41 protein-coding genes, 12 pseudogenes and 1 riboswitch (2 of these 54 only partly in view) are annotated in these 57671 nt (G+C 59.8%); of the genes and pseudogenes, 21 read left to right on the forward strand and 32 right to left on the reverse strand.

The window, feature by feature from the left end; all coding sequences use genetic code 11:
* The 9 genes and pseudogenes from hflC to JFV26_RS02810 form a co-directional block, all read right to left on the reverse strand.
* Positions 1 to 206, reverse strand: partial view of a protease modulator HflC gene (gene hflC, locus JFV26_RS02770; protein ID WP_201189514.1) — the beginning only. 664 nt of this gene lie to the left of the window's left edge; 206 of the gene's 870 nt are visible here — the first part of the coding sequence; its start codon is at positions 204 to 206; the stop codon falls past the left edge of the window.
* Positions 206 to 1378 carry an FtsH protease activity modulator HflK gene (gene hflK / locus JFV26_RS02775; RefSeq protein WP_201189516.1) on the reverse strand — a complete coding sequence of 391 codons (1173 nt, stop codon included), beginning with the start codon at positions 1376 to 1378 and terminating at the stop codon, positions 206 to 208. The genes hflC and hflK overlap by 1 nt, the downstream gene beginning before the upstream one ends.
* A gap of 96 nt (positions 1379 to 1474) precedes the next feature.
* Entirely contained in the window at positions 1475 to 2776 is a 1302-nt protein-coding gene (gene hflX / locus JFV26_RS02780) for a ribosome rescue GTPase HflX (RefSeq protein ID WP_201189524.1), read from the reverse strand.
* Positions 2777 to 2788: 12 nt separating this feature from the next.
* Positions 2789 to 3049, reverse strand: a complete 261-nt coding sequence (hfq, locus tag JFV26_RS02785; RefSeq protein ID WP_007902656.1) for an RNA chaperone Hfq — start codon at positions 3047 to 3049, stop codon at positions 2789 to 2791.
* A gap of 93 nt (positions 3050 to 3142) precedes the next feature.
* Complete coding sequence (gene miaA / locus JFV26_RS02790; protein WP_201189633.1) at positions 3143 to 4114, reverse strand: tRNA (adenosine(37)-N6)-dimethylallyltransferase MiaA; 972 nt, start codon at positions 4112 to 4114, stop codon at positions 3143 to 3145.
* Positions 4114 to 6024 (reverse strand): DNA mismatch repair endonuclease MutL, encoded by a 1911-nt coding sequence (mutL, locus tag JFV26_RS02795; protein ID WP_446739893.1) that lies wholly within the window; start codon positions 6022 to 6024, stop codon positions 4114 to 4116. The genes miaA and mutL overlap by 1 nt, the downstream gene beginning before the upstream one ends.
* Positions 6021 to 7450, reverse strand: a pseudogene (locus JFV26_RS02800) (N-acetylmuramoyl-L-alanine amidase). Before JFV26_RS02800 ends, mutL begins: the two are co-directional and overlap by 4 nt.
* Positions 7451 to 7921 (reverse strand): tRNA (adenosine(37)-N6)-threonylcarbamoyltransferase complex ATPase subunit type 1 TsaE, encoded by a 471-nt coding sequence (tsaE, locus tag JFV26_RS02805; protein WP_201189533.1) that lies wholly within the window; start codon positions 7919 to 7921, stop codon positions 7451 to 7453.
* Positions 7909 to 9407 (reverse strand): annotated as a pseudogene (locus JFV26_RS02810) (NAD(P)H-hydrate dehydratase). The gene tsaE and the pseudogene JFV26_RS02810 overlap by 13 nt, the downstream one beginning before the upstream one ends.
* 63 nt (positions 9408 to 9470) lie before the next feature.
* Here JFV26_RS02810 and queG point away from each other — a divergent pair.
* Positions 9471 to 10535 (forward strand): tRNA epoxyqueuosine(34) reductase QueG, encoded by a 1065-nt coding sequence (gene queG / locus JFV26_RS02815; protein WP_201189535.1) that lies wholly within the window; start codon positions 9471 to 9473, stop codon positions 10533 to 10535.
* 90 nt (positions 10536 to 10625) lie between these two features.
* Here the strand turns inward: queG and JFV26_RS02820 are convergent, their stop codons facing one another.
* Entirely contained in the window at positions 10626 to 11237 is a 612-nt protein-coding gene (locus tag JFV26_RS02820) for a trimeric intracellular cation channel family protein (protein WP_054053347.1), read from the reverse strand.
* Positions 11238 to 11411: 174 nt separating this feature from the next.
* Positions 11412 to 11954, reverse strand: coding sequence for an oligoribonuclease (gene orn / locus JFV26_RS02825; protein ID WP_201189536.1), 543 nt, complete (start codon positions 11952 to 11954; stop codon positions 11412 to 11414).
* 107 nt (positions 11955 to 12061) lie between these two features.
* Here orn and rsgA point away from each other — a divergent pair.
* The 4 genes and pseudogenes from rsgA (at position 12062) to JFV26_RS02845 (ending at position 15157) form a co-directional block, all read left to right on the forward strand.
* Positions 12062 to 13092: pseudogene (gene rsgA / locus JFV26_RS02830) on the forward strand (small ribosomal subunit biogenesis GTPase RsgA).
* A 210-nt stretch (positions 13093 to 13302) separates the two neighbouring features.
* On the forward strand, positions 13303 to 13710 hold the full coding sequence (locus tag JFV26_RS02835) for a TIR domain-containing protein (RefSeq protein WP_201189538.1): 408 nt from the start codon (positions 13303 to 13305) through the stop codon (positions 13708 to 13710).
* Positions 13711 to 13712: 2 nt separating this feature from the next.
* Entirely contained in the window at positions 13713 to 14672 is a 960-nt protein-coding gene (locus tag JFV26_RS02840; RefSeq protein ID WP_201189540.1) for a caspase family protein, read from the forward strand.
* Positions 14672 to 15157, forward strand: coding sequence for a toll/interleukin-1 receptor domain-containing protein (locus JFV26_RS02845; protein WP_201189542.1), 486 nt, complete (start codon positions 14672 to 14674; stop codon positions 15155 to 15157). Before JFV26_RS02840 ends, JFV26_RS02845 begins: the two co-directional genes overlap by 1 nt.
* A 235-nt stretch (positions 15158 to 15392) precedes the next feature.
* On the opposite strand, the gene motB is transcribed toward JFV26_RS02845, so the two are convergent.
* A complete protein-coding gene (gene motB / locus JFV26_RS02850) occupies positions 15393 to 16442 on the reverse strand; it encodes a flagellar motor protein MotB (RefSeq protein ID WP_201189544.1) in 1050 nt (349 codons plus the stop codon).
* 162 nt (positions 16443 to 16604) lie between these two features.
* Positions 16605 to 17456 (reverse strand): flagellar motor stator protein MotA, encoded by an 852-nt coding sequence (gene motA / locus JFV26_RS02855; RefSeq protein ID WP_201189546.1) that lies wholly within the window; start codon positions 17454 to 17456, stop codon positions 16605 to 16607.
* 166 nt (positions 17457 to 17622) lie between these two features.
* On the opposite strand from motA, the gene JFV26_RS02860 reads away from it, so the two are divergent.
* The 4 genes and pseudogenes from JFV26_RS02860 (at position 17623) to JFV26_RS02875 (ending at position 23034) form a co-directional block, all read left to right on the forward strand.
* Positions 17623 to 19155 carry an HDOD domain-containing protein gene (locus JFV26_RS02860; protein ID WP_201189549.1) on the forward strand — a complete coding sequence of 511 codons (1533 nt, stop codon included), beginning with the start codon at positions 17623 to 17625 and terminating at the stop codon, positions 19153 to 19155.
* Positions 19156 to 19317: 162 nt separating this feature from the next.
* Positions 19318 to 20133, forward strand: a complete 816-nt coding sequence (locus tag JFV26_RS02865) for a rhodanese-like domain-containing protein (protein ID WP_201189551.1) — start codon at positions 19318 to 19320, stop codon at positions 20131 to 20133.
* 18 nt (positions 20134 to 20151) lie between these two features.
* Positions 20152 to 21011: pseudogene (gene asd, locus JFV26_RS02870) on the forward strand (archaetidylserine decarboxylase).
* A 232-nt stretch (positions 21012 to 21243) separates the two neighbouring features.
* The gene (locus JFV26_RS02875) at positions 21244 to 23034 is read left to right on the forward strand and encodes a molecular chaperone (RefSeq protein WP_201189553.1); all 1791 of its coding nucleotides are present in this window, start codon (positions 21244 to 21246) and stop codon (positions 23032 to 23034) included.
* Between the two features lie 110 nt (positions 23035 to 23144).
* On the opposite strand, the gene serB is transcribed toward JFV26_RS02875, so the two are convergent.
* Complete coding sequence (gene serB / locus JFV26_RS02880; protein WP_201189555.1) at positions 23145 to 24359, reverse strand: phosphoserine phosphatase SerB; 1215 nt, start codon at positions 24357 to 24359, stop codon at positions 23145 to 23147.
* Positions 24360 to 24493: 134 nt separating this feature from the next.
* Between serB and JFV26_RS02885 the strand changes: the two genes are divergently transcribed.
* Positions 24494 to 26020 (forward strand): AhpA/YtjB family protein, encoded by a 1527-nt coding sequence (locus JFV26_RS02885; RefSeq protein ID WP_201189557.1) that lies wholly within the window; start codon positions 24494 to 24496, stop codon positions 26018 to 26020.
* Between the two features lie 249 nt (positions 26021 to 26269).
* Here JFV26_RS02885 and JFV26_RS02890 read toward each other — a convergent pair whose 3' ends face one another.
* The 9 genes and pseudogenes from JFV26_RS02890 to JFV26_RS02930 all read right to left on the reverse strand — a co-directional run bounded on the left by JFV26_RS02890 (position 26270) and on the right by JFV26_RS02930 (position 35679).
* On the reverse strand, positions 26270 to 26983 hold the full coding sequence (locus JFV26_RS02890) for a PqiC family protein (RefSeq protein ID WP_201189559.1): 714 nt from the start codon (positions 26981 to 26983) through the stop codon (positions 26270 to 26272).
* Between the two features lie 176 nt (positions 26984 to 27159).
* Positions 27160 to 29427: a DNA topoisomerase IV subunit A gene (parC, locus tag JFV26_RS02895; protein WP_201189561.1), complete on the reverse strand. Its 2268-nt coding sequence runs from the start codon at positions 29425 to 29427 to the stop codon at positions 27160 to 27162.
* Between the two features lie 10 nt (positions 29428 to 29437).
* Entirely contained in the window at positions 29438 to 29959 is a 522-nt protein-coding gene (locus JFV26_RS02900; protein ID WP_201189563.1) for a TIGR02281 family clan AA aspartic protease, read from the reverse strand.
* A pseudogene (locus tag JFV26_RS02905) lies at positions 29956 to 30944 on the reverse strand (esterase-like activity of phytase family protein). Before JFV26_RS02905 ends, JFV26_RS02900 begins: the two are co-directional and overlap by 4 nt.
* The gene (gene parE / locus JFV26_RS02910) at positions 30944 to 32848 is read right to left on the reverse strand and encodes a DNA topoisomerase IV subunit B (protein WP_201189565.1); all 1905 of its coding nucleotides are present in this window, start codon (positions 32846 to 32848) and stop codon (positions 30944 to 30946) included. The pseudogene JFV26_RS02905 and the gene parE overlap by 1 nt, the downstream one beginning before the upstream one ends.
* Positions 32849 to 32900: 52 nt before the next feature.
* The gene (locus JFV26_RS02915; RefSeq protein ID WP_201189567.1) at positions 32901 to 33509 is read right to left on the reverse strand and encodes a YqiA/YcfP family alpha/beta fold hydrolase; all 609 of its coding nucleotides are present in this window, start codon (positions 33507 to 33509) and stop codon (positions 32901 to 32903) included.
* Between the two features lie 194 nt (positions 33510 to 33703).
* Positions 33704 to 34519, reverse strand: a complete 816-nt coding sequence (gene cpdA, locus JFV26_RS02920) for a 3',5'-cyclic-AMP phosphodiesterase (protein ID WP_201189569.1) — start codon at positions 34517 to 34519, stop codon at positions 33704 to 33706.
* A gap of 99 nt (positions 34520 to 34618) precedes the next feature.
* The gene (locus tag JFV26_RS02925) at positions 34619 to 35071 is read right to left on the reverse strand and encodes a DUF1249 domain-containing protein (protein ID WP_123510868.1); all 453 of its coding nucleotides are present in this window, start codon (positions 35069 to 35071) and stop codon (positions 34619 to 34621) included.
* Positions 35062 to 35679: an NUDIX domain-containing protein gene (locus JFV26_RS02930; RefSeq protein WP_201189571.1), complete on the reverse strand. Its 618-nt coding sequence runs from the start codon at positions 35677 to 35679 to the stop codon at positions 35062 to 35064. The genes JFV26_RS02925 and JFV26_RS02930 overlap by 10 nt, the downstream gene beginning before the upstream one ends.
* 213 nt (positions 35680 to 35892) lie before the next feature.
* Between JFV26_RS02930 and JFV26_RS02935 the strand changes: the two genes are divergently transcribed.
* A complete protein-coding gene (locus JFV26_RS02935) occupies positions 35893 to 36639 on the forward strand; it encodes an RsiV family protein (protein WP_201189573.1) in 747 nt (248 codons plus the stop codon).
* Here the strand turns inward: JFV26_RS02935 and JFV26_RS02940 are convergent.
* A pseudogene (locus JFV26_RS02940) lies at positions 36608 to 37318 on the reverse strand (cytosine permease); the annotation flags it as partial. The gene JFV26_RS02935 and the pseudogene JFV26_RS02940 overlap by 32 nt on opposite strands.
* Positions 37319 to 37718: 400 nt before the next feature.
* Between JFV26_RS02940 and JFV26_RS02945 the strand changes: the two are divergent.
* The 3 genes and pseudogenes from JFV26_RS02945 to JFV26_RS02955 form a co-directional block, all read left to right on the forward strand.
* Positions 37719 to 38420, forward strand: coding sequence for a LuxR C-terminal-related transcriptional regulator (locus tag JFV26_RS02945; protein WP_201189576.1), 702 nt, complete (start codon positions 37719 to 37721; stop codon positions 38418 to 38420).
* A gap of 21 nt (positions 38421 to 38441) precedes the next feature.
* Positions 38442 to 39131, forward strand: coding sequence for a Type 1 glutamine amidotransferase-like domain-containing protein (locus tag JFV26_RS02950; protein WP_207203827.1), 690 nt, complete (start codon positions 38442 to 38444; stop codon positions 39129 to 39131).
* Positions 39131 to 39424, forward strand: a pseudogene (locus JFV26_RS02955) (RsiV family protein); the annotation flags it as partial. The gene JFV26_RS02950 and the pseudogene JFV26_RS02955, both read left to right, overlap by 1 nt.
* On the opposite strand, the pseudogene cytX reads toward JFV26_RS02955, so the two are convergent.
* Positions 39393 to 40684 (reverse strand): annotated as a pseudogene (gene cytX / locus JFV26_RS02960) (putative hydroxymethylpyrimidine transporter CytX). The pseudogenes JFV26_RS02955 and cytX sit on opposite strands and share 32 nt — an antisense overlap.
* A 159-nt stretch (positions 40685 to 40843) precedes the next feature.
* Positions 40844 to 42732, reverse strand: a pseudogene (gene thiC / locus JFV26_RS02965) (phosphomethylpyrimidine synthase ThiC).
* A gap of 164 nt (positions 42733 to 42896) precedes the next feature.
* Positions 42897 to 43002, reverse strand: a riboswitch (TPP riboswitch).
* A gap of 192 nt (positions 43003 to 43194) precedes the next feature.
* Here thiC and JFV26_RS02970 point away from each other — a divergent pair.
* The gene (locus JFV26_RS02970; protein ID WP_201189578.1) at positions 43195 to 44634 is read left to right on the forward strand and encodes a TolC family outer membrane protein; all 1440 of its coding nucleotides are present in this window, start codon (positions 43195 to 43197) and stop codon (positions 44632 to 44634) included.
* A gap of 112 nt (positions 44635 to 44746) precedes the next feature.
* On the opposite strand, the gene waaA is transcribed toward JFV26_RS02970, so the two are convergent.
* Together waaA and JFV26_RS02980 are read right to left on the reverse strand one after the other, a co-directional pair.
* Positions 44747 to 46024 (reverse strand): lipid IV(A) 3-deoxy-D-manno-octulosonic acid transferase, encoded by a 1278-nt coding sequence (gene waaA, locus JFV26_RS02975; RefSeq protein ID WP_201189580.1) that lies wholly within the window; start codon positions 46022 to 46024, stop codon positions 44747 to 44749.
* A complete protein-coding gene (locus tag JFV26_RS02980) occupies positions 46017 to 46937 on the reverse strand; it encodes a LysR family transcriptional regulator (RefSeq protein ID WP_201189582.1) in 921 nt (306 codons plus the stop codon). Before JFV26_RS02980 ends, waaA begins: the two co-directional genes overlap by 8 nt.
* Before the next feature lie 103 nt (positions 46938 to 47040).
* Between JFV26_RS02980 and JFV26_RS02985 the strand changes: the two genes are divergently transcribed.
* The 4 genes and pseudogenes from JFV26_RS02985 to JFV26_RS03000 all read left to right on the forward strand — a co-directional run bounded on the left by JFV26_RS02985 (position 47041) and on the right by JFV26_RS03000 (position 50503).
* Positions 47041 to 47373, forward strand: coding sequence for a DMT family transporter (locus tag JFV26_RS02985; protein ID WP_201189584.1), 333 nt, complete (start codon positions 47041 to 47043; stop codon positions 47371 to 47373).
* A 145-nt stretch (positions 47374 to 47518) separates the two neighbouring features.
* A pseudogene (locus JFV26_RS02990) lies at positions 47519 to 48693 on the forward strand (NAD(P)/FAD-dependent oxidoreductase).
* Positions 48690 to 49502: an aldo/keto reductase gene (locus JFV26_RS02995; protein ID WP_201189586.1), complete on the forward strand. Its 813-nt coding sequence runs from the start codon at positions 48690 to 48692 to the stop codon at positions 49500 to 49502. Before JFV26_RS02990 ends, JFV26_RS02995 begins: the two are co-directional and overlap by 4 nt.
* A gap of 32 nt (positions 49503 to 49534) precedes the next feature.
* Entirely contained in the window at positions 49535 to 50503 is a 969-nt protein-coding gene (locus JFV26_RS03000) for a metal ABC transporter ATPase (protein WP_201189588.1), read from the forward strand.
* 158 nt (positions 50504 to 50661) lie between these two features.
* On the opposite strand, the pseudogene hldE reads toward JFV26_RS03000, so the two are convergent.
* The 4 genes and pseudogenes from hldE to msbA form a co-directional block, all read right to left on the reverse strand.
* Positions 50662 to 52082: pseudogene (hldE, locus tag JFV26_RS03005) on the reverse strand (bifunctional D-glycero-beta-D-manno-heptose-7-phosphate kinase/D-glycero-beta-D-manno-heptose 1-phosphate adenylyltransferase HldE).
* Positions 52083 to 52184: 102 nt separating this feature from the next.
* On the reverse strand, positions 52185 to 52796 hold the full coding sequence (cysC, locus tag JFV26_RS03010; protein WP_201189589.1) for an adenylyl-sulfate kinase: 612 nt from the start codon (positions 52794 to 52796) through the stop codon (positions 52185 to 52187).
* Complete coding sequence (locus JFV26_RS03015; protein ID WP_201189591.1) at positions 52789 to 53493, reverse strand: sulfotransferase family 2 domain-containing protein; 705 nt, start codon at positions 53491 to 53493, stop codon at positions 52789 to 52791. The genes cysC and JFV26_RS03015 overlap by 8 nt, the downstream gene beginning before the upstream one ends.
* A gap of 190 nt (positions 53494 to 53683) precedes the next feature.
* Positions 53684 to 55486, reverse strand: coding sequence for a lipid A export permease/ATP-binding protein MsbA (gene msbA, locus JFV26_RS03020; RefSeq protein ID WP_201189593.1), 1803 nt, complete (start codon positions 55484 to 55486; stop codon positions 53684 to 53686).
* 155 nt (positions 55487 to 55641) lie between these two features.
* On the opposite strand from msbA, the gene JFV26_RS03025 reads away from it, so the two are divergent.
* Positions 55642 to 57507 (forward strand): bifunctional O-antigen ligase/aminoglycoside phosphotransferase family protein, encoded by a 1866-nt coding sequence (locus JFV26_RS03025; protein WP_201189595.1) that lies wholly within the window; start codon positions 55642 to 55644, stop codon positions 57505 to 57507.
* Positions 57507 to 57671: pseudogene (locus JFV26_RS03030) on the forward strand (acyltransferase family protein); it runs 1052 nt beyond the window's last position. The gene JFV26_RS03025 and the pseudogene JFV26_RS03030 overlap by 1 nt, the downstream one beginning before the upstream one ends.

The following is a 57671-nucleotide window of genomic DNA, read 5'->3' on the forward strand; positions in this document are numbered from 1 at the left end:
AGCGTCATCAGGCGTGCGTCGAATTTGCGCACCTGGTTGACGTAAGGCACTTTCACATGCAGGCCCGGCTGAACATCAGGCTGGACCACGCGCCCGAACTGCAGCAACACCGCGCGCTCGGTCTGAGCCACGATGTAGAAGCAATTCCAGGCAGCGATCGCCACGACGACGCCGACAATAAGGGCGATCAGCGATTTATTGCTCATCAGCGACTCTCCCTGGTACGTGCTTGCTGTTGCTGCAGATCAGCTGCTGCACGCGCATTCGCTTCATTGCTGCTGGCTGCCGCGCCCGTTACCGGTGCGCTGGTGCTGCGGCCGCTGTCGATCATCTTGTCCAGCGGCAAGTACAGCAGATTGCTCTGGCCATTCTTGTTGCCGGTCACGAGAACCTTGCTGGTGTTGGTGAAGACTTCCTGCATGGTGTCCAGGTACAGACGCTCGCGGGTGACTTCAGGCGCCTTGCGGTACTCGGCCACCAGTTTGGTGAAGCGATCGCCCTCACCCTTGGCGCGCGATACCGTTTCGTCACGGTAACCGTTGGCATCTTCAAGGATACGCTGGGCCTGACCACGGGCTTCCGGCACGACACCGTTGGCGTAGGTTTCAGCCTGGTTGCGCGAACGCTGCTCGTCTTCACGGGCACGGATCACGTCATCAAAGGCTTCCTGGACTTCACGCGGTGCCGCTGCGTTCTGTACGTTGACCTGGGTGACGGTGATACCGGTGCGATAAGTATCGAGGAAACGTTGCAGACGCTCCTTGATTTCACTGGCCATCAACTCACGACCCTCGGTCAGGACCTGGTCCATCGCGGTGGAACCCACCACATGGCGCAAGGCGCTGTCGGTCGCTTGCTGCAGGCTGATTTCCGGCTGATCGACGTTCAGCACGAAATCCTGCAGGTTGCTGATCTTGTACTGCACGGTCAGCGGCACTTCGACGATATTCTCGTCTTCGGTCAGCATCTGGCCTTGCTTGGTATACGAACGCTCGCGCGTCACGTTTTCCATGTACTTTTTATCGATCGGCGGGAAGTAGATGTTCAGGCCCGGGCCGACTGTTTCGTAGTACTTGCCGAAGCGCAGCACAACAGCTTGCTCCTGCTCGTCGACCACGTAGACCGCGCTGTACAGCCACACGGCTGCGAGCACGACCAGGCCGATGCCGAGCAGGCCGCCGAAGCCGCCGCTCTTGCCCGAACCACCGCCGTCGTCACCACGTTTCTTACCACCACCGAACAACCCGTTCAGGCTTTCCTGCAGCTTTCGGAAGGCCTCGTCGAGATCCGGTGGTCCCTTGCGGTCGCCGTTATTGCGGCGCTTGCCACCCCAAGGATCCTGATTATTCGAGTTGCCACCCGGCTCATTCCAAGCCATAGCGCTCTCCATCTGATAAAGCAAAGACGCACCCACGGCGCGCCGACCAATGCTACAGAATGCCTGTCACCGCGGCACAACCGCTTTCTCAGGCTTTTATTGCAAAGTGTGTTGCTCGATGAAGTCCATCGGCTGCAGACCTTCGCGGCTCACCAGTCGATTCAACTCGACCCGAGGCAAGCGAACGGCCAGCAGGCAGATGCCTTCTTCGTCGTGTTCTTCTTTCTGTACCACACCGAGTTCGAAAAACTGCGCACGCAGTCGAGCAAAACGTTGCGGCAAGCGCAAGGTGCCCACAAACAAATCACCGCCCAGCAACTCGGCAATGGCTTGCTCAAGCAATTCCAGACCACTTCCATCACGCGCCGACAGCCAGACCCGTTGGGGCTTGCCGTTTTCGTCGCGCTGGATTTGTGGCTCAACGCCTTCAAGCAAATCGAGTTTGTTATAGACCTCGAGGATCGGCAAGTCCTGGGCTCCGATCTCGCCCAGCACCACCATCACCTGCTCGATCTGCAACATGCGATCCGGTTCGGCCGCATCGATCACGTGCAAAAGCAGGTCTGAGTTGCTTGATTCTTCGAGCGTAGACCGAAATGCCTCGACCAGTTTGTGGGGCAAGTGGCGTATGAAACCCACAGTGTCAGCCAGGACAATCGGCCCCAGGTCGTCGAGTTCCAGACGGCGCAAGGTCGGGTCCAGCGTGGCGAACAACTGGTCAGCCGCGTACACGTCGGATTTCGTCACGTTATTGAAGAGCGTGGATTTGCCGGCGTTGGTATACCCCACCAGGGACACGGTAGGAATATCCGCACGCGAACGGCCGCGTCGCGACTGTTCGCGCTGACTGCGCACTTTTTCCAGCCGGCCCTTGATCTGTCGCAGGCGAACCCGCAGCAAACGGCGGTCGGTTTCCAACTGGGTTTCACCCGGGCCACGCATACCGATACCGCCCCCTTGACGCTCAAGGTGGGTCCAGCCACGAACCAGCCGGGTGCTCATGTGGTCAAGCTGGGCCAGTTCGACCTGGAGCTTGCCTTCATGGGTACGGGCACGTTGGGCGAAAATATCGAGAATCAGACCGGTACGGTCGATCACGCGACACTCGAAAACACGTTCGAGGTTACGTTCCTGACTGGGCGTGAGGATGTGATTGAAGATGACCAGATCTGCCTTTTCGGCATGGACCAGGTCGCGCAGCTCCTCGACCTTGCCGCTGCCAATCAGGAATTTGGCGGTTGGCCGATGACGCGGCACGTTAAAAAACGCAACGGTCTCGGCGCCGGCCGAATTAGCCAACTCCTGAAACTCCTGCGGATCTTCGCGCGCCTCAGGGTCCTGTCCATCCAAGTGAACGAGGATCACTCGTTCACCACCACCGTGGCGCTCAAAGAACAAAGGAGACTCCTATCAGGCGTTACCTGGCTCAGCGTCACCTGCTTCGGATTCGGTTGCACTAGGCAGACGAATTGGACGAACCGGCACTACTGTAGAGATAGCGTGTTTGTAGACCATCTGGCTAACGGTGTTTTTCAGCAGGATAACGAACTGGTCGAAAGACTCGATCGTGCCCTGCAGTTTGATCCCGTTGACCAGGTAGATGGAAACCCCAACTTTCTCTTTACGTAAAGTATTCAAGTAAGGGTCTTGTAGCGAATGCCCTTTTGACATGTGCCGCACTCCTTTAAGGATTCAATATAAAAAATAGGTAAACAGATGGCTTGGGCCGTCACACCCCCAAGGATAGACGGCAATTGCAAGGACTCAGCTCAATATGGAGATGGTCCCAAGGTATTTCAAGGCGCGCGGCAGATTGTCGCAATCGAGGCTGTCCAGCCAGTGTAAATCAGCCCAACTGCGTAGCCAGGTGAACTGGCGCTTTGCCAATTGGCGCGTGGCAATGATTCCCCGCTCCTGCATCTCGGCTTGCGTCAGCTTGCCATCCAGGTAATCCCAGACTTGTCGGTACCCTACAGCGCGTATAGACGGCAACCCTGAATGCAGGTCACTTCTCGTACGCAGGGCTACGACCTCGTCGATGAATCCCTGTTCCAACATATTTGTGAATCTTTGTTTAATACGGGCGTGCAGTACCTGGCGATTAGCCGGAGCGATGGCCAAGTTCGCGACAGTATAGGGCAATTGTTGCAGTCCCGAAGCGGCTGCTTCAGTACTTTGCGCAGATTGTCTGAGCCGCAGCTCGGTCATGCTCTGACCGCTCACACGATAAACTTCCAGCGCTCGACTGAGACGCTGAGGATCGTTCGGGTGAATTCGCGCCGCAGAGACCGGATCAATCAGCGCCAATTGGTCATGCAGGGCTTGCCAGCCAAGGCGTGCAGCCTCTTCTTCGATTTGCGCGCGAACCTCTGGGTCAGCCGCCGGCATTTCTGCCAGGCCTTCGACCAAAGCCTTGTAGTAGAGCATCGTGCCGCCTACAAGCAGCGGGATTTTGCCCCGCGCGGTGATCTCGGCCATGGCTTCGAGCGCATCACGACGGAAATCCGCCGCCGAATAGCTCTCTGCCGGGTCGAGAATATCGATCAAGCGGTGTGGGAATTCGGCCAAAATCTCTTTGGAAGGCTTGGCAGTGCCGATGTCCATGCCGCGATAGACCAGCGCCGAATCGACGCTGATCAGCTCGCAAGGCAGGACTTTGGTCAGCTCGATGGCCAGGTCGGTCTTGCCCGCAGCAGTCGGGCCCATCAGGAAAATCGCTGGCGGGAGCTGGCTCATCAACGACCGCGCAAGAACAGTTTGTCCAGATCGTCCAGGCCCAATTGGGTCCAGGTCGGTCGGCCATGGTTGCATTGACCACTGCGCTCGGTGTTTTCCATGTCCCGCAGCAGGCCGTTCATTTCTGGCAGGGCCAGACGCCGATTCGCACGGATCGCGCCGTGGCAGGCCATGGTGCCGAGCAGTTCGTTCAGGTGCGCCTGAATCCGGTCACTGGTGCCGTATTCCATCAGGTCGGCCAGTACGTCGCTGACCAAGCGATTGGCTTCTGCCTGCTTGAGCAACGCCGGGATCTGCCGGATCGCCAGGGTTTCCGGGCCCAGGCGCTGCAATTCAAAGCCCAGACGCTGGAACCACGCAATGTTCTCTTCGGCGCAATCGGCTTCGCGCTGGCTCACGGCCAGGGATTCCGGCACCAACAGCGGCTGGCCGCTCAGGCCTTCGCTGGCCATGGCGACTTTCAGGCGTTCATACATGATCCGCTCATGAGCGGCGTGCATGTCCACCAGCACCAGGCCTTGGGCGTTTTCCGACAGGATATAGATGCCCTTGAGCTGTGCCAGCGCATAACCCAGTGGCGGAATGTCGTCCTGCCCGGCCGGCAGTGCTACTGCATTGGCTTCGGGTAATGGCGCGAAGAACTCGCGGTAGGCCGCCTGCTCTTGCGCAACCGGCACGCCGGATTGAGGCCGCGGCGTGTACTGATACTGGTAACCGGCGCCAGCGCCCGAACCTGCCGTCGTATTGAACGATGGTTGCGCCGCAGGCTGTTCCAGCAAGGCATTGGCCGCCAGGCGCATTTCGCCTTGCGGGCCGAACTCACCGGCATCGATGCCGGTAGGTCGAACGATGGCCGTCGCCACGGGTGCCGCCAGATGATCGTCCGGCCGCACATCGCCCAAGGCGCGGTGCAAGGTGCCGTAGAGGAAATCGTGAACCATGCGCCCGTCACGGAAACGCACTTCGTGCTTGGTCGGGTGCACGTTGACGTCAACGCCCGCCGGATCGACTTCGAAAAACAGCACGAACGTCGGGTGCCGGCCGTTGAACAACACGTCGCGATAGGCCTGGCGCACCGCGTGGGCCACCAATTTGTCGCGCACCGCACGGCCGTTCACAAAGAAATACTGCAAGTCTGCCTGGCTGCGGTTGAAGGTTGGCAACCCGACCCAGCCCCACAAATGCAGGCCATTGCGCTCGATTTCAATCGGCAGCGCCTGCTCCAGGAAACCCGCGCCGCAGATCGCCGCCACACGCCGGGCACGGGCCGCGTCGTCGTGGGCTTCGTGCAGGCTGAGGATGGTCTTGCCGTTATGGCGCAAATGGAACGCCACGTCGAATCGCGCCAAGGCCAGGCGCTTGATCACTTCTTGCAGGTGATCGAATTCGGTTTTTTCGGTCTTGAGGAATTTGCGCCGGGCCGGGGTGTTGAAGAACAGGTCGCGCACCTCCACCGAAGTGCCCACTGGATGAGCGGCCGGTTGCACACGGGGCGCCATGTCCCGACCTTCGGTTTCGACTTGCCAGGCCTGATCGGCGTCCTTGGTGCGGGACGTCAGGGTCAGGCGCGCCACGGAGCTGATAGACGCCAGGGCTTCACCGCGAAACCCGAGGCTCATCACCTGCTCGAGGTCTTCGAGGTTGCGAATCTTGCTGGTGGCATGTCGCGCGAGGGCCAGCGGCAGGTCATCGGCAGAAATGCCGCTGCCGTCGTCGCGAACCCGCAGCAGCTTGACGCCGCCCTGCTCCACATCGACATCAATGCGCCTGGCGCCGGAGTCGAGGCTGTTTTCCAGCAACTCCTTGATCACCGATGCCGGGCGTTCGACCACCTCACCGGCGGCAATCTGGTTCGCCAGTCGTGGGCTGAGCAGCTCGATGCGGGCGGTGTGGGTCAGCACCTGGTTCATTCTTTGGCCGCCAGTTCAGTGCCGGGGATGGTCAGGGTCTGGCCAATTTTCAGCTCATCGCTTTTCAGATTATTGGCGCTGCGCAGGGTCGCCGGGGACACCTGGTAACGCACGGCAATCATCGCCAGCGTCTCGCCGGGCTGACGCGATGGTCACGCGGCCCTTGGGCGATCTTGCCGGAGTCACGCAGCCAGGCAATGTAGGTGCCCGGCGGAGGATTTTGCTGGAAGAACTGGCGAACGCCGGCGCTGATGGAACGCGCAAGCGCCTGCTGATGGCTCGCTCCGGACAACTTGGTCGCTTCATTAGCATTGGAGATGAAGCCGGTTTCCACCAGGATCGACGGAATGTCCGGCGATTTCAGCACCATGAACCCGGCCTGCTCCACCCGTTGCTTGTGCAACGGCGTGACGCGACTGATGTTGCTCAAGACCTTTTGACCAACGTCCAGGCTGGAAGTCAGGGAAGCAGTCATCGACAGATCGAGCAGCACGCCAGCGAGCATGCGGTCCTTGTCGTCGAGGCTGACGCTGCCGGCACCACCGATCAAGTCGGAACGGTTTTCACTGTCGGCCAGCCAACGGGCAGTCTCCGAAGTGGCGCCGCGATCCGACAAGGCGAACACCGATGCGCCGAAAGCTGCGGCCGAAGGCGCGGCGTCGGCGTGGATCGAGACGAACAGGTCGGCGCCTTTCTTGCGGGCGATTTCAGTACGGCCACGCAACGGGATGAAGTAGTCGCCGGTACGGGTCAGCTCGGCGCGGTAGCCCTTCATGCCGTTGATCTGGCGCTGCAGTTCACGGGCGATGGCCAAGACCACGTCTTTTTCATGCTGACCGCGAGAACCCGAGGCGCCCGGGTCTTCACCGCCGTGACCGGCATCGATGACCACAATGATGTCGCGCTTGCCGGCCGGAGCAGGCGGCAGCTTCACCGGAGGATCGATTGGGGTGACCGGCACCGGGGCCACGGTCGCGACATTGCTCGGCGGCGGCGGAATGGGGGCGGCAGCTTCGGCGCTATCGAACAGGTCGACCACCAGGCGATTGCCGTACTGGGCGTTCGGCGCCAGGACGAAGCTTTTTGGCGTGACGGCTTTTTTCAGGTCGATGACCACCCGCAGGTCGGTCGGCGTGCGCTGGGCCGAACGCATGGCAGTAATCGGAGTATTGGAGGTGTTGACCTTCAACGGCGCACCGAGGGTCGCGCCGTTGATGTCGATGACCAGCCGATCCGGCGAAGTCAGGGTGAACACGCTGTGCTGCACCGGCCCCGAGAGGTCGAACACCAGTCGTGTGTTATCCGGTGCTCGCCACAGGCGAACGCTGTTGACCTTCGAATCGGCCACAGCGTCGACGGTCACCGCCAAAAACAACAATCCTACGGCAGCTACCATCGCGCGAAAGCGCATACCTGACCCCATCATTTAATTGGATTCCAATGCCAAAGCGGCACACCACGACTCGCCACGCGAGCCCTGTGGCAAAATTTTCAGCGAACGCCCGCTGTCTTGCGGGCTAATGGTAATGGTCAGGTCGGGCTTTGGCAAAAACCCTGCACCTTTCTGGGGCCATTCGATCAAACACAGGGCATCGTCGTCGAAGTAGTCGCGGATGCCGAGGTACTCCAGTTCTTCCGGATCGACCAGTCGATAGAGGTCAAAATGGAAGGCCCGGATGTCGCCAATCTCGTAGGGTTCGACCAGGGTGAAGGTCGGGCTTTTCACCGCACCCACATGCCCCAAGCCACGGATGATGCCCCGGGACAGCGTGGTTTTCCCCGCGCCCAGATCACCCTCGAGAAAAATCAGGCCGTGCCCTTGGGTGGTTTGCGCAATGCGTGCGCCGAATGCGGTCATTGCCTCTTCATCAGCCAGGTACAGGGTTATTTCAGACACGGTGCTTGCTCCTCCAACAACTGACGAATGGCTGGGATCAGATCACTGGCCGCCAGCCCACGGCCCGATTTACCTTCTTGCGCGCCAGCATTGGCGTGTAGCCAGACCGCCAGGCACGCGGCGTCGAATGCTGCCATGCCTTGGGCCAGCAAGGCACCCACCAGACCGGCCAGCACATCGCCCAGACCGGCCGTGGCCATCGCCGGATGGCCCTGGTGACATACCGCCAGTCGCCCATCGGGACTGGCGATCAGGCTGCCGGCGCCTTTCAGAACCACTACAGCTGTGTATTTTTTGCTCAATGCGTGAGCGGCGGCGGGACGATTGGCCTGAACGTCGGCGGTGCTTATCCCGAGCAGACGCGCCGCTTCGCCGGGATGCGGGGTGATGATGCAATCTGCGGGCAACTTCACCTGTTCTTCGGCCAGCATATTCAGCGCATCGGCGTCCCAGACTTGCGGCAACGGCGCATTCGCAGCGGCAGATAACAGGCTTTTCCCCCAAGCCGACTGACCCAAGCCTGGACCGACGACCAACACAGACACCTTTTCAAGCAATCCCATCAGTTGATTAGCCGACGAAGTGCCCAGCACCATGGCTTCAGGGATTCGCGCCAGCGCAGCCGGGACGTGCTCGGCGCGAGTGGCCACGGACACCATGCCGGCACCGCTGCGCAACGCACTTTGCGCGCTCAGCAGGATCGCACCACCAAAACCGCGATCACCGCCAATCAGCAACACATGACCGAACGTGCCTTTATGGGACGTTGGCGCCCGGGCGGCCAGTCGCGGCAGGTTACTCGCCGCCAGGCGACGGGCGCTGATGACGGCGCTTTCGATCAATTGCGGGTCAGCGTGTAGATCATTGAAGACCAACTCTCCCGCCACATCCGCCGCATCTCCGGTGAACAGCCCCAGCTTCAGACCAATGAAGGTCACGGTCAGATCAGCCCGAACAGCCGCGCCAAGTACGCGACCCGTATCGGCACACAACCCCGACGGGATATCCACCGCCGCCACCGGCAGGCCGCTGGCATTGATTGCGGCGATGACGCTGGCGTAGGGCTCACGCACCTCACCGGCCAGGCCGGTACCCAGCAACGCATCCAGTACGACGCCGCGCAGTTCGGCGCTTGCGCTCCAGGCTTCGAGAATGACTTTTTCAGAAACGGCTTCGGCATGGGCCAACGCCGCATCACCCTGCAAACGCTGGAGCTCATCGACAGCCAGCACCCGCACCCGCCATCCGGCCCGCCGAGCCAGCACCGCTACCAGATAGCCGTCGCCAGCGTTGTTGCCGTGACCGGCCAGCACCGTCAATTCGTTCGCCGTCGGCCACTGGCGGACCAGCGCACGCCAGGTCGCCCGCGCCGCACGCTGCATCAATTCGAAGCCCGGGTACCGGCCGCGATCAGGCTCGAATCGAGCCCACGCACTTGCGCGGCGCTGTACAGCGCGTCGGGTAAATCATCTTTAGTCTGCGGCATGCGTCTTCGGGCTCCGATGTCTGGCAGAATTATACGCATCTCAGCTCCGGTTTCTCTCGCCTCATGCCCGCTATTACTACAGACCTGCCCGCCCTCGCCCAATCCATCAAGGTCTGGGGCCGTGAGCTGGGCTTTCAGCAAGTCGGCATCAGCGGCCTGGACCTGGCCGAGCATGAGCAGCACCTGGAGCGCTGGCTCGAAGCCGGCTACCACGGCGAAATGGAATACATGGGTGCCCACGGCAGCAAACGCTCGCACCCGGAAGAACTGGTACCCGGCACGTTGCGTGTAGTATCCCTGCGCATGGACTACCTGCCCGGCGACACCCAAATGGCGCAATTACTGGCCCAACCGGAAAAAGCCTACGTGTCGCGTTATGCCTTGGGCCGCGATTACCACAAATTGATCCGTAAACGCGTGCAACAACTGGCAGAAAAAATTCAGGCGGTGATCGGCCCGTTCGGCTACCGCGCCTTCGTCGACAGCGCCCCGGTATTGGAAAAAGCCATCGCCGAGAAGGCCGGTCTTGGCTGGATCGGCAAAAACACCCTGGTCTTGAATCGAAAGGCCGGCAGTTACTTCTTCCTCAGCGAACTGTTCGTCGACCTGCCGCTGCCGGAAGACCCGCCCCACGCTACCGAACATTGCGGCAGCTGCACCGCGTGCCTGGACATCTGCCCGACCAATGCGTTTGTCGGCCCTTACCTGCTGGATGCCCGACGCTGCATTTCCTACCTGACCATCGAACTGAAAAGCGCGATCCCGGAAGACTTGCGACCATTGATCGGCAATCGGGTGTTCGGCTGCGACGATTGCCAGATCGTCTGTCCGTGGAACCGCTTCGCCCGCCCGTCCGGCGAAAGTGACTTCAAGCCCCGCCACAATCTGGATAACGCCGAGCTGGCCGAGCTGTTCATGTGGGATGAGGAGCGGTTTCTCAGCAGCACCGAGGGCTCGCCGTTACGCCGGGCCGGTTACGAGCGCTGGTTGCGTAATCTGGCGGTTGGTCTGGGCAATGCGCCGTCGAGCATTCCGGTGCTCGAAGCGTTGAAGGCGCGCAGGGATTACCCGTCGGAGTTAGTGCGCGAACACGTCGAGTGGGCCCTGAAACAACACGGCCTGGCGTAGGAGCTGCCGAAGGCTGCGATCTTTTGATCCTGATTTTTCAAAATCAAAAGATCGCAGCCTTTGGCAGCTCCTACGGGGACCGAGTGTAAATCAGGCTTCGTCGTTGTAGACGAACTTCGGCATTTCCCAGTGAAATCGGATCGCCAGTAGCCGCAGCAAAAACCCACCGAAGAGTGTGATCAAAATCGCCTGCTCGCCGGGTAATTGCAGATAAATGCAGAGCATGTAGCACCACGCCGCCGCAAACGAGACGCTGGCGTAGAGTTCGCGGCGGAAGATCAACGGGATGTCATTGCAGAAGATGTCCCGCAGGATCCCGCCGAAAACCCCGGTGATCACGCCGCTCACAGACGCCACCAACATGCCGTGGCCCATCTCCAGCGCCGTCATGCAGCCGATCAGCGTGAACGCCACCAGGCCCACGGCATCGAGTACCAGAAACAGCGAGCGCAGGTGACGCATCCAGCGGGCGGTGAAGACGGTGAACATCGCCGCGACCGAGGTCAGCACCAGGTATTCCGGGTGTTTGACCCACGTCAGCGGGTAGTGACCGAGCAGCACGTCGCGCACCGAACCGCCACCCAACGCCGTGACGCAGGCGATCAGCACCACGCCAAACCAGTCCATGCCCCGACGGCCGGCAGACAAGGCACCGGTCATGGCTTCGGCGGTAATGGCGATCAGGTAGAGCATCAGCAACATGGTGGCGGTCCTGGCAGGAGGGCGCGCAGTCTAGCCATTTCGTGGCGGCACCAAAAGAGGGCAGCCGAAACGAGATCCCTGTAGGAGCTGCCGCAGGCTGCGATCTTTTGATTTTGATTTTTAAGATCAAAAGATCGCAGCCTTCGTCAGCTCCTACAGGGGCATATTCCAACGTCAGAACTTGATGAAATGCTTACGGTAGTGCTGCAACTCGGCGATTGATTCGCGAATATCGTCCAGCGCCAGGTGCGTGCTGCCTTTTTTGAAGCTGTCACGCACGTCCGGTGCCCAGCGTGCGGCCAGCTCTTTGAGCGTCGACACGTCGAGGTTGCGGTAGTGGAAGTAGCTTTCCAGGGATTTCATGTGCGTATAAAGGAAGCGACGGTCCTGGCAGATGCTGTTGCCACAGATCGGCGACTTGCCCTTTGGCACCCATTTTTCCAGGAAGGCGATGGTCTCGGCTTCGGCTTCGGCCATGCTGATGCGGCTGTCGCGAACCCGTTGAGTCAGGCCCGAACCGCCGTGTTGACGGGTGTTCCACTCGTCCATGCCGGCGAGGATCGCGTCACTGTGATGGATCGCGATCACCGGACCTTCGGCCAAGGTGTTCAGATCACTGTCGGTGACAATGGTCGCCATCTCGATGATGACGTCGGTATCAGGGTTCAGACCGGTCATTTCCAGGTCGATCCAGATCAGATTCTGCGGGTTTTGCATGTGTCGGCTCCTAGGCAATGCTGCGCAGTTTAGCCTAGGCAACCGGCCGGGCGTGCTAAACTCGCGGCCGTTTTACCTAATCGCTGCATTCTTGATACGGAACACCCATGGCCAAACGCCAACTCAATCGTCGTCAAAACTGGCGCATCGAAAAGATTCAGGGCGAACGCGCTGCCCGCGCCGCCAAACGCGAGTCCTCGGCTGTCGAGGCACTTGAGGGCGGCGACCTGGGTCCGGAACAGACGGGCCTGGTGATCGCGCACTTCGGTGTGCAGGTCGAAGTCGAAGCGCTTGATGGCGATTTGGCCGGTCAGGTGTTCCGTTGTCACTTGCGCGCCAACCTGCCAGCGCTGGTGACCGGCGATCAGGTGGTCTGGCGTGCCGGCAACCAGGGCATTGGTGTCATCGTGGCGCAACTGCCGCGTAAAACCGAACTCTGCCGCCCGGACAGCCGTGGCCAGCTCAAGCCGGTTGCGGCCAACGTCGACATGATCGTCATTGTCTTCGCCCCGCTGCCCGAGCCCCACGCCAACCTGATCGACCGTTATCTGGTCGCCGCTGAGCACGCGGGGATTCGTCCACTGCTGCTGCTCAACAAGTTCGACCTGATCGATGAGCAGAACGCTCCCGCACTGAATGCCCTGCTGGCGGTTTACCGCACGCTCGGTTACCCGGTGCTGGAAGTGTCGGCCCACCACGGCAACGGCATGGAGCAATTGCAGGAGCAACTGGACGGGCGCATCAGCGTATTCGTCGGCCAGTCCGGCGTCGGCAAGTCGTCGCTGGTCAACAGCCTGCTGCCGGAAGTCGAAACCCGCGTCGGTCCGCTGTCCGAGCTGTCCGGCCAGGGCACGCACACCACCACCACCGCGCGGTTGTTCCACTTCCCCGGCGGCGGTGAACTGATCGACTCCCGGGCATCCGTGAATTCGGCCTCGGCCACGTCAGCCGTGCCGACGTCGAAGCCGGCTTCATCGAGTTCAACGACTTGATCGGCACCTGCCGCTTCCGCGACTGCAAGCACGACCGCGAACCGGGTTGCGCCTTGCTCAAGGCCCTGGAAGAAGGCCGCGTGCAGCAGCAACGAATGAACAGCTATCGCTCGATCATCGCCAGCCTGCCGGAAACCAGCTACTAAACAGACGTGCGCGCCCCCCGACATCGACGGGGTGGCGCGTCGTTGCTTTCGACTTACAAAACCCTCGCAGACTTAAACATCAGACTATTCTGCAGGACCTACGCACGCCCGCCTGTAGGGCGCTTCTGTTTTAGTACCAAGCCCTTGTCACCCTCATTCACCCCCTAAATTCAAGCCCTCTTCGCACTTCCGCGATACCGAGGGACTCCCATGCAAACCTATCATTTGTTCATCAGCCACTCCTGGACCTACTCCGACGCCCACGACAAATTAGTGAGCCTGTTGGGTGCCCACCCGGACTTCACTTTCAAGAATTTCTCGGTGCCGCCGGAGAACCCGATCATCGGCGCGAAAACCGACAAGCAACTGATCGAAGCCATCGAAAACAAGATCCGTCCGTGCTCGGCGGTGCTGATCATGGCCGGCGTGTATTCCACCTATAGCAAGTGGATCAACAAAGAGATCGAGATCGCCAAACAGATGGGCAAGGTGATCATCGCAATCAAGCCATTCGGCGCCGAGCGGATTTCCACGGTGGTGCGGGACGCCGCACACGCTGAATGTGCATGGAACACCAAAAGCATCGTCGGCGCGATTCGCCAGCATACGGCGGTGTGATCATGCGCAAGGGATTGTTTATCGGGATTAACAATTACACGCATATTTCCCAACTGAGCGGCTGCAACAATGATGCAATCGCTATGGCGTCCGTACTGAAAACCGATGCCAATGGTGACCCGAACTTCAAAAATCTGGTGCTGACCTCCGCCGAAGACTATCTGAGCCGGGAAAAGCTCGAAGGACACATCCAAGAGTTGTTTTCGGGCGATTGCAGCGTTGCGCTGTTGTACTTCGCGGGTCATGGAAGCTTCGACGTTGATACGGACGAGGGAATGCTGATTCCCCAGGACTACAAGAACGCCAAGGATGGAATCCGCATCAGCGACATCCTGAACTGGGCTACCAAAGCCGTGAAGATCAAAAACAAAGTGATCATTCTTGATTGCTGCCAAGGTGGCTCTGCGGGGGAAATACGTGCGCTTCGCAGCGAAAGCAGTGTGGTTGGCGAGGGCATGACCATCCTGACGGCGTGCAAAAAGGAACAGCCGGCAATGGAAGGAGCCGGCCATGGCGTGTTCACCGGTTTGTTACTCCAGGCGTTGCACGGCGGCGCCGCGAATATCCTGGGAAAGATCACTCCCGGCAGTCTCTATTCGTTTGTCGACAACGCTCTCGATGCCTGGGAACAGCGTCCGGTGTTCAAAACCAACGTTTCGCAGTTCATATCGCTGCGAGAGGTTTCGCCCCTGATTCCCAAGGAAATCCTGCGCAAGCTGCCCGAATGGTTCACCGAGGCCGAGTCGGTGTTCCCGCTGGCACCCAGCTACGAACCCACCGAGCCTGCGTTCGACGCCGAACACGGCGAGGTCTTCGCCCAACTGCAAAAGTGCAATCGCCACAGCTTGATTGAACCAGTGGAGGCCGAGCACATGTACTACGCCGCAATCCATTCCACCGGCTGTCGCCTTACAGCGCTCGGTGCCTACTACCGCGAACTCGCGATCAAGGGACATTTCTGATGCCAGTGTTTATCAGCTACCGCCACATGGATCGGCCGCAAGCCATCGCCATCAACGCCCGGCTGCAGCAGGCCAACATCAAAACCTATCTCGACGTGCTTGACCCCGAGTCGCAGACCACCGATGACATCACCGGGGTGATCACCCGCAACATCAGCGAATGCACCCACCTGCTGGCGGTAGTGTCCGAACGCACCGCGCTGTCGTGGTGGGTGCCATTCGAAATCGGCGAGGCCACCATCAGCAACCGACGGATCTGTTCATTCAAGACCGGGCCGGCGGAGTTGCCGCTGTACCTGGACAAATGGCCGAAGCTGACCAGCGAAAAGGACATCGAGTTCTTCATCGATGCTTACCGCGACGAGGTCACGTCCAAACGCTCGATGGCACTGGACTCGATCAATGAGTCGCTGCGCGGCACCTACAAGAAAAACGCCGACATCTTCCACGACCAGTTGAAAAGCCGGGTTGGCAGAGGCTTCTGAGAAACAAAGTCCAAGGCAAGCAAAGCCTTTGTAGCAGCTGGCGAAGCCTGCGTCCGGCTGCGTAGCAGTCGTAATTCAGCACATTCGGTTCTTCAGGAAGACCTCGCGCTCAGGTTTTACGACTGCTACGCAGCCGGACGCAGACTTCGCCAGCTGCTACAGATCGCCGTGCGTGTTTGCGCTGTCGGTCAATCCAGAAACAAAAAAGCCACGATCATCGTGGCTTTTTTGTGGGTCACTGCTTGGGCGGTTCCGCCGGTTTGGCCGGATCACCCGGCTTCGGCGCCGGATCTTCAAACAGGTTCAAACGCTCACGAAGTTCATGAGCCGGTACCGGTTGCTTCTCCGCAGGCACAGCATTTGGATCGACCGGTGTGGCCGGTGCCGGCGGTGCTTCACCCGGAGCGCCCTGCCCTGGTGTCTGAGCTGGTTCGGCACCTTGTGAGCCTTCGATCGCTGCCTGAGCCTTCTTCGTCAGTACGACGATATCGATACGGCGGTTGACCGGGTTGAACGGGTGCTCCCGGTCGAACAACGCCGAGGAGGCATAACCGACGACACGTGCTACTTGCGAATCCGGATAACTGCCGGCAACCAGCGCACGGCGAGCGGCGTTGGCACGGTTGGCCGACAATTCCCAGTTACCGAAATCACCGGTGCCCGAGTACGGCTTGGCGTCGGTGTGACCGCTGATGCTGATCTTGTTCGGCACCGCTTTGATGGTGTCGGCCATGGCCAGCAGGATGTCTTCGAAGTAAGGTTTCAGACGCGCTGAGCCTGAGTCGAACATCGGCCGGTTATCCGCGTCCATGATCTGGATGCGCAAGCCGTTCGGGGTGATCTCGAACAGAATCTGGTCCTTGAACTTCTGCAACTGCGGGTTCTCTTCAACCTTGTTCTGCAGTTCTTGCAGCAGCAGTTCCAGGCGTTCTTTCTCGACCTGTTCGGCCATGCCTTCGACCTGCTCGGTATCGACCGTCACCTTGTCCGGCTGCGGCTGGGATTTCACCTCAGGGTTGAGGGTGTTCTCCGGCGCCAGGGTCGGCGTGCCGCCCAAATCAATGATGTACGGCGTGCCGCTTTCGGAGAAGCCGACCGGATCTTTGAAGTAACCGGCAATGGCGATCTTCTGTTCCGGGGTGGCGGTGGACAGCAGCCACAACACCAGGAAGAACGCCATCATCGCCGTGGCGAAGTCAGCGAAGGCGATTTTCCAGGCACCCCCGTGATGCCCGCCGGCGATGCGCTTGACGCGCTTGATGATAATCGGCTGGTTATTTTCCATACAGAGTGCTCTGTCTCACAAATACTGTTCCTTTTTGACGGTGCCTGTTGTCGCCATACGGCGTTGCCGCTCCTCGCCATAGCAAGCTATGACTCGTCGCGGCGCCTTGTCTGGCAACAACAGTCACTCGCCAAAAAAGGAACGTATTTGCAAAACAGAGCACTATCGACCGCGAACGGCTTGTTCCAGCTCGGCAAAGCTAGGACGGTGCGCCGGGTACAGAACCTTGCGACCGAACTCCACCGCCAGCGATGGCGGCATGCCGGATGCCGAAGCGACCAGGGAGGCCTTGATGGCTTCGTAGACGTTCAGTTCTTCCTTGGCATCGTGGGCCAGGGAGTGAGCCAGCGGGCCGAAGAAGCCGTAGGCCGCGAGGATACCGAAGAAAGTACCTACCAGTGCCGCACCTACGTGCATACCGATGGCTTTTTGGTCGCCTTCGCCCAGGGAAGCCATGGTCACCACGATACCGAGTACCGCCGCCACGATACCGAATCCCGGCATGGCGTCGGCGATGCCGTTCACCGCGTGGGATGGGTGTTCCAGGTCTTCTTTAAGGCTGTAGAGCTCCATGTCGAACAGGCCTTCCAGCTCATGGGGAGCCATGTTGCCGGAGGACATGATGCGCAAGTAATCGCAGATAAACGCAGTCATGCGTACGTCTTTCAGTACCGCGGGGTACTTGGCGAAGATCGGGCTGGCAGAGGCATCTTCGATGTCGCCTTCGATGGCCATCATGCCTTCGCGGCGGCTCTTGTTGAGGATCTCGTAGATCAGGCCCAGCACTTCAAGGTAGAAGGTGTGGCTGAAGCGCGAACTGAACATGCCCAGGGATTTCTTGAGCACGTGCAGGGTCATGTAACCGGGGTTGGCCTGCAGGAATGCGCCAAGGGCCGCGCCACCGATAATCATCACCTCGAAGGGCTGGATCAGGGCGGCAATCTTGCCGTGGGAAAGCACGTATCCGCCGAGCACGCTCGCGAATACGACGATGATGCCGATAATTTTAGCCATAGGTAGGAGAGTACTTACTGAGTCGGGTTCAAGGTCATATTCGGAAGTTAAAAAATCTCTTCTTCTACTTATCGGCAAAACTGCGCCAGACTATAGCCAGTTCAGGCGAAAAGCCAATTTAGCCCGCGCCGGGCGTGTTTACCGCCAATGATGATCGCGTCCAGCCATGGCTAACGAAACGAACGTTCCAACCCCAAAACCGACCACTCTTGAAGGCTGGGTCAAGCTTCTCGATGGCGTGCGCCTGCCGGTTCCGCAAGAGAGTCATGACCGGGTCTGCAAAGCCATTCGCAATAGTCGCAGCTCATTGCGCGACATCGCCGAGCGGATCCAGGACAGCCCGGCCCTGGCGTTGAGCGTGATTCGCGAAGCCAACCGCCACCCCCACGGCAGCATGACCGAGCCTGCGGAAAACCTTGAAGTGGCGCTCAGCCGCCTCGGTTTGAAACGTGCCGAAGAGTTGCTCGCTCGCCTGCCCGCCGTGCCTCAGGCCGAGATCCCGGTGGCCCTGCGCCAATTGCAACTGATCAGCCAGCACGCGACGCAACAGGCCAATGGTTTTTTCGCCAGCCGCCTGGCACGGCTGTGGCAGGACATTCATTGGGGCAGCCTGCTGTTTCTCTCGCCGCTGTGGCCGATGGCGCTGACTCATCCACAGTTGCTCGAAGAATGGGAGCTGCGGGTCATCCATAAAGGCGAGTCGGCGCGCAAAGTCGAAAAGCAACTGTTCGGCGTGCGCCTGCTGGACATCTGCCTGGCGCTGGTGGACATCTGGCGGCTGCCGATCTGGGTGCAACAGGGCTATCGCCTGCTGCTCAACGAGCAACGGGAACTGGTGAAAGTCCTGCGCATCGCCCGGGACAGCGATCATCCGTTGCGCCAGCAAAACCGCCTCGACGACGATCCAACCCTGCGCCGCTGGCTCAACCAACCGGCCAACACCGTGCTGTTGGCCAACGGTCTGGCGCTGTCGGCACAACAGGCCTGGGACAGCCCGCACAGTGAACGCTGGCAGTTCCTGACCAGCCTTTACCTGCAAATCTCGATGGATGAAGTGCAACAGCAATTGCACCAACAGGCCGCCAACAGCGCGCGGCATCACGCCATGCCGGACCTTTGGCACCCGGCGGTTTCGCTACTCTGGCCGTGGGGCATGCATCGCACTCACGCCGGTTTGCTGCCGGCTCCGGCCCCGACCACCGAAGACCTGACCCAGTGGCGCAAGCAATGCGCCGAGTTGCTGGTGGAGCCGAGCCGTTTTACCAATGCGATGCACCTGACCAACTCGGCACGGGATGCGCTGGTGGCCTGCGGCATGCGTCGGGTGATGATCCTGATGACCGACCGCACCCACGCCAATCTGCGGGTGCATCAAACCGCCGGGCTGGCGAAAGAAGCCTCAGGCCTGAATTTCGCGGTCAGCCAAAGCAACGTGCTGCAACGCTTGCTCTCGCAACAGGCCCAGGTACGCCTGACGCCGGCCAACAATGCGCAATTCTCGGCACTGCTGCCCGCCAGCCTGCGGACGCAGTTTGGCGGCGAACACCTGCTGCTGCGTTCACTGGTCAATAATGGCCGGGTGATCATGATTGTGGTGGCGGACCAGGGCGGTGGGCCGTTCTCGGAAATTACCGTGCAAGCCTTCGGCAAAACCGCGCAGTGCATTGAAAAGGCCCTGCATAGCTTTAGCACCCGTTAGGGCCTGTCATCCGTTATTTCCTGTACCGCGTTGTCGCCGGGCCCACTTTCAGGCACAACCCGAAGGGCCGGGCCTGCAGTGGCGCGCTACAGGAAATAACGGATGACAGGCTCCTCATGACGCTGCGCTACAATCCCTCCCTTTGTGCTCTGGAGACCTCACATGTCTGACTTCTCTGGCTTGCCGCTGGTCATCGAGCCGAGCGACTTGCTCCCGCGTCTCGACGCCCGCGATCTGATACTGGTCGACCTGACCAGCAGCGCCCGCTATACCGAAGGGCATCTGCCCGGCGCGCGTTTTGTCGATCCGAAACGCACGCAACTCGGTCAGGCGCCAGCGCCAGGCTTGCTGCCGACGCATGCCGCCCTTGAAGCATTGTTCGGCGAGCTGGGCCACAACCCCGATGCGGTCTACGTGGTTTATGACGACGAAGGTGGCGGCTGGGCTGGCCGTTTCATCTGGTTGCTGGATGTCATCGGCCACAGCAAATACCACTATATCGACGGCGGTCTGCCAGCCTGGCTGGCAGAAGGCCTGCCCATGTCGATCCAGATTCCGGCCCCGGTCGGCGGCCCGGTTGCGTTGACCCTGCACGACGAACCCACCGCCACCCGCGAGTACCTGCAAAGCCGCCTCGGCGCTGCGGACCTGGCGATCTGGGATGCCCGTGGGCCGCTGGAGTATTCCGGCGAGAAGGTCCTGGCGGCCAAGGCCGGGCATATCCCGGGTGCCGTCAATTTCGAATGGACTGCCGGCATGGATCAGGCGCGCAACCTGCGCATCCGCACCGACATGCCGCAGATCCTCGAACAACTCGGCATCAGCAAAGACAAAGAAGTGATCACCCACTGCCAGACTCACCACCGTTCTGGCTTCACCTATCTAGTGGCCAAGTCCCTCGGTTATCCGCGGGTCAAAGGCTACGCCGGCTCCTGGGGCGAATGGGGCAACCATCCCGACACCCCCATAGAGATTTAAGGTTTTTAAGGACCGTTAATGAATAAGCGTTTGTTTATCCTCAGCCAATACCTGCTGCCCCATCACTTGCTCTCGCGACTGGCCGGCTGCATTGCCGAATGCCGCGTGCGCTGGTTCAAGAACGCCTTCACTGCGTGGTTCGCCAAGCGTTATCAAGTGGACATGTCCCAGGCACTGGTCGAAGACCTCACTGCCTACGAGCACTTCAACGCATTCTTCACCCGTGCACTGAAAGACGGCGCGCGTCCACTGGACGAAACCCTGGGCGCGATTCTCAGCCCGGCCGACGGCGCCGTCAGCCAACTTGGCCCGATCGAACACGGCCGGGTGTTCCAGGCCAAGGGCCACAGCTTCAGCGTCCTGGAACTGCTGGGTGGCGATGCGGCAAACGCCGCGCCGTTCATGGGCGGTGATTTCGCGACTATTTATCTGTCGCCGAAGGATTATCACCGCGTACACATGCCGCTGGCCGGCACCCTGCGCGAGATGGTCTACATCCCGGCCGAATCTTCTCGGTCAACCAGACCACTGCCGAAAACGTCCCGGAGCTGTTCGCCCGCAACGAGCGCGTGGCGTGCATTTTCGACACCGAGCGCGGGCCGATGGCCGTGGTGCTGGTGGGCGCAATGATTGTGGCGTCGATTGAAACCGTCTGGGCCGGGCTGGTCACGCCGCCGAAACGCGAGCTGAAAACCTTCCGTTACGACGAAGCCGCCCGTGCGCCGATCCATCTGGAAAAAGGGGCGGAACTGGGTCGCTTCAAACTGGGTTCGACCGCTGTCGTGCTGTTCGGGCCAGATCAAGTGAAGTGGGCTGAAGGCCTGGGCGCATTGTCGCCGGTACAAATGGGCCAGGCGCTGGGTTTGCCGAACGCTTGATGCCCTGAACCGAACCCTCACGGGGGTTCGGCGCTTCCAACTCCACACCGCCCCCTGTAGGAGCTGCCGAAGGCTGCGATCTTTTGATCTTGATCTGCAGCGCCCTCACGAAAAAAATCGCAGCCTTCGGCAGCTCCTACAAAGGACGCGAATGTCGAAATACCTCCGACGGCCATAACTGCTACAGTCAGCTCATTCACTGCCCATTTCCCGGTTGGAGTTTTTCCACGGCATGAATGAGACCAGCCTCCCGTTATTACTGCGCGCACCGACCCCGACGCAGTCGCGCCTGTCGTTCTGCGAAGCCACCCCGCGCGACCTCAAGCGCTGGATCGCCAACCTGCCCAAAGCCAACATTGGCGAAACTGCTCGCCAGTTGTATCAGGGCCTGAGCGAACTCAATCAATTGCTGACACCCAGCGACAATCGCCTGCAACTGCTCGAGTTGTTGCGACCCGAGGTGTATTACGTCTGCAAGCACCTGGAGCGGCATTTCCTGCATCAGGCGATTGTCCTCGACGAGCGCTCGCGCAAGATCGCCAACCTCTGCCAGGCGCTGCAAAGCCATTTGGCAATCGGCTACAAACAGATCGTCATGCGGATCGCGCCGCGTTTCAGCAAGGACCGCGCGCTGCTGCTCACTCAGGCGCTGCAACGGGCGATCCACTGCCTGAGCGGCCCGTTGATCCGCGCGACCCAGCTCTACTGCCCGGTGCCGGAAGGGGTGTGGCTGGAGCTGCATCAGTTATATCGAATCGGCTGCGAGCATCGACTGCAAACTATAAGCGTGCGCGATGAACTGGCCAGTGAGACGCCAGACCTGAGCATCGAAAACACCTACGTCGCCGCCCTTCTGTTGGGCGCCTCGCGTTGCAATCAACTGCGTCAGAACCAGATCGCCCGGCTCGCCGAGGTGCTGGAACCCTGGAGTAAATGGATCACGCTGCACCCTGGCCGCCCCGGTGATGAGCTGTTTGCTGTCGCGCCGGACCTCGATACCGGGCCGCGCTATCGCGCCAAGTTCCGCGCCGAGCAGCAGGAAGGTTTGCTCGGGCTTGATCCGCAGCCGCTGGTGGCGGCCATCGAAGCCCGCCTGCTCAATCCTGGCGACGAGTCCTCCACGTTGCCCGTACCGACAGGCTTGAATCCGGATACGCTGCAACACCTGCACGCGGCGTGGGGCCAGGCCGCCGAGCGCAGCTTCCAGCGCACCGTCGGCAATGGCACCTTGACCCTGTGCGTGGGCATGAGCGCGTTGCACTTTTATCTGGGCGGGCAACGCTCGTTCAGCGACATCCTGAAAAACCCGACAGGTCGGCTGGCGCAGTTTTCGGTGGCCTCCCCGGCAGGTGGAGGGAAAGACAACTGGAGTCATGCCTTCGACGCCGCGCCCAACGGCAACAACGACGCCCTGCTGCCCTACGAAGAAATTGAATACCCGCAACTGCAAAACGACGACAGCCACGAGGCTGGCGACCGTAACCGGCACTTCCCGACTTACGCCCTGCCGGTGGTCAATCACAGCCCCGGCGGTTATTGCCTGGCGTGGCCCGGCGCCGTACCCGCCGAGCTACAGGCCGGTGAAATGGTCGGTATTGAGGATTCTGCCGGTCAGGGTTGGAGCATCGCCGTGGTGCGCTGGATTCGCCAAGTGCGCGGCGGCGGCACGCAGATGGGAATCGAGCAAGTCGCACCTTACGCCGAGCCTTGTGGCCTGCAATTGGTGCGCACCCGCGACGATCACAGTCAGTACTTGCGTGGCTTGCTGTTGCCGGCCATCAGCGCGATTGACCTGCCAGCCACCCTGCTGGCCCCACGCCTGCCGTTTCAGGAAGGCAACAAAGTGCTGATCAACACCAACGGCCAGGAACGGCGCGCCGGGCTGGACCGACGGGTGTCGAGCACCAACAGTTTTAACCAGTTTGCCTATCGCTCGCTGGAGGCCAGTAAAAATGAAAACGCCGCGGGGAGCGGCGTGGTTGGGGCGCAAGAGGATTTTGATTCGTTGTGGAAGTCGTTGTAACCGGGATTTCCAAAAGCAAAGGATCGCAGCCGTCGGCAGCTCCTACATTGGGATATGCGTTTCCCCGTAGGAGCTGCCGAAGGCTGCGATCTTTTGATCTTGCTCTTTAATCAGAGCTGCCCGTCACGATCCCGAAAACCCAGCAAATACAGCACGCCATCCAGCCCAAGGGTGGAGATCGCCTGTTTCGCCGACTGCTTGACCAGCGGTTTGGCGCGGAACGCCACACCCAGCCCGGCAATCGCCAGCATCGGCAGGTCATTGGCGCCATCGCCCACAGCAATGGTCTGCTCCAGACGCAAACCTTCCTTGTGGGCCAGCTCTTTGAGCAGATCCGCCTTGCGCTGTGCATCAACAATCGGCTCGACCGCCACGCCCGTCACTTTGCCGTCCACCACTTCCAGTTCGTTGGCGAACACATAGTCGATGCCCAGCTTGGCCTGCAATTGCTTGGCGAAGTAGGTGAAGCCCCCAGACAGGATCGCGGTCTTGTAACCCAGACGCTTGAGCTCGGCGAACAGGGTTTCAGCGCCCTCGGTCAGGCGCAGCGATGCACCGATAGAGTCCAGCACGCTGACGTCCAGTCCTTTGAGCAAGGCCAGGCGCTCCTTGAAGCTTTCACGAAAGTCCAGTTCACCGGCCATCGCTCGTTCGGTGATTTCAGAGACCTGATCACCCACGCCCGCAGCCTTGGCCAGTTCGTCGATGACTTCGGCTTCAATCAGCGTCGAGTCCATGTCGAACACCGCCAGGCGACGGTTGCGACGGAACAGCGAATCTTCCTGGAAGGCGATGTCGACATTCAGTTCCTGCGCGACGCTGAGGAACTCGGCCCGCAATGCCTGCGGATCTGCCGCTTCGCCACGCACGGAGAACTCGATGCAGCCCTTGCCCTTGTCGGCCGGGGTATCCAGCGGCATGCGTCCGGACAGACGATCGATATGGTCGATGTTCAGCCCGTATTTGGCGGTGATCGAACTCACGGCCTGCAATTGCCCGGCGGTCACTTTGCGGGTCAACAGGGTGACGATGTGGCGCTTTTTGCCCTGATTGCCGACCCACTGCTGGTAATCCTCTTCGGACACCGGCGTGAAACGCACCTGCTGATCGAGTTCGTATCCCTTGAACAGGATGTCTTTGAGCACCGACTTGCCCTGCTCGGTGCCAGGAATTTCAACCAGGATGCCGAACGACAAGGTGTCGTGGATCACCGCCTGACCGATGTCGAGAATGTTCACACCACCCTGGGCAAGAACGCCGGTAATGGCCGCAGTCAGACCCGGACGGTCGACTCCCGTGATGTTTATCAGGACGATTTCGCGCAAGGCGCACCCCCGCAGGTGGAAAAAAACCGCATTCTACCCACTTTCAGTGACCATCGGGCACCGTCAGCGCTTTGCCGGTCTAGGGCCTGTCGCTATACTGCGCGTCAACTTCACGGACAAAAGAGCCGAGCTCAGTGAACCGGCCCACGCCAGTAAAAACCGATAACTTCTTCCTGCTGATCTTCCGGGCACTGCGCCACCGCCGTGTACCGATTGCATTACGCATTGCCAGCCATAACGTGATCCTGGTCGCTCTGGCCCTGGTGATCTATGCCTGTGTGATGGGTTTGCAGTTCAAGCAGGCCATGCACGAGCAGGCGGATGCGCTGGGCGAAAGCCTGACCACGCAGACTGCCACGTCCGCCACGGAGCTGTTGGTGTCCAACGACATCCTCAGCCTGAACGTGCTGCTCAACAACCTGACCAAAAACAAGTTGGTGGCCCACGCCGCCATCTATAGCGTGGATAACCGCATCCTCGCCGAATCCGGTCAGCGCCCCAAGCACAGCCTGTTGGGCGAAGCCGAGGGCATGTACGAGAGCAAGATCACTTTCCAGGACGTGACCGCCGGGCAACTGCGCATCAGCCTGGACATGGATCAGTTCCAGCAGCCGATGACCATCAGCCTGCAAAGCATGGGCATCTTGAGTGCGATTCTGCTGGCCCTGTCCCTGGCCTTGAGCCTGCGTCTGGGTCGGCACATCTCCACGCCGCTGCTGCAATTGCGGGTCTGGCTGCGCAATATCGACGAATACACCCCGGCCACCGAGCGTCAGGATGAAATCGGCGACCTGGCCCGTCAACTGCACGCCAATTTCGCCCCGGAACCGGCCGAGCCTGAGCCTGTGCCGGAGCCAGAGTTCGACGATGCCGATTACGACGAGGAGGCTGATCCGGCCTTTGAAGTGCGCAATCTGCGGGATCCGAGCTTCGATGAAACCAAGCCTGTGGCTGGCCTGAAACCGGCGCCAAAGCGCATTGTCAGCACCGTCGAAGACGATGACGACGATGACGCGTTTGCCGATCTGCGCGATGAGTCGGCAGACAACGCACCGAAACCAGTGGCCAAACCCGTGATATCGAACGTGCCACAGCACAGTGCGGTACTGGCGGTGCAACTGGGCGCCCAGGATCAACTGCGTCGCCTGCCGCGCACGCGCCTGGAAGAACTGCTCAAGCGCTACCGTGATTGCCTCGATCAGGCCGCTTCGCTCTATCAGAGCGAACTGCACACCCTGAACGATGGCAGCACGCTGATGCTGTTCCACACCGAAGACAGCGGCGACGACTACCTGACCAATGCTATTTGCTGCGGTGAGTTGCTGCGTGCGCTGGGCCATCAGTTGCAGATCGAGGTCGCCGACAGCGGCATCACCCTGCAATTGCAACTGGGCCTGACCTTGGGCGACGATTTGTTCGGTCTGAGCCAGATCGACCTGCTGCTGACCGAGTCGGCCCAGGACGCCCTGGCCCTCTCGCAACACAGCCGCAACCTGCTGCTGGTCGAGCGCAAGATCGGCGACGACGTGCTGATTCGCCAACGTGCGCGGATCCGGCCGATCGCCAGCCCCGAAGGCGCCTGCTGTGTAGAGCGGTTGATGGAGCCTTATCCGTCGATGCTGGAGCGGCAACTGGCGCGGATGCATGAGCGCCGGGCGTAAGTCTTAATACCGTTACAACGAAGCCCGCAGATGATCACTCGCCTGCGGGCTTTTTTGTTGTTCTCTCCGACGCCATCGCGGGCAAGCCTTGCTCCCACGGGATGAGGTCGTTCACGCTATCGGTGCACGCCACCGCCCCTTGTAGGAGCAAGGCTTGCCCGCGATAAGGCCACCAGCAACACCGAAGATTCCAACCCGCAGAAACAACAAAGCCCGCATCTGCGGGCTTCGTATTGGATCAATCCAGGCTTAGAACCTGAACACTTCCATATCGGTGCGAATCGGCGACGCCATCGGAATCTTCGGCTGCTTGTCCTGGTCGGCAGCAGGCGCCACAGGTTTGGCCGCCTGTTTACGCGGTGCGTCAGCAATCGGTGGCTGATTGGCCAGAGGCTTCAGCGCTACAGAAAGCTGCTCCGCCAGACGCTGTAGCAACACACCCTGAGCCTGGACCTGAGCCGCCGTCCCGCCGGCATGCTGTTCTTGCAGATGAATGATGCGGTTATCGCGAACCTGGCCACGACGGTCGATCAGACGCCACTGCGCATCCAGGATCGCCGGCTGCGACTCACCCGAGTCCAGGCGAGTAATCGTCAGGAGCACCTGAACATCCGGGGCAAAACCCAATGTCGCCGGCGCCAACACTACGCGCTGGCTGTCCAGATGACCGGCCACCTGACGCAGCAGCAACTGATCGATATCCGAGGACAAGCTACCCGCCCAGCGTCCATCGACCGACGCCTGAAGGCTGCCATCCGGCTGACGCTGCAGCAGGGTTTCACGTTGCAGGTAGTCAGCAATCGTTACCGGGCCCAACAAAACAGCCATGCCAGCGCTTTGCGCAGGCTGAGCCGGGCTTCCGCTGTCCAGCTGATACAACGACACCGGCTGGTGTACGCTGCAACCCGCCAGGCCAAGAACGCCAGCGAGCATCAAAATTAACGGAAGGCGCAGAGCAGTCATCGTCCCATCCAGGTGGCTGCCACAAGGCTAACCACAGTGAAAATACTCAATAAATATGAAGAACGCTCGGCCACGCCGGCGCTTGAAAGGCCATATCATCCGTGAATATGCGTTCCGACTCCAGCGCGAAAGCGCCGATCTACGCGTTAAATCGTAGATCAGCGCCTCTAGCACGCCTAATTGAGGTTTTCGACGAGCAGCGCATCTACCCGCTGGAAGCCACGTGGCAATTTGTTACCACGACGACCGCGTTCACCTTTGTAGTGTTCCAGGTCGTCCGCTTTCAGTGACAAGGTACGTTTTCCAGCCTGCAGCACCAACGTGGCGCCATCCGGCAGAACCGCAATGTCCGTGACATATTCTTCGCGACTGGCCACACGCTCGCCGGAGATCCCGATGATCTTGTTGCCTTTGCCCTTGCCTAATTGTGGCAGGTCGCTGATTTTGAAGATCAGCAGGCGACCTTCGGTCGTGACCGAGGCCAGCCAGTTGTTCTCGCGATCGGCGACCGGGCGCGGCAGGATGACTTTCGAGTTGTTCGGCAAGCTCAGCAGGGCTTTACCGGCCTTGTTCTTGGCCTGAAAGTCTTCACCCTTGACCACGAAACCGTAACCGGCGTCGGAGGCGATCACGTACAGCGAATCGTCTTCCGGCATCAGCACGCATTCGAAGGTCGCCCCTGGCGGCGGCGTCAGACGACCGGTCAGCGGTTCGCCCTGGCCTCGGGCTGATGGCAAGGTGTGCGCGGCCACCGAATAACTGCGGCCGGTGGAGTCGATAAACACCGCAAACTGGTTTGAACGACCCGGCGCCAAGGCCTTGAACCCGTCCCCGGCCTTGTAGGACAGCCCGGTGGCGTCGATTTCATGCCCCTTGGCGGAACGAATCCAGCCTTTTTCCGACAGCACCACCGTCACTTTCTCGTTCGGCAGCAGGTCGTGTTCGGTCAGGGCTTTGGCTTCGGTACGCTCGACGATTGGCGAACGACGGTCGTCGCCATAGGTTTCGGCATCCTTGATCAGCTCGGTGCGCACCAGTTTCTTAAGCTTGGCTTCGCTGCCCAGCAGGGCTTGCAACTTGGCTTGTTCCTTGAGCAGTTCATCCTGCTCGGCACGCAACTTCATTTCTTCCAGTCGCGCCAACTGACGCAAACGGGTGTCCAGAATGTAGTCGGCCTGGATTTCGCTGAGGGCGAAACGTGCGATCAGCGCCGCTTTCGGGTGCTCCTCGGTGCGAATGATGTGAATCACTTCATCCAGGTTGAGGTAGGCGATCAACAAACCGTCCAACAGGTGCAGGCGACGCTCGACCTTGTCCAGGCGGAATTGCAGACGACGACGCACGGTGTTGACGCGGAACTCCAGCCACTCAACCAACAACGCACGCAGATTCTTGAGCTGCGGCTTGCCATCCAGACCGATAATGTTGATGTTCACCCGGTAGCTCGACTCCAGCTCGGTGCTGGCGAACAGGTGCTGCATCAACGCATCGTGGTCAAAGTTTTTCCGCGAGCCGGGAATGATCACGATCCGGCACGGGTTTTCGTGGTCGGATTCGTCGCGCAGGTCGGCGATTTGCGGGGCCTTGGAAGGCTTGGCCTGCATCATCGCCGCGATCTGCTCCAGTACCTTGGCACCAGAGACCTGATGCGGCAGCGCAGTGACAACAATGTCGCCGTCTTCGACGTGGTACACGGCGCGCATGCGCACCGAGCCCTTGCCGGTTTCGTACATTTTCAGCAGGTCGGCGCGCGGGGTGATGATTTCCGCTTCAGTCGGGTAATCCGGACCCTGGATGTGTTCGCAGAGCTGTTCGACCGTGGCCTTGGGCTCATCGAGCAAACGCACACAGGCCGTCGCGACTTCGCGCAGGTTGTGCGGCGGTACGTCGGTGGCCATGCCCACGGCAATGCCGGTGGTGCCGTTGAGCAGAATGTTCGGCAAACGTGCCGGCAACACCAGCGGTTCGTCGAGGGTGCCGTCGAAGTTCGGGCCCCAGTCCGCCGTGCCCTGGCCCAGTTCGCTGAGCAGCACTTCGGAATAACGCGATAACCGCGCTTCGGTGTAGCGCATGGCAGCGAAGGACTTGGGATCATCCGGCGCACCCCAGTTACCCTGACCGTCGACCAGCGTGTAGCGATAGCTGAACGGCTGGGCCATCAGGACCATGGCTTCGTAGCACGCCGAGTCGCCGTGCGGGTGGAACTTGCCGAGCACGTCGCCGACGGTACGCGCCGACTTCTTGTGCTTGGAATCAGCGTCCAGCCCCAACTCGCTCATCGCATAGATGATGCGCCGCTGTACCGGTTTCAGGCCGTCGCCGATATGCGGCAAGGCACGGTCCATGATCACGTACATGGAGTAGTTGAGGTAGGCATTTTCGGTGAAGTCAGCCAGTGACCGGCGCTCTACACCGTCCAGGCTGAGATCAAGGGAGTCGCTCATGCGGGCCTCATCATTTCGTTGTCTGGCGCAGCAGCATGGTGCCACCGCGCTGGGTAAATTCAAGTTTGTTCAGCGCGCTCATACCGAGCAGCACCTGATTGCCTTCCAGGCCTGGCGCGACCAGCGCGCGAACATCACGCAGCACGATATCGCCCAGTTGCAGCCGGTCGATGCGGGTTCGATAACCCTGGCTCAAACCGTTGGCCGTGCTCAGGGTCACCCCGAAGCCTTTGTCCAGTTTCAGCCGTTCGGCCAATTCCTGCGGGATCGACACATCGGTCGCCCCGGTATCGAGCATGAAATCCACCGGCTGGCCGTTGATCTGGCCGCTGGCGACGAAATGCCCCTGGTTGTTGCCAACCAGTTTCACTTCGACAAAACCTTCGCCCTGCTGCGAACTGACCACCGCATTAGGGTTTTGCTGACGTTCTTCCAACTGCCCGAAAAACCGTGTCGCCAAAAACAATGCCGCGCACCAGGCCAAGATCATGAACACCCGAGCGGCGCGTTTGCCCGGCGGTTGCTGACTCACGGTTTGGCGCTCCAACCACCTTCAGGCGCGGCGAAGCGCCAGACAATCGGGCGGACTTCACCATCGGCGCGGGCACCGAAGTTGTTGTCGACACCAATCCAGGCACCGTCGGCATCAATGATAAACGCCTCTTCCAGCCCATAGTTCTGTGAGTAACGACGGTTTTCCTGCAACAACTCGGCGGCATACGACCAACAGCGCTCGACTTTGGCCGTTTGCGGGTCGCGACGACAGATCTGATAGGCATTGCGTTCAAGGGTAAACAACTTGCCGTTGAACAATGACAGGTCGGAAAAATCCCGGTTAACCGGTTTGGCCTTGGGAAACTGCGGCGGTTGCATTTCCATGCCCCCTCGCTCAACAGCACACAGCCACCGTCACAATCCCACACGGTCTGTTTGCGCTTGATCCGCAGTAAACCACGGCTTTGACGCTCGGCGGCGAGCCACATCTCGTCGCCCGCCGGGTTGATCGCCAAGCCTTCGAACAGCGCATTGAATTGCAGCAGCATGCCACTGGCCCGCGCTTCGCGGACCAGCATCGGCGAGATTTTCAGCCACGACGCAGTACCCTGCGGCGACACTTGCAGCACGGCCGCGTGGCCTTCGCTGACAATGTAGCGATTGCCGGCGCTGTCACAGGTGATGCCTTCGAAATCCAGGTCCCCACCGCGCACGAAAGACGCCGCCCAATTACGCGAACTCAATCCCAAGGGCAAACCGCTGTCGGGCACGGGTGGTACGTCGAGGCGCACGGTTTCGGCTTGCCAGGTGTTGGCGCTGGTGTCGAGACGGTAGATTTGATCATCGTCGCGATCGGAAACAGTCCACAGTTCTTTGCCGCATTGGGCCAGCCCCGACAGGTTGCCGCCGCGCATGCCATCGACGGCATGTTCGGACAACAGGCGCAGCTCTGGCGCCGGTTCGGCAGACGCCGTTACCGAGACCAGCAGCAACGCACACGCCAGGGCAAAGCCAAACCGCATCAGCCCAGAACCTCGGCCAGGTTGCCTTTGGATTCCAGCCAGGACTTGCGATCACCGGCGCGTTTCTTCGCCAGCAGCATGTCCATCATTTCGGCGGTGGCGTCGTAATCTTCCAGCGTCAACTGCACCAGGCGCCGCGTGTTCGGGTCCATGGTGGTTTCGCGCAGTTGCGGCGGGTTCATTTCACCCAGACCTTTAAATCGGGTGACCTGCGGCTTGCCGCGTTTCTTCTCGGCCACCAGACGGTCAAGGATGCCATCGCGCTCGGCTTCGTCCAGGGCGTAGTAAATCTCTTTGCCCAAGTCGATGCGGTACAGCGGCGGCATCGCGACGTAGACGTGACCGGCATCCACCAACGGGCGGAAGTGCTGGACGAACAAGGCGCAAAGCAAGGTCGCAATGTGCAGACCGTCGGAGTCGGCGTCGGCAAGGATGCAGATCTTGCCGTAACGCAGCTGGGCGATGTCTGCCGAGCCCGGATCGACACCGATGGCCACGGCGATGTTGTGCACTTCCTGGCTGGCCAGCACTTCGCTGCCGTCGACTTCCCAGGTGTTCAGGATCTTGCCGCGCAACGGCAGGATCGCTTGAAACTCTTTGTCCCGCGCCTGCTTGGCCGAACCGCCGGCGGAATCACCTTCGACCAGGAACAGTTCGGAACGCATCGGGTCCTGCCCGGCGCAATCGGCGAGTTTGCCCGGCAATGCCGGACCCGCGGTGACGCGCTTGCGCTCGACCTTCTTGCTCGCCTTCAGACGACGGCCGGCGTTGTTGATCGCCAGCTCCGCCAGCAGCATGCCGGTTTCCGGGTTGGCGTTGAGCCACAGGCTGAATGCATCCTTGACTACACCGGAGACAAACGCCGCCGCTTCACGGGACGACAGTCGTTCTTTGGTCTGGCCGGAGAATTGCGGTTCCTGCATTTTCATCGACAGGACGAACGCAATGCGTTCCCAGACGTCTTCCGGCGCCAGCTTCACACCGCGCGGCAGCAGGCTGCGGAACTCACAGAACTCGCGCATCGCGTCGAGCAGGCCCTGACGCAAACCGTTGACGTGGGTACCGCCCTGAGCCGTAGGGATCAGGTTGACGTAGCTTTCCTGCACGCTGTCGCCGCCTTCCGGCAACCACAGTAGCGCCCAATCGACCGCTTCTTTATTTCCGGCCAGGCTGCCGCAGAACGGCTCGTCCGGCAGACGCTCGAAGCCGTTGACCGCGTCTACCAGGTAGGAGCGCAGGCCATCTTCGTAGTGCCATTCGACTTTTTCGCCGGTGGCCTTGTCTTCAAAACTGACCAGCAGCCCCGGGCACAGAACGGCCTTGGCCTTGAGCACGTGCTTGAGGCGGCTGATGGAGAATTTTGGTGAATCGAAATACTTCGGGTCCGGCGCGAAGAACACGCTGGTGCCGGTGTTGCGCTTGCCGACAGTGCCAATGACTTCCAGCTCGGTTTTCTTGTAACCGTCAGCAAAAGTCATCTGGTATTCATTGCCGTCACGCTTTACGCGGACACGGACTTCGTTCGACAAGGCGTTGACCACGGAAATACCTACCCCGTGCAAACCGCCGGAGAACTGGTAGTTCTTGTTGGAAAACTTGCCGCCCGCATGGAGTTTGGTGAGGATCAGCTCGACGCCCGACACCCCCTCTTCCGGGTGAATGTCCACCGGCATGCCACGGCCATCATCGCTGACTTCCAGGGAGTGATCGGCGTGCAGGATGACCTGCACCGACGTCGCGTGCCCGGCCAAGGCTTCGTCGACGCTGTTGTCGATGACTTCCTGGGCAAGGTGGTTCGGCCGACTGGTGTCGGTGTACATGCCGGGGCGTTTACGCACCGGGTCGAGGCCCGAGAGGACTTCGATGGCGTCTGCGTTATAAGAGCTAGCGCTGGGAGTGGCCATGGGGTCTCGTCGTCCTTCAGTGAAAAGAGTGTTCTGTGAAAAAGAGGCGAAGCTATAGAGCGGTGAAATCAATCGACTGATACAAATCTGCGCCGATGCCGGCAAAACTCAACATGGCCGGCAATTGTTCGGCAAAGCCCTGGAAACCATGGTCGCCGCCGGCCTGGATGCGCAAGGCACAGGCTCGGTAATACTGCTGGGCGAGGCGGTAGTCCAGCGTTTCGTCGCCGGTCTGCAACCACACCTGATAGCGCTGCGGATCCTGGGGCGCCGGCACTTCCAGCTCGGCCAGGGCCGTCACATGGTCGTGGGTCAATTCCCAGGCTTCATCGGTATACAGGTTTTTCTGCGTCCCCAGATACCCGTCAAACATCCGGTGCGGACTGACGGCAGGGTTGATCAGCAGGGCCTTGAGGCCATGGTGCTCGGCCAAGTAAGTGGCATAGTAGCCGCCGAGTGAGCTGCCGACCAGCAGTGGCCGCCCCAGCGCTTCAATCGCCCGGTTTAGCTGACCGATGGCCTCGCGCGGGTGGTGATGCAAGGCCGGAACCCGCAATTGATCGCTCAAGCCCAGACGGTCCATCACATTGATCAACTGACAGGCCTTCTTCGAGGCCGGCGCGCTGTTGAAACCGTGGATATAAAGGATCGAACCGGACATTTGAGCTCCCTGTGCGTCGGTTAAAGAGGCGCAGTTTACAGGGAGTCGAGACGTGTTGGGTGCCGGCATCCATCGAAATGAACACAGCCCCGCAGGAGCTGCCGAAGGCTGCGATCTTTTGACTTTGATCTATAGGGGCCTGAAAAAGGTCAAGATCAAAAGATCGCAGCCTTCGGCAGCTCCTACAGGGGCAGTCAGTAACCGTTAGAACCGTAATCGACCGTGAAGTCGAAGCCGGTGACGCGCTCCACACCGGTCTCAATCAGCCCATCCGGCATCAGCCGCAACCACCGATACCCTGGTGCCTGCTCCCCGACCTTGAAGTCCTCACTCCCCGGCTCAAACTGAATGCAGGTCGAAGGCGAAGCGATCAGCCGTACCCCATCGCGCATTCGATCAATCTCCTGATGCACATGCCCCCACAAAACCGCACGCACCTGAGGAAACCGATCCAGCACCGCAAACAACCCCTCAGGATTGCGCAACCCGATCGGCTCCATCCACGCACAACCAATCGATACCGGGTGATGGTGGAAACACACCAGATGATGCCGCTCCGGCGCCTCACTCAATGAACGCGCCAGCAACTGCAACTGCTCATCCTGCAAATACCCCGGCACCGAGCCGGGCACCGCCGAATCGAGCAGCGTGATTCGCCAATTACCGATATCCACCACCGGTTCCAGCAACGCACTGTGTACCGCCGCCTCGGCCATGATCAGCGGTTCATCATGATTGCCGGGAATCCACCGCGCCGGCGCATCAAGCTGCCGCGTCAGGTCGCGAAACTGCTGATAGGACTCCAGCGTCCCGTCCTGGGAAATGTCGCCACTGGCAATGATCAAATCAATCTGCGGCTGTTGCAGCCGTACCAGATCAATGACCTTTTGCAGGCTGTCGCGCGTGTTCATGCCCAGCAGCGTGCCGTCCGCCTCGGCAAACAGGTGACTGTCGGACAGCTGTACCAGCAACGCCGAATCGGCGGTGGTCAATGTGGATACGCTCGGCAAGACGCTCTCCCTGGGCGTGATCGCGGGATTAAATATAGACCGCAATTATGCTGGGGGAAGGTTAAAAGAGGAAACCGCTGAACCGGACGCAGTTCACATCTATCGAACGACGGCGTACTCGTGCCCACACGCCAGACAGTGACTCAGCCATTCCCCCAGGAACAAATTGAGCTGTGCCTTTTCATCTGGCTGATGCATCGCGGCGTTCGGGTAAGGATAGATGCCCCGGAAGCGTCGTGCATGTTCAGCGCTGACGACCTCGGCCATGCACGCATCGTGGTAGACCTGAACTTCCAGTTGCGGCACCGGCAGCCACGGCAGGCTGTGCTCCTGGCGCACTTGCAGGGTGGTGGTGTACGGACAGACCTGCAGCACTTCCAGCGCCAGCACGCCGAGCATCTGATCGCCCTGGGTCACGGCAATGCGCCGCGCCTCAGGCTCGCTGCGCATGTCCGGCAGCAGTCGCATCAGGCGCGCGTAGTTGGCCTCGCAGGAGGCTTGCAGCCCCACGAGGTCAACCCGGTAGCGATCGCGCAGCTTGTTTACGACCATAACCCCCTCACTTCAGCGCGGTTCAAAGCAAGCCATTGCAAAGCAATGATGCTGGCCGCGTTGGCAATTCGTCCATCGCGCACGGCCTGCAGGGCATCTTCGAACGCCCAGACCGTGACGCGGATATCTTCCGCTTCTTCTGCCAGTCCATGCAGCCCGCCTACTCCAGTTGTGTCGCAACGCCCCAGGAACAAGTGCACGAATTCGTTGCTGCCGCCCGGCGATGGAAAATATTTGGTCATCGGCCAAAGCGCCCCGAACACAAGCCCAGCTTCCTCCTGCGCTTCACGGTGAGCAACTTCTTCCGGCACTTCGTCTTTGTCGATCAGACCAGCGACCAGTTCGATCAGCCAGGGGTTGTCGGTCTTGCCCATGGCGCCGACCCGAAACTGCTCGATCAGCACCACCTCGTCGCGCTGCGGATCGTAAGGCAGCACGCAAACTGCGTCGTGGCGCACGAACACTTCACGATTGATCTCGCGACTCATGCCACCGGCGAACAATTCGTGGCGCAAATGCAGACGATCGAGTTTGTAGAAGCCCTCGTAGCATCTTTCGCGCTGAACGATATCAACGGTGGTTGGAATGGCGTTGGCAAAATCAGTCATGACAATCCTCGTTTACTGCTTTCCGTTACGAGGCTCCAACCTCGACTTCGCGCCATCCTAACGCGCTCGCGCCGTTTGATGCAGCCCCTTTACCGTCATCGGGATAGACGGTGAGGGCGAAACCAACTCTAATTAGCTTAGTGGCGAACTGACTGCTTCGTTGATAGTCGAAGCGGTAACTTTTTGCCTTTCCCTGTTTTATGAAGGACGCCCATGTCGCTTTTTAAAATCGCCTCCGTGGCCGCCATCGCCCTGACGTTGGGCGCCTGTCAGAGCCTGTTCCAACCCAACTACCGGACACCGCTGGACACAACCCGCGATGCATCGGAAACCTTGAAACCAGGTTGCTCCACGCCTGAATGCCCATTGGTGAACATCGATACCGTGCATTTTTCCGCGGAGCCACAACTGGATGGCATCGTCGAAAAGCGCCTGCTGCAATTGACTCGAACCTCCCCCGACGCTCCGGTTGCACCGACCCTGGCCGCTTACCGCGAACAGTTTCTGCGCACCGCCGAACCGCACACCAGCAGCTACTTGCAAGCCAAGGTACGTGAGCAGCATGACGGCTTGGTGATCGTTGAATTGTCCAGTTACCTGGACACCGGCGGCGACCATGGCACACCGGGCCGCGCCTTCATCAACTACTCGCGTCAGCAGCACAAGGTGCTGACCCTGTCGGATATGCTGGTGCCAGGGCAGGAAGAAGCGTTCTGGAAAGCGGCGCAAGTGGCGCATAACAGCTGGCTGATCAGTACCAAACTTGACCAGGAAGCCGAGTTCGTCAAGAGCTGGCCATTCGTGAAAACCCCGCTCGTGGCCCTGACCTACGGCGCGGTGATCCTCAAGTACAACGTGAGCACCATTGCGCCGTACGCCCTGGGCCACATTGAACTGAAGATCCCTTACCCGCGCCTCAACGGCATTCTCAGGCCCGAGCTGTTTCCCGGCCGTAACTGAAGGCTCGACCGAGCACCAGCTGCAGCAGCCCTGCCAGTACCAGCGACGGCAGGGTAGCGCCGATGTCCGGACAGAGATTGGCCAGCAAGTGATAGGTGCTCACGCCCCCCAGCCAGGCGAGCAATGCCGGCCAGCGCAATGCGGCTGACGCCACCTGGCTGCTGCGTTTGCGCAGGATGAAGTGATCCACCAGCACCACGCCGAACAGCGGCGCAAACACCGAACCGATCAACAGCAGGAAGTTCTGGTACTGGGCCAATGGCGCCAGGCAAGCGATCAGCGTGCAGATAACGCCGATGGCCAAGGCCAGATGTTCGACTTTCAAGCGCAGTAGAATCCCGCTCGATACCGCCGCCGAGTGAATATCGGCAAAGGCGTTTTCTGACTCATCCAGCAGAATCAGCAGCAGCGGAATCCCCAGGCCAGCACCGGCCAGCGCCAACAGCAAGGCATTCACTTCACCGCTCGGCGCGAACGCCAGGGTGTAGGCGACGCCCAGGCTCATCAGCCAGAAATTACCAATAAAGAAGCCCAGCGCGGTGCCGCCGAAGACGTTTTTCGCACGCTTGCCGAAACGCGAGTAGTCGGCAATCAGCGGCAACCAGGACAGCGGCATCGCGATGGCAATGTCGAAGCCTGCGGCGAATGGCATCGAACCGTCACCTGCCTGCGCCTCTAGTCAGCTATTCGGAGGCGCTGCTGATTTTTCCAGGGGCTTGGAGAATCGGTACGATACCGGTATCGACGGGCGCAGATGACTCACTCGCGGCTTCGTGAATTTGCTTGCCGGTGGGCAGGTCTATGCCGAAATCTGAAGTAGCGCACACTTTGGCACTAACTACAGAAAAGGATCGGCGGAAAGTAAGTGTCCGAAGCCAGCAGGCAAACTTGAACGTACGCTCTATGGGATCTCCTACATTCCATAACCGGGAAGTTTAATCAGCCAAGAACATTGTAGGAATCGCCCCTCACAACAAACGGAAAACCGAATGAAAAAACAGGACCAATCCGACTTAACAATCTCTCCAAAACCGTGAATAGTAATTCCATTTGACAATAAAAACCATGGAGTGGCCATCATGAACAACACTGACATACTTACCCTACAGAAAAATCTACGCACCGTTATCTCTGAAAGCGAAACAATTGAAAGCCTATGGACCACATGCATCAATTCAACAAAAGAGATTAACTTTGACTATTTCTCCTATCACATTCAGCACCCTATACCTTTTTCAAACCCAAAAATATATACCTACGGAAACTATCCTCTTGACGTTTCAAGATTACTTACCACAAAAAAACCCCACACAACTGCAGGACAGTTTAGAGTCGAACCAGAAGACTTAGAACCCTTAAACCAAACACAAAAGAAAGAAGCTGAAAGCACAATAAACCTAGATGACCGTATTTTCTTCATAACTCAATCAACTCGAAAAACAGAAGGCATAACAGAGCATTTTGTCTTAGCAAGAGCACACATTGAAATCGACCGCATCGAGTTGAAAAAGGCACGCACTATAATAAAAACAATGACAGATGAAATTTCCAGAAAACTAGCTGAACTAAACAATGGAGCCTCACAAACAGTAACTCTATCACCTAGAGAAAAAGAAATATTACTCTGGGGTGCAGATGGAAAAACCTCAGAAGAAATCGCGATAATTCTCGGCCTCTCGCAAGACTCAATAAACTTCCACCACAAGACAATACAAAAGAAATTGAATACTACCAACAGGGCTCAAGCCATTGCCCACGCTATAGTCAAAGGTTATATTTGAAACCAAAAACAGGATACTCACATGAAAAAAATCGATAATCATATTATTGTCATTGGCGGCGAGTCCGCTAGAGACATGCAGCGCATGACACCTATCGACGAGTATATATGTTCACTTACAGATAAAATCAATCCAACAATCCTATACATCTCGACAGCCAATGGCGATGACTTGGTCAAAATCTCCAACTTTACTGAAAAGTATAAAGGGGCTGAGTGTACCGTTACCCCGCTGACGTTCTTCATACCGCCTTTTCCTCACGCAGACCATATTTCATCCCTGATTGATCAAGCGGATATAATTTATGTCGGAGGTGGTAATACGCGAGCGATGTTGGCAATTTGGCGCGAATTTGGTGTGATCAGTCTTTTGAAGAAAGCATGGGCAAAGGGAAAGGTTTTGTGTGGGGTCAGTGCCGGAGCAATTTGCTGGTTCGACTATGGACACTCTGATTCAGGAGGCTCTTTCGCGTTGATCAGCGGCATTGGTCTACTCCCCGGCGCCCTATGCCCACACTTCAATTCAGAAGCTGGACGAGAGGCTTCCTTCGTTGAAATTATTTTCGACAAGAACATTTATCCCGCCTACGCGGTAGATGACGGCATAGCGCTGCATTTCAAAAATTGTCAATTCCATAAGAAGGTCTATAACGACGCGTCCTGTCGCGGCTATGAAGTCAATGCGCGGTCGTCCTATGTAAAGCCGCTATGATCCGGACTATCAATGATATGTTGGTGCCAGGGCAGGAAGAAGCGTTCTGGAAAGCGGCGCAAGTGGCGCATAACAGCTGGCTGATCAGTACCAAACTTGACCAGGAAGCCGAGTTCGTCAAGAGCTGGCCATTCGTGAAAACCCCGCTCGTGGCCCTGACCTACGGCGCGGTGATCCTCAAGTACAACGTGAGCACCATTGCGCCGTACGCCCTGGGCCACATTGAACTGAAGATCCCTTACCCGCGCCTCAACGGCATTCTCAGGCCCGAGCTGTTTCCCGGCCGTAACTGAAGGCTCGACCGAGCACCAGCTGCAGCAGCCCTGCCAGTACCAGCGACGGCAGGGTAGCGCCGATATCCGGATAGAGATTGGCCAGCAAGTGATAGGTGCTCACGCCCCCAGCCAGGCGAGCAATGCCGGCCAGCGCAATGCGGCTGACGCCACCTGGCTGCTGCGTTTGCGCAGGATGAAGTGATCCACCAGCACCACGCCGAACAGCGGCGCAAACACCGAACCGATCAACAGCAGGAAGTTCTGGTACTGGGCCAATGGCGCCAGGCAAGCGATCAGCGTGCAGATAACGCCGATGGCCAAGGCCAGATGTTCGACTTTCAAGCGCAGTAGAATCCCGCTCGATACCGCCGCCGAGTGAATATCGGCAAAGGCATTTTCTGACTCATCCAGCAGAATCAGCAGCAGCGGAATCCCCAGGCCAGCACCGGCCAGCGCCAACAGCAAGGCATTCACTTCACCGCTCGGCGCGAACGCCAGGGTGTAGGCGACGCCCAGGCTCATCAGCCAGAAATTACCAATAAAGAAGCCCAGCGCGGTGCCGCCGAAGACGTTTTTCGCACGCTTGCCGAAACGCGAGTAGTCGGCAATCAGCGGCAACCAGGACAGCGGCATCGCGATGGCAATGTCGAAGCCTGCGGCGAATGGCATCGAACCGTCACCGGACTTGGCCCACAACGTGGCCAGATCGGCTTTGGCGAACAGGTTCCAGGTCAACCAGATGCAGGCCGCCAGCAGCAACCAGATGCCCCACTTACGCAGGATCTGCCGCACGAAAGTCAGCGGGCCGCTCACCGCGAGCAAGGTCGCGAGTGCGCCGAACACCAGGGTCCAGAGCAGAGGATTGGACAGCAAGCTGCCTTCGCTGAAGGCGCGAGCGCCGAGCAGGCTGGCGGCATCGCGCATGACGATGATTTCGAACGAGCCCCAACCGATCAGTTGCAGCAGGTTCAGCACCGCGGGCAGGCTCGCGCCTTTTACGCCGAGACTGAGCTTGAGCGCGGCCATCGACGACAGGCCGGTGTCGCTGCCGATCACGCCGACCGCCGCCAGCAGCAAAACGCCGACCAGCGTGCCGAGAAAGATCGCCAGCAGCGAGCCGGACAGGCCCAGACCTGGCGCGAGCAAAGCGCCGGTCTGCAAGACCATCAGGCCGATGCCGAGGGAGAACCACAGGGAAAACAGATCGCGGCCGCCGAACACACGTTTGTCGGTCGGCACCGCAATATCAGGGGAATAGGTGCTGGGTTGAATGCTCAAGGGTGTTATCTCAGAGGGACATTTGTTGTTGTGTTGACCATCACCGCCTGTAGGAGCAAGGCTTGCCCGCGATGGCGATCTCAGGGGCGCTATCGCGGGCAAGCCTTGCTCCAACAAGAAAACAGCGCCAACCTTGAGAGGCCGGCGCTGCGGATCAGATCAAACCTTCTTGTACAGCTGACTGCCTTCCTGCTTGAACCGCTCTGCCTGGTCCGCCAATCCCTGGGCGACTTCGGCATCGACGGTTTCGATCCGCTGGTTGGCCGCATATTCACGGACTTCCTGGGTAATTTTCATCGAGCAGAATTTCGGCCCGCACATGGAGCAGAAGTGCGCGACCTTGGCCGAGTCCTTCGGCAGGGTTTCATCATGGTACGAACGCGCGGTGTCCGGATCGAGACCGAGGTTGAACTGGTCTTCCCAACGGAATTCGAAACGCGCCTTGCTCAAGGCGTTGTCACGAATCTGCGCCCCCGGATGCCCTTTCGCCAAATCGGCGGCATGCGCGGCGATCTTGTAGGTGATGATCCCGGTCTTCACGTCATCCTTGTTCGGCAGGCCCAAGTGTTCCTTCGGCGTGACGTAGCAAAGCATGGCGCAGCCGAACCAGCCGATCATCGCCGCACCAATGCCGGAGGTGATGTGGTCGTAGCCCGGCGCGATGTCGGTGGTCAGCGGGCCGAGGGTGTAGAACGGTGCCTCGTCGCAGCATTCAAGCTGCTTGTCCATGTTCTCCTTGATCAACTGCATCGGCACGTGGCCCGGGCCTTCGATCATGGTTTGCACGTCGTGCTTCCAGGCGATCTTGGTCAGCTCGCCGAGGGTTTCCAGCTCACCGAATTGCGCGGCGTCGTTGGCGTCGGCAATCGAGCCCGGACGCAGGCCATCGCCCAGGGAGAAGCTGACGTCGTAAGCCTTCATGATTTCGCAGATCTCTTCGAAATGCGTGTAGGCGAAGTTTTCTTTGTGATGCGCCAAGCACCACTTGGCCATGATCGAACCGCCACGGGAGACGATGCCGGTCACGCGTTTGGCAGTCAGCGGCACGTAGCGCAGCAACACGCCGGCGTGGATGGTGAAGTAGTCGACGCCCTGCTCGGCCTGCTCGATCAGCGTGTCGCGGAACAGCTCCCAGGTCAGGTCTTCGGCGGCGCCGCCGACTTTTTCCAGGGCCTGGTAAATCGGCACGGTGCCGATCGGCACCGGCGAGTTGCGGATGATCCACTCGCGGGTTTCATGAATGTGCTTGCCGGTGGACAGGTCCATGATGTTGTCCGCGCCCCAGCGAATGCCCCAGGTCAGTTTCGCCACTTCTTCTTCGATGGACGAACCCAACGCGCTGTTGCCGATGTTGCCGTTGATCTTCACCAGGAAGTTACGGCCGATGATCATCGGTTCCAGTTCGGTGTGGTTGATGTTGGCCGGAATGATCGCGCGACCCGGGCGATTTCTTCACGAACAAATTCAGGGGTGATGATTTTCGGCACGCTGGCGCCGAAACTGTAGCCGGCATGTTGCTGATCGAGCAGACCGGCGGCACGGGCCACTTCCAGCTTCATGTTTTCGCGGATGGCGACGAATTCCATCTCGGGCGTGATGATGCCCTGGCGCGCGTAGTGCATCTGGGTGACGTTGCCACCGGCCTTGGCGCGGCGCGGATTGTTGACGTGGGCGAAGCGCAGCTTGGTCAGCTCCGGATCGGCGAGGCGTTCCTTGCCGAAATTCGAGCTCAGACCGGGCAGGCGTTCGGTGTCGCCACGGGCTTCGATCCACGGCGAACGTACATCGGCCAGGCCTTTACGCACATCGATGATGACGTTGGGATCGGTGTAGGGGCCGGAGGTGTCGTAGACCACTACCGGCGCGTTGATCTCGCCGCCGAAGTCGGTCGGGGTCACGTCGAGGCTGACTTCGCGCATCGGCACGAGGATGTCCGGGCGAGAGCCCTGCACATAGATTTTTTGCGAGCGGGTAAACGGCTGAACCGATTGTTGATCGACTTGGGCCGAGTCACTCAGGTTCGTCGTATTTTTTGGTTTTATCGTCATCACGGGCTCTCCGAACACATCCAGGCAGTGGATTTATTGTCGGAGCGAACCTGTAAACGAATGGGCGCACGAGCGCTGGAAATACCAGCTGTGCTGTGCTCAGTGCTCGAGGGGTGTTCGATTGTCGAACAACATCCCGGACGAAGCACAAGAGGACTCGCCGGGTGACGAGAAATCTTGTTCCCTACGCAGGCGCTAACCTGATCAGGTTCAACGGGATCCGAAATTATTCGATCTCAGCCTCATAGCAAGGCACCCCGACAAGAACCCGGCCAGTCTAGACACAACTGGCAAAGAACGCCAACACCGCGGTAAACACCATGATGAATGGCGTAATTACAGGATTGTTGCCAAACGAGTGCACAACTACACTCGCCGTGCCGTGCCGCGCCTTGACGCTGTACGACGCCGCGCCGTACCTTTGGCGCTCAAATTATCAGCGTAATTTTTAGGGATGGCCAAATGCTGCGCAAACTCTCACTGGCCCTTGCCGTGTCTTGTGCGTCCAATGGAATGGCCTGGGCAGCAGAAGCGCCTTTATCCACCAAAACCGACCTGGTCAGCGTCTACCAGGAAGCCGTGGATAACAACGCCGACCTGGCCGCCGCGCGCGCCCAATACGGCGCTCAGAAAGAAGTCGTGCCCCAGGCCCGTGCCGGGTTACTGCCGAATATCTCCGGCGGCGCTGAAGTGGCCGATGTGCGCACCCAGCTCGACCAGCCCGCGGCCACTGCCAACCGCAGCGCTCATTCGTATCAGGCAACCCTGTCCCAGCCACTGTTCCGCGCCGATCGCTGGTTCCAGTTCCAGGCTGCCAAGGACGTCAACGAGCAGGCTGCCCTGCAACTCTCGGCGACCGAGCAGAACCTGATCCTGCAAAGCGCTGAAAACTACTTCAACGTGCTGCGCAGTCAGGACAACCTGGCCTCGACCAAGGCTGAAGAAGCAGCGTTCAAGCGTCAGCTCGACCAGTCCAATGAGCGCTTTGATGTGGGCCTGTCGGACAAGACCGATGTGCTGCAATCCCAAGCCAGTTACGACACCGCGCGAGCCAACCGGATCCTGGCCCAGCGCCAGGTAGACGATGCGTTCGAAGCGCTGATCACCCTGACCAACCGTCAGTACAACTCGATCCAGGGCATCGTCCACACCTTGCCGATCCTGCCGCCGACACCGAATGATGCCAAGGCTTGGGTCGACACCGCTGCCAGACAGAACCTCAACCTGCTGGCCAGCAACTACGCGGTCAGCGCCGCCGAACAAACCCTCAAGCAGCGCAAGGCCGGTCACGCACCGACCCTGGACGCCGTGGCGAAGTACGAGAAAGGCGACAATGATGCGCTGGGCTTCGCTAACCCGAGTGCCTTCGGCACCCCTTACGGGGGCAACGTCGAGCAACGCACGCTGGCCCTGCAACTGAGCATTCCGATCTACAGCGGCGGGCTGACCAGTTCCCAGGTTCGCGAGTCCTCCTCACGCCTCGACCAGACCGAGCAACAGCGCGAAGGCCTGCGCCGGCAAATCGTCGAAAACACCCGCAACCTGCACCGCGCGGTGAACACCGACGTCGAGCAGGTACAGGCGCGCAAGCAGTCGATCATCTCCAGCCAGAGCGCAGTGGAGGCCACCGAAATCGGTTATCAGGTGGGGACACGCAATATCGTCGACGTGCTCGATGCCCAGCGCCAGCTGTACACCTCGGTGCGCAACTACAACAACACCCGCTACGACTACATCCTCGACAACCTGCGCCTGAAGCAGGCGGCGGGCACGTTGAACCCGGGGGATTTGCAGGATTTGTCGCGCTATCTCAAGGCTGACTACAACCCGGATAAGGACTTCCTGCCACCGGATCTGGCGAAGGCTGCGGCGGACCAGCTCAAGGCCCGGCCGGGTCAGTGAACCCCGTAGGAGCATAGCTTGCTCGCGATGGCGATCTCGAGGACGCCATCGCGGGCAAGCCTTGCTCCTACAGGTTAGTGATCAATTAACCGTCCCAACCTATCAACGCGCTCTAGCGGTCGATCAACCGCCCCAACCCATCCAACAACCGCTGCAACGCGCCCTGATTGGTGCGCATCACCTTAAGCCCCGCCTCGGCCATCCGTTGTGCATCGCGCGGCAATTCGAACAAGCGCTGCACTGCCAACGCCAAACCTTCAGCATCATCGACCTCGGCCAACGCGCCGGCGCTGCGTAACTGCGCGGCGATTTCGAGGAAGTTGAACAGGTGCGGGCCGCTCAAAACCGGCTTGGCCAGCGCCGCCGGCTCCAGCAGGTTATGCCCGCCGTTGGGCACCAGACTGCCGCCGACAAACGCGCTGTCGGCCAAGGCATACAGAAACAGCAACTCGCCCATGGTGTCGCCCAGCAGTACCGACGTATCGGCTGTGACCGGCTCGCCACTGGAACGACGCACCGTGGCAAACCCCTGCCGCTTGCACAACTCGAACACCGAATTGAAACGCTCCGGGTGCCGCGGCACCAGAATCAGCAACGTATCAGGATGACTGGCCAGCAGCTGTTGATGCGCAGCCAGCACCACTTCGTCTTCACCTTCGTGGGTGCTGGCGGCAATCCATACCGGACGCTCCATCGCCTGCCACTGCCCACGCAACTCGGTCGCGCGCAGGGGCAGTTGCGGGTCGATGGTCAGGTCAAACTTGATCGAACCGGTGACCTCGACGGTTTCAGCACGCGCGCCGAGCGAGCGCAAGCGCTCGGCCTCAGCCTCGGTCTGCACCGCGAACAGGCTCATCTCGGCCAGCATCGGCCCGGTCAGTTTATGGAAGCGCCCGTAGCCTTTGGCCGAGCGCTCGGACAGTCGCGCATTGGCCAGCGCCACAGGAATCCCGCGCCTGGCGCATTGATGAATGTGGTTGGGCCACAGTTCGGTTTCCATGATCACCGCCAGCGTCGGCTGAACCCGATCAAGGAACCGCGCCGCAGCACACGGCAAGTCGTACGGCAAATAGCAGTGCTGGATGCGCGGCTCATTGGCAAACAACGCCTGAATACGCTCCGAGCCAGTCGGGGTCATGCAGGTCACGGTGATCGGCAGCGCTGGATAACGTTGCAGCAAGGCGCGAATCATCGGCGCGGCGGCAATGCTTTCGCCCACCGACACCGCGTGCACCCAAATGCCGCCCGGCTTCATCGCCGGCATTGCGTAAGAAAACCGCTCGCCAATGCGTTTGGCATAGGCTGGCGCCTTGCGCGAGCGCAGCCACAGCCGAATCGCTACCAATGGCAGCCCCAGGTAAAACAGCACGGTGTAGAGAGTTCTATTCATGGCGGCGGAGTTTATCGGTTTTTAAGCCGATCGCCTGCAAGTGCACGGCAAAACGTTCGGCCAACCAACGCGCTGCAGGGCCGAGCGGTTCGTCACGCCGCCAGACCAGCTCCACCACCAGTGCCGGCGGGGTCCATTCGCTGACCAGTTCAACCATCTGATTTTGATAGGTCGGGTATTGCACCACATGCCGGGGCAACCAGGCCCAGCCGAGGCCACGCACCAGCCATTCGGCCATTACGTAAAAACTGTCGGCGCGCCAGACTTGTGGGCTGGCGGGCTCACTGCCGGGATAAACACTGGACTCGGTAGACATCAGCAACTGGCGGTGCCGGGCCAGTTGCTGGCAGTTCACTTCGCCTTGCATCGCCAGCGGATGCCCTTTACCGCACACGGTGACCATTTCAACGCTGCCCAACACCCGGCGCTCCAGCGCTTCGGGAATCTGGTCGTGAAAGAACAACAACCCCAGGTCAGCCCGCCGCTCCACCAGTTTGCGCGCGACATCGCCCTGGGCGGCGCTGGTCAGTTGCACTTCAAGGCTGGGGAATTGCTCGGCCAGGGCTTCGAAGCTTTCGATGATTGGTTGATAAGGCATCGCCTCATCCTGCGCCACGCGCAGACGCGCCTCCTGACCGCGCATCATCGCCAACGCCCGACCGTTCAGGCGTTCGCACTGGCGCAGCACTTCCCGCGCCTCCTCCAGCAAAGCGCCGCCGGCCTCGGTCAGTTTCGGCTGGCGGCCGCTGCTGCGGTCGAACAGGCTCACGCCCAAATCCTCCTCCAGCAACGCAATCGAACTGCTGACCGCTGACTGCGCCTTGCGCTGATCCCGCGCCACCGCGGAAAACGAACGCTGTTCCGCTACGCTGACAAACAAACGCAGTTGTTCAAGATTCCATTGCATGTTCATGGCCAAACCCATCTCCACAACAGATAGGTAATGACTTTACCGCATCTGGAGAATCTCTAGAATACCGACCTCAGAAAGCAGCACTTCACACGAGGATTACCCCATGACCGCTTACTACTACCTGGCCATCGCTATCTGCGCCGAAGTGATCGCCACCGTTTCGATGAAAGCGGTCAAAGGCTTCAGCACGCCCCTGCCACTGATCCTGGTGATTGTCGGCTACAGCATCGCTTTCTGGATGCTGACCCTGGTGGTGCGCAGTGTGCCGGTGGGCGTCGCTTACGCGGTGTGGGCCGGCATGGGGATCGTGATGGTCAGCGTGGCAGCGCTGTTTATCTACGGGCAGAAGCTGGATGTACCGGCGATGCTGGGGATGGGATTGATTGTGCTCGGCGTCGTAGTGATCCAGCTCTTCTCCAAAACCGCGGGACATTGAAGAAAAAGATCGCAGCCTTCGGCAGCTCCTACATTGGAATGCGTCTCCTGTAGGAGCTGCCAAAGGCTGCGATCTTTTTTCCCGTCTTAGCTCTGATCCTTGAGTCTGTATACTGCACCCTCGTCTTGAACACTGAGGTCGCTGCATGCCATCCGTTATTTCCACCGACGTTCTGATTGTCGGCGCTGGTGTCGCCGGCCTCTGGCTGAATGCGCGCCTGCGCCGTCAGGGTTTTTCGACCGTGCTGGTGGAAAGCGCCAGCCTCGGTGGCGGACAAAGTGTGAAGTCCCAGGGCATCATCCACGGTGGCGCTAAATATGCGTTGCACGGCGCCCTGACCGGCGCCTCGGAGGCCATCTCCGACATGCCGCGCCGCTGGCGTGAAGCGCTGGCCGGCGAAGGCGAACTGGACCTGGCCGGCGTGCGCCTGTTGTCCGAAGCCCACTACCTCTGGTCCCCGGCACGATTGCCGGCAACCTGACCAGTTTCTTCGCCAGCAAAGCCGTGCGCGGGCGGGTCGATCAGGTCAAGGGCGATCAACTGCCACCGGCTCTTCAAGACAAGCGCTTCAAGGGCAAGGTATATCGCCTGGCAGAACTGGTGGTCGACGTCCCGAGCCTGATCCAGCGCCTGGCCGATCTGGCGGGCGATGGTTTGCTCGCCGGGCAGGCAATCGAGCCGTTTCTGGAAGATGGAATTCTGGTCGGCCTGAAAGTCGACGGGCGCGAGATTCGCGCCCAGCGCATCGTCCTTAGCGCCGGTGCCGGTACCGCCGCATTGCTCGAAGCGCTGGGGCTGACTCAGCCGGCCATGCAGCGCCGGCCGTTGCACATGATCATCGCCAAAGGCCCGAGCCTCAAACCGCTGTACGCCCACTGCCTGGGCGGCGGCACCAAACCGCGCGTCACCGTGACCACCCATCCGGCGGCCGATGGCCAATGGGTCTGGTACCTGGGCGGTGACATCGCCGAAGCCGAAGGTGTGGCCCGCGAACCCGCCGAGCAAATTGCCACGGCGCAAAAAGAACTCCGCCAGTTGCTGCCATGGATCGACTTGAGCACCACGCAATGGGCCACCTTGCGTGTGGATCGCGCCGAGCCGTTGCAATCGGGCCTGACCCGCCCGGACAACGCCTTCCTCGCCGAGCAAGGTCGACTGCTGGTCGGTTGGCCGACCAAACTGGCGCTGGCGCCGGACTTCGCCGACCGGGTCATCGCCAGCCTAGCCCGCGACGGCATTCAACCCGGCCCGGCGGCGCCATTGCCCGAGCTGCCAAAACCACCGATGGGCGTCCCGGCGTGGGAGCAACTGCTGCCATGAGCCAACCGACCCTGCACGACCTGCATCGCCCGCTGGGCAGCACCGGCCTGCTGGTTTCACCGCTGGGCCTGGGCACCGTCAAACTCGGCCGCGATCAAGGGGTGAAATACCCCAACGGCTTCCAGATTCCCGGCGATGACGAAGCGCGCATGCTGCTCAAACTCGCCCGCGACATGGGCATCAACCTGATCGACACCGCCCCGGCCTATGGCCGCAGCGAAGAACGCCTCGGCCCGTTGCTGCGCGGTCAGCGTCAGGACTGGGTGATTGTCAGCAAGGTTGGCGAAGAGTTTACCGACGGCCAGTCGAGCCACGATTTCAGCGCCGCTCACACACGCCGTTCGGTGGAGCGCAGCCTGCAACGTCTGGAAACTGATTTTATCGACCTGGTGCTGGTGCACTCCGACGGCAACGACCTTACGATCCTCAACGACAGTGAGGTCTACGCGACCCTCGCCGAGCTCAAGGCCGAAGGCAAGATTCGCGGTTTCGGTTTTTCCGGAAAAACCGTTGAAGGCGGCTTGAAGGCTCTGGAACAAGGTGATTGCGCCATGGTCACCTACAATTTGAACGAACAAAACGAAAAAGCCGTCATTGACTATGCTGCTGCTCACGGCAAAGCCATCCTGGTGAAAAAAGCCCTCGCCAGCGGTCACGCCTGCCTGAGCCCCGGCGTCGACCCGGTGCGCGCCAGCTTCGAGTTGTTGTTTGAACATCCGGGTGTTGCCAGTGCTATTGTCGGGACCATCAATCCGCTGCACCTCGCCCACAACGTCGCGACCGTTGCCCAGGTCCTACGTAGAAACTGATGCCGCCCACGCGGCCTTAAGCAGGAGCCGACATGCCGCGTACGCTCATTAGAAAGAATCCGAGCAACTTCAAGACCCTGCCGTTGTACGTCGAAGCGACTCCCGAAGGCTTGAGCTATCAGAGCGTCGGGATGCCGCTGAATTTCTCCCAGACCCTGCAACGCCGCCGCCCGGTGGCAGTGGCCGACACCGAGCGCTTTGCGCTTGAGTTGGCCAATCTGGGGGTCTCGGTGCGCCTGACCCTGCATTGGCAGAGTCGCGATTATTGGGTGCTGGTGCGTCAGCGTCGGCAGGACCGTGGCGATGTGGTCCTCAAGCTGATTTCAGGTTACGTGCCTGCCCATGAGCTGAACCTGCCACTGCACACGGCGATCCAGGAGATTGCCGAAGAGTGCCTGCTGGAAACCCCGGAAGGCTGGCTCAGCGGGCGTTTCAATGACACCTGGCTGCCGGCCCCCTACTCCACCGCCTTGCATTATCGCGAAGCGCTGCCGTTTCGCCTGACGCCGTTGTCCGGCGCGGCGCGACCGGTGCGGTGTGCCAACATGCAACTGATCGAGCGGCCAAGGGCCTACGTGCATTTGCCGACCGCGTCCCTGCAATTGATCTATGACTTGCGTCTGGACGTACCCAGGGAAGCCAAGTCCCTGAGCCTGTTTCATGTGGACGAGCGACTGGAGGGCGATCAGCTGGTGGCACGGCTGGATCGCAAGCGTCCAGATTTGTACTTGATGCCGTTGCAGGATGGCCAGCCAATGGCCGAGCTCTACACGTTGAAAAAGGATCAGCTCTACCCGGCGAGTACGCGCGGGTTGTACCTGGCCGAGAGCTTTGCCCAGCAGGAAGGCTGGCTGGTGCGCGACGAGCGAATTCGCTGGAAGGACTGGGTGCGCCAGCAAGGACTGGCCCCGCCGGGGAAGGATTCGGGGTTGGCGCGGTTGCGTGGCAAGGCCAAGCAACTGCTGAAGAAAATTGTGCCCCGTAAAAAAGTCAGCTCCTGAAAGCAAAAGATCGCAGCCTTCGGCAGCTCCTACGGGTGTACACGTAACCCTGTAGGAGCTGCCGAAGGCTGCGATCTTTTGATGTTGCAATTAACCGGTCATGACGCTTTTATGGCGAGGGGGCTTGCCCCCTCGCCACAACAAGCCCTCAGCCCCAATCAGTTATTGCGGATCTTCTCGACAATTGCGGTAGTCGAGCTATTTTCCACCAGCCCCAACACTTTCACCGTCCCACCATAAGTGGTCACGATGTCCGCGCCGACCACTTGGTCGATCCCGTAGTCCCCGCCCTTGACCAACACGTCCGGCTTGACCTCGCGCAGCAGGTTTTCCGGGGTGCCTTCAGGGAAGCTGATAACCCAATCCACCGCGCCCAGACCGGCCAGGACCGCCATGCGCCGGTCAACGCTGTTGATCGGACGCCCGGGCCCTTTCAAGCGACTCACCGAAGCGTCGTCGTTGACCGCGACGATCAGGCGATCGCCCTGGGCCCGCGCCTGCTCTAGGTAGGTCACGTGGCCGGCATGCAGGATGTCGAAGCAGCCGTTGGTGAAGACGATCCGCTCGTTATGCGCCCGTGCATCATCGACCGCCAGCAACAGTTGCTCAAGACCCAGCACCCCGCGCTCGGACCCTTCTTCACGCTGGATGGCGCGACGCAGTTCCGGGGCACTGATGCACGCCGTACCAAGCTTACCGACCACAATGCCCGCCGCCAGGTTGGCCAGGGCCACCGCGTGGGGCAGTTCTTCGCCAGCGGCAATCGCGGCCGCCAGGGTGGAAATCACCGTGTCACCGGCACCGGTCACGTCAAACACTTCACGGGCGCGGGCCGGCAGGTGCAGCGCCGGATGATCCGGGCGCAGCAACGTCATACCGTGCTCGCCACGGGTCACCAGCAAGGCGCCGAGGTCGAGGTCGTGCATCAAGGTCGCGCCCTTGCTCACCAATTCGTGCTCATCGGCGCAACCGCCGACGATGGCTTCGAATTCGCTGAGGTTCGGGGTGATCAGGCTCGCACCACGGTAGATCGAGAAATCCTTGCCCTTGGGATCAGCCAGCACCGGAATGCCACGGGCGCGGGCGGCCTGGATCAGCACCTGATGGTTTTTCAGGGCGCCTTTGCCGTAGTCGGACAACACCAGCACCTTGATGCCTTCGAGCAGTTCGTCGACCTGTTCACCCAGCGCCAGGGCGTCGGTGGCAAAGGGTTCTTCGAAGTCGATACGCAGCAGTTGCTGGTGACGGCTCATGACCCGCAACTTGACGATGGTCGGCTGGTGCGCGATGCGCTGGAACAACGCCCGCACGCCAGCGCCACGCAGGCTGTTGACCAGGCTGTCGGCGGCTTCGTCGTCACCGGTCACGCCGACCAGCGAGGCCGGGGCGCCGAGGGCGGCGATGTTGAGGGCAACGTTGGCGGCACCGCCCGGCGGTCCTCGATTTGCTCGACCTTGACCACCGGCACCGGCGCCTCAGGGGAAATCCGTGAGGTACCACCATGCCAGTAACGGTCGAGCATGACATCGCCGACCACCAAGACAGGGGCTTGATCGAATCGCGGCATGGACAACTTCATGGAGCAACCCACATACAAAATGAACAGGGGCGCGATATTAACACAGGGTTGGCGCAGGCTTGCGCGACGGCTGCAACAGGATGAATTGACGGGGTTTTCTGATCATTTATTGAGCAATACGGCCAACAACCGGGCGCAGGCATCGTCAAGTTCCAGATCCTGGGTGTCGATCATGCACTCTGCCGCCAGCGGCGCCTCATAAGGGCTGTCGATGCCGGTGAAATCCTTGATCCGTCCTTCCATTGCCGCCTGATACAAACCTTTGGTGTCACGTTGCGCGCACACCGCAAATGGCGTACTCACATACACTTCGATGAAATCGCCCTCGGCGAACAATCGCCGAGCGGTGTCCCGTTCAGCGCGAAACGGCGATATCGCCGCAACAATCACAATCAGCCCGGCATCAAACATCAGTCGCGCCACCTCGGCCATGCGCCGAATGTTTTCCCGACGACAATCAGCCCCCATCCCCAGGTCGCTGCACAGTCCGCCGCGCAGGTTGTCGCCGTCGAGGATAAAGGTGTGAAAGCCGCTTTGATGGAGCTGTACTTCCAGGGCATTGGCCAGCGTCGACTTGCCCGCCCCGGACAACCCGGTCAACCAGAGGCAACGCGGGCGCTGCGACTTGAGCGCGGCGCGGGCTTCATTCGACAGCGCCAGCCCGTAGGGACGGATGGCGGGCATTTCCATGGACATCGATTGGATTTTATTCATAACCGAGCATCTCGTAATCGCGTTGATACACCCTACGCACCAGTCGCCGGGTCCGAACCGTACAGAAATCCCGGGCAAGCCTTGGCTGGCGCTGTAGCGAGCTGTTGATATGGGGCAGCGTCACTGGTCGCTTCAACTGCTCGCAAATCAGCCCGAAGTCCCGTGCCATGTGCTCGTGATAGCCGATGAAGTCCAGGGCCAGGTGCCCCAGGGCGTCAGTGAGAAAATCTGTTTGCGCGGCAAAATGCAGCTGTCGACTGATCGTCTCCGCATGCAGCCAGCGCGCCACAAAATCGTCGAAGTCTCGGTACTGATTGACCAGTCTTTGCGCAGCCTGATCGCGCCGACCCAGCTCGTTACCCCGTAAAAACGTATAAGCAGAGTAGGCCCTTTCCAGCGGATCCCGGACAAAGGCGAACTTAAAACTGGAGCGATACTGCTCGGGGAACTGCGCCTCGTACCAGTACAACGGCAAATGCCCAGGGCTCCAGTCATCAAATAACGCCGCACAGACGCTGCTCCCGGCACATTTGGGGACGTGGATGAACAGGCACTTTTGCTGTGCGAAAGGTTTGGGGAATTGCAAATTGCCTGACATCGACTTGTTCACCACCTGACGATCCACGACCGACAGGCGCCCCAACAGGAAAGCTCGTTGCTGCTTGGGCAACAGTTTCCAAAGACATCGTTGCAACATCGCAGTACCCGCGCGAAGGGGATGGCTCCCTCGATTGAAATCAAAGTTCGTTCATGAACCTTAGCAAGCGCGGAGCAAAGATTTATTCAGGTTTGGTCAAGATGGGTAAATATTTTGATACAAATCACCAGACGCATTGCACGTACGGTGAGTGAGGGTGAGGGTGAGACCGGCTCACCCTCACCGCCGGTCAGGCGATATCGACTTGCGGGGCATCGAGGCCCATGGCATTCAAGCGCGCGTAATAACCGTTCTGCGCCAGCAGCTCGGCATGGGTGCCGCGCTCGACGATCCGGCCCTGATCCATGACCAGAATCAGATCAGCCTTCTCGATGGTCGACAAACGGTGAGCGATCACCAGGGTGGTCCGGCCTTTCATGACCTGATCCAGTGCCGCCTGAATGTGGCGCTCCGATTCGGTATCAAGGGCCGAAGTGGCCTCGTCGAGAATCAGCAGCGGTGCGTTCTTGAGCAAGGCACGGGCAATCGCCAGACGCTGGCGCTGGCCACCGGACAGCAACACGCCGTTCTCGCCAACCTGAGTGTCCAGGCCTTCTGGCAATTGCGCGATGAAGTCCATGGCGTAAGCGTCTTTCGCCGCTTTCTCAATATCTTCACGGGGCGCGCCAGCCAGATCGCCATAAGCAATGTTGTTGGCCACGGTGTCGCTGAACAGCGTCACATGCTGGGTCACCTGAGAGATGTGCTTGCGCAGGTTCAGCAGTTTGTACTGTTCCACCTCAACGCCATCGATCAGGATCTCGCCCTTGTCGTGGTGATAGAAGCGAGGAATCAGGTTGGCCAGGGTCGATTTGCCACTGCCCGAGCGCCCCACCAGCGCCACCATTTGCCCCGGCTCGACCGAGAAGCTGATGTCGTTGAGCACCTGGCGATCGGTGTCGGGGTAGGTGAAGCTCAAGTTGCGCACATCAAGGCGACCGCTGACCGCATCGCGCTCGATGGTGCCGGTATCGACTTCTGGCTCGACGTCCAGTTGTTCGAAAATGCTCTCGGCACCGGCCACACCTTTCTGGATGGTCGAGCTGACTTCGGACAACTGACGGATTGGCTTGGGCAACAGGCCGGCCAGGGTGATGTAGGCAATCATGTCACCGGCCGACGCATCGCCGCGCAGGTACAGCACCAGGAACATCAACACAGCCATGGCGGTGTAAATCACCAACTGCAACAGCGGCGTGTAGATCGCGCCGGTGCGGGTCATGCGCAGTTGCTTGTCGGTGTTGCCCTGACTGGCTGCCAGGAAGCGCTTCTGTTCGTAGACTTCGCCACCGAAACTGCGGACCACGCGGTAACCCTGGATCGTCTCCGAGGACACGTGGGTCACGTCGCCCATGGCCGCCTGGATCTTCTTGCTTTGTTTGCGGAATTTCTTGCTCGCGGTGCGCACCATGACGGCAATCAGCGGCAGGATGGCGACCATGACCAGCGTCAGGCGCCAGTTCATGAACAGCAGCGAGGCAAACAGGAAGATCACTGTCATGCCTTCACGGATTACGACCTTGATCGCATCTGTGGCCGCCCCGGTCACCATGGTCACGTTGAAGGTGATACGCGAAATCAGATGACCCGAGTTATGCTTGTCGAAGTAGCGGTTGGGCAAAACCAGCAGGTTGTTGAACAACTGCACCCGCAGGTCATGGACCAGCCCGAGGGAAACCTTGGCCAGAAAGTAGTTGCCCAGATAAGAGCCCAAACCCTGCCACGCCGCGATCAGAATGATCAGCAACGGCACCGCCTGCAGCAGTTGCAGGTCGCGCAGGTAAGGCACCGTAGGAAACAGCACGGCCTCAGGATTGGACAGGCCATCGACGAAGTACTTGAGAATGTAGCCGAGCATCGGCTGCGTCGAAGCGAAAATCAGAAAGCCGACAATGCTGATCAGGAACAGACTGATATACGGCCGTACATAGCCGAGCAGACGGAAGTAGATTTTCAAGCTCGATGGGCTTGCGGAGAGACTGGAGTCGGTCATATCACGCGTTTGTCGATAAAAAGGACGCTGACTTTAGCACAGCTTCTTCAGGGTTCTGGCAAACGCATAAAGGCTGTTATTGTTAGGCACTGCATTCAGCATCAAATAGCCATCACCCAAAATGGCCGATCAACTTCAGGATTGAATCTCTCAGCATGCAACTCAGCGGTTTCAATAGCACATCCAATCGAATCTTCGATTTCATTTGCCTGTGGATTCTTCCACTCGGCTATCTCTTGCTCCTGTGCGCGTTGTTCTTTCTGCCAGGACGCAATATTCACCACAAGCTGTTTTATGGTTTGTTCAGCATTCCATCGCTGATTGCCCTTTGCCTGCGTCCGCGGGAACTCAAGGAGTTGCTCCGCGAGCCGGTTTTTATTGCGCTGCTGCTGTTCGCCGCCTGGGCCATGCTGAGCCTGGGCTGGGGGCCGCCGGATGACGACAGCGTTGCCGGCCAGTTCAAACCAGTGCTTCATACGCTGCTGCTGTTTGCCGGGTGCTACTTGTTGGTGCGCCACCGCAGTGAAATCATCCAGCCCTTGCTGTTCAGTGCCGCCATGGTCGGGTTGATCGCTTCGGTCTACAACCTGTTCATGTTTGCCCATGTCTATCAGCCGGGCATGCGCCTGATCGGCGGCGGCGCGTTCGACAACCCGCTGCTCAGCTCCCACGTCTTCGGCTTCTTCTGCGCTTACTGGTTGAGCATGAGCATGACCTGCAAGCGTCGCCAGATGCTCTGGCTCAGCCTCCCGGCGATGGTCATCATGTTTGCCGCGGTAATTGCCACGGGCTCCAGAACCCCACTTGTAGCCCTGACGCTGGCGGCGCTATGGCTCAGTTTTATCTGCTGGAACCGACGGTCTGTCGTACTGCTGGGTTTGCTGTTCGTCAGCGGAACAGCCGTTGCCGTGATGTTTTTGCAGATGATCACTCAACGAGGCGATTCCTATCGCTTCGAAATCTGGCAGCTGGCGCTGCAAAGAATCGCCGAACATCCGTGGCTCGGCCATGGTTACAACGCTAGCCTCACCATCGATGCCGGGATCGGTTACACCTTGCAGGAGCCCCATAGCTTTGCCCTGGGCGTGCTGTATTACGTCGGTATTTTCGGGTTTATACCGTGGCTTTTCTTTCAGGCGTGGGCCCTGTTCAGCAGCTGGCGATATCGCGTACAACCTCTGTTTATCGTCGCCTCGACCTGGCTGATATTCGGCATCGGTGCCGGCCTGACAGAAGGCGGCGGGATCATCTCAAGACCCAAGGAGCACTGGTTCCTGCTCTGGATTCCCCTGGCGCTGATCGCCGCACTGAGCATCAACCAGCGCGCCCGACGCTTACTGGCCATGCCAGTCAAAGCGCTGACACCGACCGTCATGCAGCAACTGACCGCGAACGCCCAAGTGATCGAGGAAGATGGCCTGGGGCCCAAGGTCCTGCGCCTGACGGACGGCAGCTTCCTCAAGCTGTTTCGTCGTCGTCGCTGGTACACCTCGGGCAGCTTCAACCCCTACTCCGAACGCTTTGCCGTCAACAGCGAACAATTGCGCAATATGGGCATCCCCACCCCGCAGACCCTGAACCTGTATCGCCTCGAAGACGGCAGCAGTGCAGTGCAGTACTCGCCATTGCCAGGCAATACCCTGCGGCAGGTCTTGCAAGGGATAACGGCACCTGCGGTGCGTCAGGCGCTGGTAGAGCGATTCGGCAAGTTCATGGCGCTGTTGCATGAACGAGGCGTGTACTTCCGCTCGCTGCACCTGGGGAACGTACTGGTGCTGGAGGATGGCGAGTTCGGCCTGATCGATCTGGCGGATATGCGCATCTACCCGTCATCCTTGAGCCTGTCGCTGCGCCAACGTAATTTGCGGCACATGCAACGCTACACGGTGGACCGGCGCTGGTTGTTCGAGGATCATTTCGAAGCACTGCTCCAGGGATACGCCGTGACGGCGTCAAAATCCGCTGTAACTAACCTGCACAAGCAAGTGCTGGCCGTCAGCAGTTTGGCCAAGGCTCATTAATGACCGAAACTAACCCCCTCATTGCGCTGGTCGCCTACCTGCTGGCCATCGCGACCTCAGCATTGCTGTTGCGGGCCGTACCGAAAATCGCCCGGCACCTGCAGCATTCCGGTGAAAGTCGCTACGCCAGCATCGACGGGCTGCGTGGCTATCTGGCCTTTGGT

Source organism: Pseudomonas sp. TH31, assembly GCF_016650815.1.
Lineage (GTDB): Bacteria > Pseudomonadota > Gammaproteobacteria > Pseudomonadales > Pseudomonadaceae > Aquipseudomonas.

Bases quoted from the DNA above. Each gene is read 5' to 3' on its own strand.
- hflK (WP_201189516.1), bottom strand. From the start codon at position 1,378: ATGGCTTGGAATGAGCCGGGTGGCAACTCGAATAATCAGGATCCTTGG.
- hfq (WP_007902656.1), bottom strand. From the start codon at position 3,049: ATGTCAAAAGGGCATTCGCTACAAGACCCTTACTTGAATACTTTACGT.
- miaA (WP_201189633.1), bottom strand. From the start codon at position 4,114: ATGAGCCAGCTCCCGCCAGCGATTTTCCTGATGGGCCCGACTGCTGCG.
- mutL (WP_446739893.1), bottom strand. From the start codon at position 6,024: ATGAACCAGGTGCTGACCCACACCGCCCGCATCGAGCTGCTCAGCCCA.
- queG (WP_201189535.1), top strand. From the start codon at position 9,471: ATGCCCGCTATTACTACAGACCTGCCCGCCCTCGCCCAATCCATCAAG.
- JFV26_RS02820 (WP_054053347.1), bottom strand. From the start codon at position 11,237: ATGTTGCTGATGCTCTACCTGATCGCCATTACCGCCGAAGCCATGACC.
- orn (WP_201189536.1), bottom strand. From the start codon at position 11,954: ATGCAAAACCCGCAGAATCTGATCTGGATCGACCTGGAAATGACCGGT.
- JFV26_RS02835 (WP_201189538.1), top strand. From the start codon at position 13,303: ATGCAAACCTATCATTTGTTCATCAGCCACTCCTGGACCTACTCCGAC.
- JFV26_RS02840 (WP_201189540.1), top strand. From the start codon at position 13,713: ATGCGCAAGGGATTGTTTATCGGGATTAACAATTACACGCATATTTCC.
- JFV26_RS02845 (WP_201189542.1), top strand. From the start codon at position 14,672: ATGCCAGTGTTTATCAGCTACCGCCACATGGATCGGCCGCAAGCCATC.
- motB (WP_201189544.1), bottom strand. From the start codon at position 16,442: ATGGAAAATAACCAGCCGATTATCATCAAGCGCGTCAAGCGCATCGCC.
- motA (WP_201189546.1), bottom strand. From the start codon at position 17,456: ATGGCTAAAATTATCGGCATCATCGTCGTATTCGCGAGCGTGCTCGGC.
- JFV26_RS02860 (WP_201189549.1), top strand. From the start codon at position 17,623: ATGGCTAACGAAACGAACGTTCCAACCCCAAAACCGACCACTCTTGAA.
- JFV26_RS02865 (WP_201189551.1), top strand. From the start codon at position 19,318: ATGTCTGACTTCTCTGGCTTGCCGCTGGTCATCGAGCCGAGCGACTTG.
- JFV26_RS02875 (WP_201189553.1), top strand. From the start codon at position 21,244: ATGAATGAGACCAGCCTCCCGTTATTACTGCGCGCACCGACCCCGACG.
- JFV26_RS02890 (WP_201189559.1), bottom strand. From the start codon at position 26,983: ATGACTGCTCTGCGCCTTCCGTTAATTTTGATGCTCGCTGGCGTTCTT.
- parC (WP_201189561.1), bottom strand. From the start codon at position 29,427: ATGAGCGACTCCCTTGATCTCAGCCTGGACGGTGTAGAGCGCCGGTCA.
- parE (WP_201189565.1), bottom strand. From the start codon at position 32,848: ATGGCCACTCCCAGCGCTAGCTCTTATAACGCAGACGCCATCGAAGTC.
- JFV26_RS02915 (WP_201189567.1), bottom strand. From the start codon at position 33,509: ATGTCCGGTTCGATCCTTTATATCCACGGTTTCAACAGCGCGCCGGCC.
- JFV26_RS02925 (WP_123510868.1), bottom strand. From the start codon at position 35,071: ATGGTCGTAAACAAGCTGCGCGATCGCTACCGGGTTGACCTCGTGGGG.
- JFV26_RS02930 (WP_201189571.1), bottom strand. From the start codon at position 35,679: ATGACTGATTTTGCCAACGCCATTCCAACCACCGTTGATATCGTTCAG.
- JFV26_RS02935 (WP_201189573.1), top strand. From the start codon at position 35,893: ATGTCGCTTTTTAAAATCGCCTCCGTGGCCGCCATCGCCCTGACGTTG.
- JFV26_RS02945 (WP_201189576.1), top strand. From the start codon at position 37,719: ATGAACAACACTGACATACTTACCCTACAGAAAAATCTACGCACCGTT.
- JFV26_RS02950 (WP_207203827.1), top strand. From the start codon at position 38,442: ATGAAAAAAATCGATAATCATATTATTGTCATTGGCGGCGAGTCCGCT.
- JFV26_RS02970 (WP_201189578.1), top strand. From the start codon at position 43,195: ATGCTGCGCAAACTCTCACTGGCCCTTGCCGTGTCTTGTGCGTCCAAT.
- waaA (WP_201189580.1), bottom strand. From the start codon at position 46,024: ATGAATAGAACTCTCTACACCGTGCTGTTTTACCTGGGGCTGCCATTG.
- JFV26_RS02980 (WP_201189582.1), bottom strand. From the start codon at position 46,937: ATGAACATGCAATGGAATCTTGAACAACTGCGTTTGTTTGTCAGCGTA.
- JFV26_RS02985 (WP_201189584.1), top strand. From the start codon at position 47,041: ATGACCGCTTACTACTACCTGGCCATCGCTATCTGCGCCGAAGTGATC.
- JFV26_RS02995 (WP_201189586.1), top strand. From the start codon at position 48,690: ATGAGCCAACCGACCCTGCACGACCTGCATCGCCCGCTGGGCAGCACC.
- JFV26_RS03000 (WP_201189588.1), top strand. From the start codon at position 49,535: ATGCCGCGTACGCTCATTAGAAAGAATCCGAGCAACTTCAAGACCCTG.
- cysC (WP_201189589.1), bottom strand. From the start codon at position 52,796: ATGAATAAAATCCAATCGATGTCCATGGAAATGCCCGCCATCCGTCCC.
- JFV26_RS03015 (WP_201189591.1), bottom strand. From the start codon at position 53,493: ATGTTGCAACGATGTCTTTGGAAACTGTTGCCCAAGCAGCAACGAGCT.
- msbA (WP_201189593.1), bottom strand. From the start codon at position 55,486: ATGACCGACTCCAGTCTCTCCGCAAGCCCATCGAGCTTGAAAATCTAC.
- JFV26_RS03025 (WP_201189595.1), top strand. From the start codon at position 55,642: ATGCAACTCAGCGGTTTCAATAGCACATCCAATCGAATCTTCGATTTC.